This is a genomic window from Xanthomonas sp. LMG 12462, from assembly GCF_009192885.1.
GTDB classification, from domain to species: domain Bacteria; phylum Pseudomonadota; class Gammaproteobacteria; order Xanthomonadales; family Xanthomonadaceae; genus Xanthomonas_A; species Xanthomonas_A sontii.
This window is the reverse complement of record NZ_NMPP01000068.1, coordinates 1-42,373: the sequence shown is the minus strand read 5'-3', so window position 1 is coordinate 42,373 and position 42,373 is coordinate 1. Positions and strand designations below refer to the sequence as shown.

At 69.1% G+C, this 42,373-nt stretch carries 42 protein-coding genes and 1 pseudogene; 29 read left to right on the top strand and 14 right to left on the bottom strand.

All coding sequences use genetic code 11. The features are described 5' to 3' along the window. The coding region (locus CEK69_RS15685; RefSeq protein ID WP_226975185.1) for a superoxide dismutase family protein at positions 1 to 497 on the top strand (497 nt) is incomplete at its 5' end. A gap of 146 nt (positions 498 to 643) precedes the next feature. Here the strand turns inward: CEK69_RS15685 and CEK69_RS15680 are convergent. Both CEK69_RS15680 and CEK69_RS15675 read right to left on the bottom strand, forming a co-directional pair. Continuing rightward, positions 644 to 1,210, bottom strand: a complete 567-nt coding sequence (locus CEK69_RS15680) for an NADAR family protein (RefSeq protein WP_152246606.1) — start codon at positions 1,208 to 1,210, stop codon at positions 644 to 646. 200 nt (positions 1,211 to 1,410) lie between these two features. Beyond that, positions 1,411 to 2,298: a hypothetical protein gene (locus CEK69_RS15675; RefSeq protein WP_152246604.1), complete on the bottom strand. Its 888-nt coding sequence runs from the start codon at positions 2,296 to 2,298 to the stop codon at positions 1,411 to 1,413. Positions 2,299 to 2,403: 105 nt separating this feature from the next. Between CEK69_RS15675 and CEK69_RS15670 the strand changes: the two genes are divergently transcribed. Together CEK69_RS15670 and CEK69_RS15665 are read left to right on the top strand one after the other, a co-directional pair. Next, positions 2,404 to 3,684, top strand: coding sequence for an acetyl-CoA C-acetyltransferase (locus tag CEK69_RS15670; protein ID WP_026143786.1), 1,281 nt, complete (start codon positions 2,404 to 2,406; stop codon positions 3,682 to 3,684). A 159-nt stretch (positions 3,685 to 3,843) separates the two neighbouring features. Beyond that, complete coding sequence (locus CEK69_RS15665; protein ID WP_152246602.1) at positions 3,844 to 4,413, top strand: hypothetical protein; 570 nt, start codon at positions 3,844 to 3,846, stop codon at positions 4,411 to 4,413. A gap of 224 nt (positions 4,414 to 4,637) precedes the next feature. Here CEK69_RS15665 and CEK69_RS15660 read toward each other — a convergent pair whose 3' ends face one another. The 3 genes from CEK69_RS15660 to CEK69_RS15650 form a co-directional block, all read right to left on the bottom strand. After that, on the bottom strand, positions 4,638 to 5,906 hold the full coding sequence (locus tag CEK69_RS15660) for a heme biosynthesis HemY N-terminal domain-containing protein (RefSeq protein WP_017908649.1): 1,269 nt from the start codon (positions 5,904 to 5,906) through the stop codon (positions 4,638 to 4,640). After that, positions 5,903 to 6,883: a uroporphyrinogen-III C-methyltransferase gene (locus CEK69_RS15655; RefSeq protein ID WP_152246600.1), complete on the bottom strand. Its 981-nt coding sequence runs from the start codon at positions 6,881 to 6,883 to the stop codon at positions 5,903 to 5,905. The genes CEK69_RS15660 and CEK69_RS15655 overlap by 4 nt, the downstream gene beginning before the upstream one ends. 112 nt (positions 6,884 to 6,995) lie before the next feature. After that, positions 6,996 to 7,778: a uroporphyrinogen-III synthase gene (locus tag CEK69_RS15650; protein ID WP_193314013.1), complete on the bottom strand. Its 783-nt coding sequence runs from the start codon at positions 7,776 to 7,778 to the stop codon at positions 6,996 to 6,998. Positions 7,779 to 7,811: 33 nt separating this feature from the next. Between CEK69_RS15650 and CEK69_RS15645 the strand changes: the two genes are divergently transcribed. The 5 genes from CEK69_RS15645 (at position 7,812) to CEK69_RS15625 (ending at position 10,886) form a co-directional block, all read left to right on the top strand. After that, complete coding sequence (locus CEK69_RS15645; RefSeq protein ID WP_043094080.1) at positions 7,812 to 8,282, top strand: YiiD C-terminal domain-containing protein; 471 nt, start codon at positions 7,812 to 7,814, stop codon at positions 8,280 to 8,282. 45 nt (positions 8,283 to 8,327) lie between these two features. Then, positions 8,328 to 8,747, top strand: a complete 420-nt coding sequence (locus tag CEK69_RS15640; RefSeq protein WP_026144149.1) for a hypothetical protein — start codon at positions 8,328 to 8,330, stop codon at positions 8,745 to 8,747. A 53-nt stretch (positions 8,748 to 8,800) separates the two neighbouring features. After that, entirely contained in the window at positions 8,801 to 9,235 is a 435-nt protein-coding gene (locus CEK69_RS15635; protein ID WP_017907746.1) for a rhodanese-like domain-containing protein, read from the top strand. A gap of 88 nt (positions 9,236 to 9,323) precedes the next feature. Further along, positions 9,324 to 9,842: a protein-export chaperone SecB gene (gene secB, locus CEK69_RS15630; RefSeq protein WP_017907745.1), complete on the top strand. Its 519-nt coding sequence runs from the start codon at positions 9,324 to 9,326 to the stop codon at positions 9,840 to 9,842. 18 nt (positions 9,843 to 9,860) lie between these two features. Next, on the top strand, positions 9,861 to 10,886 hold the full coding sequence (locus tag CEK69_RS15625) for an NAD(P)H-dependent glycerol-3-phosphate dehydrogenase (RefSeq protein ID WP_152246596.1): 1,026 nt from the start codon (positions 9,861 to 9,863) through the stop codon (positions 10,884 to 10,886). Between the two features lie 176 nt (positions 10,887 to 11,062). On the opposite strand, the gene CEK69_RS15620 is transcribed toward CEK69_RS15625, so the two are convergent. Together CEK69_RS15620 and CEK69_RS15615 are read right to left on the bottom strand one after the other, a co-directional pair. Further along, positions 11,063 to 11,635 carry an Ax21 family protein gene (locus CEK69_RS15620; RefSeq protein WP_017907743.1) on the bottom strand — a complete coding sequence of 191 codons (573 nt, stop codon included), beginning with the start codon at positions 11,633 to 11,635 and terminating at the stop codon, positions 11,063 to 11,065. Between the two features lie 243 nt (positions 11,636 to 11,878). Continuing rightward, the gene (locus CEK69_RS15615) at positions 11,879 to 12,421 is read right to left on the bottom strand and encodes a TetR family transcriptional regulator (RefSeq protein ID WP_152246594.1); all 543 of its coding nucleotides are present in this window, start codon (positions 12,419 to 12,421) and stop codon (positions 11,879 to 11,881) included. A gap of 148 nt (positions 12,422 to 12,569) precedes the next feature. Here CEK69_RS15615 and CEK69_RS15610 point away from each other — a divergent pair, with 148 nt between their 5' ends. After that, complete coding sequence (locus CEK69_RS15610; protein WP_152246592.1) at positions 12,570 to 13,259, top strand: DUF1349 domain-containing protein; 690 nt, start codon at positions 12,570 to 12,572, stop codon at positions 13,257 to 13,259. A gap of 85 nt (positions 13,260 to 13,344) precedes the next feature. Here CEK69_RS15610 and CEK69_RS15605 read toward each other — a convergent pair whose 3' ends face one another. Further along, positions 13,345 to 13,824: a tRNA (cytidine(34)-2'-O)-methyltransferase gene (locus tag CEK69_RS15605; RefSeq protein ID WP_017907740.1), complete on the bottom strand. Its 480-nt coding sequence runs from the start codon at positions 13,822 to 13,824 to the stop codon at positions 13,345 to 13,347. 41 nt (positions 13,825 to 13,865) lie between these two features. Beyond that, positions 13,866 to 14,342 (bottom strand): hypothetical protein, encoded by a 477-nt coding sequence (locus CEK69_RS15600; RefSeq protein ID WP_150408904.1) that lies wholly within the window; start codon positions 14,340 to 14,342, stop codon positions 13,866 to 13,868. 412 nt (positions 14,343 to 14,754) lie between these two features. On the opposite strand from CEK69_RS15600, the gene CEK69_RS15595 reads away from it, so the two are divergent. From CEK69_RS15595 to CEK69_RS15560, 8 genes are all read left to right on the top strand, one after another. Continuing rightward, positions 14,755 to 17,628 (top strand): pitrilysin family protein, encoded by a 2,874-nt coding sequence (locus tag CEK69_RS15595; protein ID WP_152246590.1) that lies wholly within the window; start codon positions 14,755 to 14,757, stop codon positions 17,626 to 17,628. A 124-nt stretch (positions 17,629 to 17,752) separates the two neighbouring features. Then, a complete protein-coding gene (locus CEK69_RS15590; RefSeq protein WP_017907737.1) occupies positions 17,753 to 18,070 on the top strand; it encodes a DUF4156 domain-containing protein in 318 nt (105 codons plus the stop codon). A gap of 102 nt (positions 18,071 to 18,172) precedes the next feature. Continuing rightward, on the top strand, positions 18,173 to 19,189 hold the full coding sequence (locus tag CEK69_RS15585) for a 3-oxoacyl-ACP synthase III (RefSeq protein WP_017907736.1): 1,017 nt from the start codon (positions 18,173 to 18,175) through the stop codon (positions 19,187 to 19,189). Positions 19,190 to 19,307: 118 nt separating this feature from the next. Continuing rightward, positions 19,308 to 20,480: a Fic family protein gene (locus CEK69_RS15580; RefSeq protein WP_193314012.1), complete on the top strand. Its 1,173-nt coding sequence runs from the start codon at positions 19,308 to 19,310 to the stop codon at positions 20,478 to 20,480. A gap of 85 nt (positions 20,481 to 20,565) precedes the next feature. Then, a complete protein-coding gene (locus CEK69_RS15575) occupies positions 20,566 to 21,468 on the top strand; it encodes an alpha/beta fold hydrolase (protein ID WP_152246588.1) in 903 nt (300 codons plus the stop codon). A 68-nt stretch (positions 21,469 to 21,536) separates the two neighbouring features. Continuing rightward, complete coding sequence (locus CEK69_RS15570) at positions 21,537 to 22,697, top strand: ATP-binding protein (RefSeq protein WP_152237146.1); 1,161 nt, start codon at positions 21,537 to 21,539, stop codon at positions 22,695 to 22,697. Next, positions 22,697 to 23,284 carry a hypothetical protein gene (locus tag CEK69_RS15565; RefSeq protein ID WP_152246586.1) on the top strand — a complete coding sequence of 196 codons (588 nt, stop codon included), beginning with the start codon at positions 22,697 to 22,699 and terminating at the stop codon, positions 23,282 to 23,284. The genes CEK69_RS15570 and CEK69_RS15565 overlap by 1 nt, the downstream gene beginning before the upstream one ends. Before the next feature lie 330 nt (positions 23,285 to 23,614). Next, positions 23,615 to 24,094: a hypothetical protein gene (locus CEK69_RS15560; protein WP_017907733.1), complete on the top strand. Its 480-nt coding sequence runs from the start codon at positions 23,615 to 23,617 to the stop codon at positions 24,092 to 24,094. 177 nt (positions 24,095 to 24,271) lie between these two features. Here the strand turns inward: CEK69_RS15560 and CEK69_RS15555 are convergent, their stop codons facing one another. Beyond that, positions 24,272 to 24,646, bottom strand: coding sequence for a YkgJ family cysteine cluster protein (locus CEK69_RS15555; protein WP_017911452.1), 375 nt, complete (start codon positions 24,644 to 24,646; stop codon positions 24,272 to 24,274). A gap of 145 nt (positions 24,647 to 24,791) precedes the next feature. Between CEK69_RS15555 and oleC the strand changes: the two genes are divergently transcribed. The 8 genes from oleC to CEK69_RS15515 all read left to right on the top strand — a co-directional run bounded on the left by oleC (position 24,792) and on the right by CEK69_RS15515 (position 33,868). Continuing rightward, complete coding sequence (gene oleC, locus CEK69_RS15550; protein ID WP_152246584.1) at positions 24,792 to 26,453, top strand: olefin beta-lactone synthetase; 1,662 nt, start codon at positions 24,792 to 24,794, stop codon at positions 26,451 to 26,453. A 100-nt stretch (positions 26,454 to 26,553) separates the two neighbouring features. Then, positions 26,554 to 27,564, top strand: a complete 1,011-nt coding sequence (gene oleD / locus CEK69_RS15545) for a 2-alkyl-3-oxoalkanoate reductase (RefSeq protein WP_152246582.1) — start codon at positions 26,554 to 26,556, stop codon at positions 27,562 to 27,564. A gap of 63 nt (positions 27,565 to 27,627) precedes the next feature. Next, the gene (locus CEK69_RS15540; RefSeq protein ID WP_003468167.1) at positions 27,628 to 27,786 is read left to right on the top strand and encodes a DUF1328 domain-containing protein; all 159 of its coding nucleotides are present in this window, start codon (positions 27,628 to 27,630) and stop codon (positions 27,784 to 27,786) included. 178 nt (positions 27,787 to 27,964) lie between these two features. Continuing rightward, the gene (locus tag CEK69_RS15535) at positions 27,965 to 29,920 is read left to right on the top strand and encodes a S9 family peptidase (RefSeq protein WP_193314011.1); all 1,956 of its coding nucleotides are present in this window, start codon (positions 27,965 to 27,967) and stop codon (positions 29,918 to 29,920) included. Between the two features lie 79 nt (positions 29,921 to 29,999). Beyond that, positions 30,000 to 30,641, top strand: a complete 642-nt coding sequence (locus tag CEK69_RS15530) for an SCP2 sterol-binding domain-containing protein (protein ID WP_152246578.1) — start codon at positions 30,000 to 30,002, stop codon at positions 30,639 to 30,641. Further along, positions 30,638 to 32,296 (top strand): ubiquinone biosynthesis regulatory protein kinase UbiB, encoded by a 1,659-nt coding sequence (ubiB, locus tag CEK69_RS15525; protein WP_010340081.1) that lies wholly within the window; start codon positions 30,638 to 30,640, stop codon positions 32,294 to 32,296. The genes CEK69_RS15530 and ubiB overlap by 4 nt, the downstream gene beginning before the upstream one ends. Positions 32,297 to 32,322: 26 nt before the next feature. Further along, complete coding sequence (locus tag CEK69_RS15520) at positions 32,323 to 32,898, top strand: class I SAM-dependent methyltransferase (RefSeq protein WP_193314014.1); 576 nt, start codon at positions 32,323 to 32,325, stop codon at positions 32,896 to 32,898. 178 nt (positions 32,899 to 33,076) lie between these two features. After that, a complete protein-coding gene (locus tag CEK69_RS15515) occupies positions 33,077 to 33,868 on the top strand; it encodes a pseudouridine synthase (RefSeq protein WP_193314010.1) in 792 nt (263 codons plus the stop codon). 182 nt (positions 33,869 to 34,050) lie between these two features. Here CEK69_RS15515 and CEK69_RS15510 read toward each other — a convergent pair whose 3' ends face one another. After that, positions 34,051 to 34,575 (bottom strand): DUF2059 domain-containing protein, encoded by a 525-nt coding sequence (locus CEK69_RS15510; RefSeq protein WP_152246572.1) that lies wholly within the window; start codon positions 34,573 to 34,575, stop codon positions 34,051 to 34,053. 164 nt (positions 34,576 to 34,739) lie between these two features. On the opposite strand from CEK69_RS15510, the gene arfB reads away from it, so the two are divergent. Both arfB and CEK69_RS15500 read left to right on the top strand, forming a co-directional pair. Beyond that, entirely contained in the window at positions 34,740 to 35,171 is a 432-nt protein-coding gene (gene arfB, locus CEK69_RS15505) for an alternative ribosome rescue aminoacyl-tRNA hydrolase ArfB (RefSeq protein ID WP_017907723.1), read from the top strand. 51 nt (positions 35,172 to 35,222) lie between these two features. After that, positions 35,223 to 35,777, top strand: a complete 555-nt coding sequence (locus CEK69_RS15500) for a lysophospholipid acyltransferase family protein (RefSeq protein WP_017915508.1) — start codon at positions 35,223 to 35,225, stop codon at positions 35,775 to 35,777. Positions 35,778 to 36,079: 302 nt separating this feature from the next. Here CEK69_RS15500 and CEK69_RS15495 read toward each other — a convergent pair whose 3' ends face one another. The 3 genes from CEK69_RS15495 to CEK69_RS15485 all read right to left on the bottom strand — a co-directional run bounded on the left by CEK69_RS15495 (position 36,080) and on the right by CEK69_RS15485 (position 40,851). After that, positions 36,080 to 39,127 carry a TonB-dependent receptor gene (locus CEK69_RS15495; RefSeq protein WP_152246570.1) on the bottom strand — a complete coding sequence of 1,016 codons (3,048 nt, stop codon included), beginning with the start codon at positions 39,125 to 39,127 and terminating at the stop codon, positions 36,080 to 36,082. 112 nt (positions 39,128 to 39,239) lie between these two features. After that, a complete protein-coding gene (locus tag CEK69_RS15490; protein WP_043094103.1) occupies positions 39,240 to 40,298 on the bottom strand; it encodes a FecR domain-containing protein in 1,059 nt (352 codons plus the stop codon). Then, a complete protein-coding gene (locus CEK69_RS15485; RefSeq protein ID WP_152246568.1) occupies positions 40,279 to 40,851 on the bottom strand; it encodes a sigma-70 family RNA polymerase sigma factor in 573 nt (190 codons plus the stop codon). The genes CEK69_RS15490 and CEK69_RS15485 overlap by 20 nt, the downstream gene beginning before the upstream one ends. Before the next feature lie 157 nt (positions 40,852 to 41,008). Between CEK69_RS15485 and CEK69_RS21320 the strand changes: the two are divergent. Both CEK69_RS21320 and CEK69_RS21315 read left to right on the top strand, forming a co-directional pair. Continuing rightward, positions 41,009 to 41,776: pseudogene (locus tag CEK69_RS21320) on the top strand (cyanophycinase); the annotation flags it as partial. Between the two features lie 213 nt (positions 41,777 to 41,989). Beyond that, positions 41,990 to 42,373: isoaspartyl peptidase/L-asparaginase (locus CEK69_RS21315; protein WP_226975186.1), on the top strand; the 384-nt coding region annotated here is incomplete at its 3' end.

Sequence of the window (42,373 nt, the reverse complement as noted above, 5' to 3'; positions counted from 1 at the left end):
CGCCGGCCGCGACCAACGCCACCGGCAGCGCCAGCGCCGCGCTCAGCCCGACCCAGGGCAACGAAGTGGCCGGCGAGGTCAAGTTCACCACCGTCGACGGCGCCGTGCACGTCACCGGCACCATCACCGGGCTCAAGCCCAACAGCGAGCACGGCTTCCACATCCACGAGTTCGGCGACTGCAGCGCGCCGGACGGCAGCAGCGCCGGCGGCCACTTCAACCCGGCCAAGACCGAGCACGGCCAGGTTGGCAGCGATCCGCACCACGGCGGCGACATGCCCAATCTCAAGGCCGACGCCGAGGGCAAGGCGACCATCGATGCGGCGGTGTCCAACAACGTCAACATCGGCAAGGGCGACGGCTTCGACATCCTCAACCACGCGGTGATCGTCCACGCCGACCCTGACGACTACAAGAGCCAGCCCACCGGCAATGCCGGCGGCCGCCTGGCCTGCGGCGTGATCAAGGGCGATGCGGCGGCCGCGCCGGCGCAGTAAGTGCACGCTGGATGACGTTCGTGATGGCGGCATCCGTGTTGCGGGCGCCGCTGTCTTTCGCTTCCTGGATCCGCTGATATCCGGAAAGTGGCTCCAGTCGCGCCGGATCGAGGCTGCATGAAGCAGAGCGGCATCGTCTGTCGCGCTCAGCGAGGATCTGATTCCGCCAGTCGCCGGCGGACCTCCATCAGGGCGAAGCCCAGCAGGTTCTCGCCCTGCCACGTCGTGGGATCGGCGGCGCGCGGGTCGTCCGCCGCCAGGCCGATGCCCCAGATCCGGTCGACCGGACTGGCTTCGACCAGCACCCTGCCGCCGGTCCCGAGCAGGAAGGTCTTCAGCGCCGCATGCTGGCCGAACTTGCCCAGGTTGCCCGCGATGACCAACTGCATGCGGGCATCGCGCCAGGTGGATTCATCGAAACCCTGGATCTCCCGCCCGATCGCCTTGGCTTCTCCGGGATGCGCGGCGGCCAGAATGCGGGCACAGGCGGCATGGTCGCCGAACAGCCGCGCCTTGCCGGCCATCATGTAATGCTCGGCGGTGGGATAGGTCACCGAATCAAGCACGAAGGGCGCCTCGAACCATTGGCTGAAGCAACTGCGGTCGATGGCGCCGGGCTGCTTCGGTGTGTGCCCCCAGAAGTGGACAAACTTGAGGGGTTCGCCAGCCTGATGACGTGCGCACAGCGCTTCGACGGTCAACACGGTGTGCATGGATGTCCTCGCTGGAAATCAAGTGCTGCAACCCCGCGGCGCCAGGGCAGCGCCGCGGATGCTGCGACATGCCGTTGCGGCCGCCTGTTGCCGCGTCAGCCCGGCATCGCGTTCTCTTTCCAACGTGCGCCTGCCGGAGGCCACGCTGGCCCGCTTGCTCCTGTCGGGCGGTGACACGCCAGTGGAGGTGCTGACGCGGCTCAGGCCGCCAGCAACGCCTGCTTGGCGTCCTGCCCGCTCTCGCAATGCACGTACAGCACCGGCAGGCCGTGGGCCTCGAGCACCGCGGCCAGTTGCCGCTGGCGCGCCAGGTACTGCTCGTAGACCCGCTGCAGGCGCTCGCAGTCCTGGCGGTCGTAGGCGTAGTGCGCGCACCAGCTGGCCGGGTCGAACAGCGCCATGCGCACCTCGCCTTCGCGGTAGCGCAGCAGCGGCTCCGGCGGGGCCTGCAGCCATTCTTCCTGGTCCGGCGCCAGCAGCGCGGTCTCGATCAGCGGCCACAGCGGTGCCAGACCCTGGTTGTCGTACTGCATGGACATCATCGCCGCCAGGTCGTGGCCGGTCAGGTAGCGGGCGTGCTCGATCTCCGCGCCAAAGCCCTGCTGCGCGAGCAGCGCGGTATCGGCCTGCGCCATGCCCTGCGCCAGCAACACATCCTCCAGTGCTTCGGCCACCGCCTGCACTGTGTCGGCCGGGCCGCTGAGCAGGAACGGCACCACCCGCAATGCGCCGCCGCGCAGGCCGGCATCGGCCTGGAACGGCAGCGGCACGCTGCCATCGGCATCGGTGCCGAAGGCCAGCAGTCGCGGGCCGTCGTGACGGCCGGGCGCGCGGGCGGCGAGTTCCTCCAGGCGCCGGTGCAGCGGCCAGCCCGGACGCAACGCTTCGGCCGGATCGAAATGCGCGCCGGCCAGGCTCAGTTCCAGTTCGCGCACCGCCGGCACCAGTTGCGCCAGGTCGCGGCCGACCTTCTCGGCCAGTTCGGCGGCCTGCGCATGCGGCAGCGCCGGGTGCGCCGGTTCGCGCCCGGAGGACAATTCCAGGGCGATGACCCCGTGGGCGTGGCGAGTGGCGGAGGCTTGGGTCATGGGATTGGCGGTTGGCCCGTCGCGGGCGCATAGCTACACTCGCTTCATTATGCCTGCGCTACCGTGCAGGCCATGTCCCCGACTCCCCTCGCGCGAGGTAATCCCATGCCAGCAGCCCGTCCCGTCGCCATTCTCGGCGGCGTCCGCATTCCGTTTTGCCGGCAGAACACGGCGTATGCGGATGTCGGGAACCTCGGCATGTCGGTGCGCACGCTGGGCGCGCTGGTCGAGCGTTACGGGCTGCACGGGCAGCAGCTGGGCGAAGTGGCGATGGGCGCGGTGATCAAACATTCCAGCGACTGGAACCTGGGCCGCGAGGCGGCGCTGTCCTCCGGGCTGTCGCCGCTGACTCCGGGCATCACCCTGCAGCGCGCCTGCGGCACCAGCCTGGACAGCATCATCACCGTCGCCAACAAGATCGCGCTGGGGCAGATCGAGTCGGGCATCGGCGGCGGTTCGGACACCACCTCCGAGGTGCCGATCGTCTACGGCAAGAAGCTGCGCGCGCGGCTGCTGGCGGCCAACCGTGCCAAGAGCACCGGCGACAAGCTGCGCGCGCTGACCCGCGGCTTCAAGTTCGCCGAGCTCAAGCCCGAGTTCCCGGGCGTGGCCGAGCCGCGCACCGGCAAGAGCATGGGCGACCACTGCGAGGACATGGCCAAGCAGTGGAACATCTCGCGCGATTCGCAGGACGCCTGGGCGGTGTCCTCGCACCACAAGCTGGCCGCCGCCTACGAGCGCGGCTTCTTCGCCGACCTGATCGCGCCGTTCCGCGGCGTGGAGCGCGACAACATCCTGCGCGCGGACACCTCGCTGGAGAAGCTGGCGACGCTGAAGCCGGCGTTCGACAAGGTCAGCGGCCGCGGCACCCTGACCGCGGCCAACTCGACCCCGCTGACCGACGGCGCCGCCGCGGTGCTGCTGGCCTCGGAAGAATGGGCGCAGGCGCATGGCCACGTGCCGATGGCCTATCTGCGCGATGCGCAGGTGTCGGCGGTGGATTTCGTGCACGGCGAAGGCCTGCTGATGGCGCCGACCGTGGCCGTGCCGGAGATGCTCAAGCGCCATGGCCTGCGCCTGCAGGACTTCGACATCTACGAGATCCACGAGGCCTTCGCCGCGCAGGTGCTGTGCACCCTGCGTGCCTGGGAGAGCGAGGACTACTGCCGCACCCGGCTGGGCCTGGACGCGCCGCTGGGGCAGATCGATCCGGCCAAGATCAACCCGGTGGGCTCGTCGCTGGCCACCGGCCATCCGTTCGCCGCGACCGGCGCGCGCATCGTCGCCACCGTCGCCAAGCAACTGGTCGAACGCGGCGGCGGCCGCGCGCTGATCTCGATCTGCACCGCCGGCGGCATGGGCGTGGTGGCGATCGTCGAACGCTGAGTGTCACCGCGCGCTGGCACTCGTGCCGGCGTGCGCCGCGCCACGGCCTTCGGCCCTGCGGCGCCGCCCCGGCGCTGACCGCGCCGCATCCGTCGCGCTACCATGCCCGCCGATTCGCCTGCGCCACGCGGGCGACACGGCGCGCAGGGGGCGCAGGCCATGACCGAGCAGGGCAGTTTCAATCCGTACCAGGCGCCCAGCGTCGCCAGTCCGTCCAGCCTGCCGCCGCCGTTGCCGGGCGAGACGTTGTGGCGCGATGGCACGGATTTGCTGTGCCTGCGCGATGCGCCGTTCCCGCCGCACTGTGTGAAGTGCGGGGCGGCGCTGGGCAACGACGAACTCAAGAAGCGCACCTTCTACTGGCACGCGCCGGGCTGGTACGCGCTGATCCTGGTGAGCATCCTGGTCTATGCGATCGCGGCGCTGGTCGCGCGCAAGCGCAGCAGCCATGTGCTCGGGATGTGCGTGGCGCATCGGCGTCGGCGCAACCGGTACATCCTGTTGATCGCCGGTGCCTTCCTGGTTGGCCCGCTGCTGGGAGTCGCCGTCGGCGATGAGAGCGGGTTCTGGCTGGGAGGCGCCGTGTTCCTGGTCATGCTGATCTGGGGCATGTTCGGCGCGCGCATCCTGATGCCGCGGCGCATGGACGAGCGCTACGCGCGCTACAAGGGCCTGGCGCCCGCGTTCCTGGCGCGCCTGCCGGCGCTGCCGCCGGCCTTGCGGCGCTGAGCGGCCGGACGCGGCCGGCCTTCGGATGCGATGACCGGCGCGCCGCCGGCCTGTGCACACGACGCGGCCCAGGCCTTCTGCCGTGCTCCTCTTCGCTGATCGGCGCAGGAGCGATGCGCGTGCGCTGCCGCGTCCGGAAGCAGCCATGACGCGCTTTCGCCGCGGATCAGCGTGCCAGGCCTGGTCTTGCAAGCTCGGCCATCTCTGACAACACCGGGACGGACTCAACCCTCCAGCCGCGGGAACCCATGGTCGTCGCGGCGTTCCGTGCTGTCCGGCGCCGGCGCGATCGGGGTCACCGGCGCGACCGGCTCGGGCAGCGGCTGCGCGATGTCGCCGCGCTGCACGCGTAGCGCATTGGCGTAGCAGCGCTGCGCCGCGAGCATGTCGCCGGCGTCGGCATAGCCGTCGCCGAACACTTCCCAGGCCTCGGCACCGGCACCCAGCGCCAGCGCGCGGTGCAGGAATTCCTCGGCCTGCGGCCACTGCTGCTGGCGGCTGGCCAGACGCGCCAGGGTCAGCAGCAGCGCCGGGCTGTCCGGATGCGCCTGCAGCCAGCGCTGCGCGCTGGCGCGGCGCGAATCGTACTTCTCCACCGGCAGGCGCCCGTACAGCGCGGCCAGGCCTTCGTCCCAGCGCGTGTCCAGCGCCTGCTCCAGGCTGCGCAGCGCCGCATCGTCCCAGCGCAGGGCGGCCGCGCGCACCGCGTAGGCGGCGACCACCGCCGGCTCGCTGCGCAGCGATTTGGGCAGGCTCTCCCAGCGCTCGGCCAGGGCATTGGCATCGGCGGCCTGGTCCAGCGAGGCCGCGGCCAGGCGCGTTTCCAGCGTGGCGATCGCCTCCAGCGGCAGCGCCTGCTGCTGGCGGATCGCGCCGAGCTGGCCGTAGGCCTCGCCGGCACGACCGATGCGGGTCAGTGCCTCGGTGCGCAGCAACAGCCCGCGCGGCGGCAGCGGCTGCGCCGCGGCCACGTCCAGCGCATTGATCGCATCGACCGGGCGCTGCTGCTCCAGATGCAGTTCGGCCAGCAGCAGTGCATGCGCGGCGGGATCGCGTTCGGCCAGGCGCCGCAGGTGGCGCTCGGTCGCCTCGCGGTCGCCGCGCGCATCGGCCGCGCGCACCGCGGCGATCAGGGCGATGGCGCTCACCTCGGGGTCTTCGGCGGCGGCGTTGAGCTGCTTCTCGGCCCGTGTCCACTGGCCGGCGTGGGCGGCGGCCAGGCCGTCGAGCAGGCGCGCGCGCGACTGCTTGCGGCGGCGCCGGCCCCAGGCGCGGAACGGGAAGCTGAGCACGTTCCACACCAGCCACAGCGCCAGGAACGCGATCACCAGCAGCAGCGAGGCCTGCGGCAGCGAGGCGATGTAGTCGGTGCCGCCGACGCGCACGATCACCTCGCCGAGCTGGCGCACCTGGTCCTGCCCCAGCCATTGCGCACCGATCACGCCCAGCGCGATGACGATCAACAGCACGATCAGGGAACGGAGGGATTTCATGACGGGCTCCTTGCGTCGCGCATCGCGCGCAACTGTTGCAGGGTGGTTCCGAGTTCGGGAATGGTCGGGCGCAGATCGGCATTGGCCAGGGTGCGCAGCGCGGCGCGGCGTTCGCGCAGCTGCGGCGACTCCGGCCACAGCCGCGACAGCCAGCGCCCGGCGCCGGCCAGGGCGCTGCGATAGCCACGCGTGTCGCCGCGTTCCAGCGCCGCGCGCGCCAGGGTCAGGTCGAGCTGCAGCGCGTCGTGGGCGGCCACGCGCTCCGAGCCGGCGGCCAGGACGCCGCCCTGCGAGGGGCGGATCTTCACCAGCGGCGCCAGCAGGCGCTGCCACAGCGGCTGCTGCGCGCTCTCCGGCAATTGCGTCGGCAGCTTGTCCAGGCTGGCGGCGAAGGCATCCAGTTGCTCCGCCAGGCGTGCCTGCGGCCCGTCGCCCAGCGTGTCCAGCGCGGTACGTTCCTGCAACAGCGCCTGGCGCAGGTTGAGGAATTGCGGATCGTCGATGCCGTCCAGCACACCGCTGGCCAGCGCGTAGGCACGCCGCGCGCCGGCCGCATCGCCGGCCAGCAGCAGGCGCTGCTGGCCCTGGTTGAGCAGCAGTTCGACCTCGTCCAGGCGCAGCGCCTGCGCGCCGTGACGGTTGGAGTCGGCGAGCTTGGCGACATTGGCCTCCAGCAGCGCGCTGCGCTGGCTCAGGCCGAGCATTTCGTCGCGCAGCACGCGGTTGGTGCTGGCCGCGTCCTGCAGCCGCTGCGCGGTGGCGCGCTGGTCGCGGCGCAGGCTGTCCTGGGCCTGCTGCAAGGCCTGCAGTTGCTGCTGCAGGTCCGACTGCTGGGCCAGTTCGCGCGCGCTGCGCGCCTGCCACCAGTCCCAGCCACGCCAGCCGGCGAACGCCAGCGCGGCCAGCGTGGCGAGCACCAGCAGCAACCAGATCCAGCGTGTGGAACGGCGAGGCGTGATCGGGATTTCGTCGGTCATCGGCAGCGTCCTGGGGGCCGTCGCCCGTCGCGAGCAAGGCGGCGGTCGGCGCGGCACCGCCGGAGCATGGCGTGAGCGGCACTGCGGCCGCAACCCGGGCGGCGGTCCGCGTTCAGCGAGGTGGCGAGCGCGTTACGATCGCGGCCGCTGCGGCGACCAACTGCTGCGGCATCGGTCCGGCCGCCTGGGCGACGTCGACGAACCCCAGGTCCGCGGCCAGGGTCGCCAGGCGCGCGCTGGCCGCGACCACCGGCCGTGCACGCCAGGCCCGGGCCAACTCCTCCGGCAACTGCGCCAGCAGCTGTTGCAGCGCCTCGCCGCTGCTCAGCGCCAGCACACCGGGCGGCGCCGCACGCAGGCGGGCCAGGTCGGCCGCGCGCAGTCGTACCGGTTCGCGCACGTACACGTCCGCGCGCAGCAGCGGGGTGCCGCGCGCCTGCAGGTGTGCGGCGATCAGGCCGCGGCCGCCGGGGGCGGTGATCAGTCCCACCGGCAGGTCGTGCGCGGACATTTCCGGCAGCGCCAGCAGGCCGTCGCTGTCCATCCGCGCCGGCGTCGCCACCTCGGCGATGCCGTGCTGGCGCAAGGCGCGCGCCGTGCCTGCGCCCACCGCCAGCCAGCACTGGCCGGGGCGTGCCGCCAGCGGCTGCAGCGCCGCGGCCGCGCGCACCGCCGCCGGGCTGCTGACGATGACCCGCGGCGCAGCCAGCGCCGCGGCAAGGGCCGCGCGGGTGGCGGGATCGGCGCGCGGCCGCAGCCGCCACGGCGACACCGCCAGCACCCGTGCGCCACAGCGCGCCGCGGCCCGCCGCAGCGGCGCGTGCTCGCCCTGCGGGCGCAGCGAGATCAATGTCCAGGTCGGGGCGGCGGTTGCATGCGCGCTCATGCCAGGCATTATGCGAGCCCCCACCGGCAGCACAATCGCATCATGGCAGCGGATCTTTCCTTCGAGGCGTTCCTGCAGCAGTTGCAACGGCAGTTCCAGGCCATGCCGCCGGTGGCGGCGCTGCAGGTCGCCGTGCACGAGTATGCCGAGCAGCGCCTGCAACTGGTCGCACCACTGGCGGCCAACCTCAACGACAAGGGCAACGCCTTCGGCGGCAGCCTGGGCTCGGTGATGACCCTGGCCGGCTGGGGGCTGGTCAACTGCGAGCTGCACCGCGCCGGCCTGCAGGCCGACGTCTACGTCGCCGACAGCCAGGTGCGCTACCTGTCGCCGCTCTACGCCGATCTGCATGCCCAGGCCAATGCCGATGCGGAGGCCGACTGGGCCGTGTTCGTGAATACCTTCCGCCAGCGCGGCCGCGCCCGCATCGGCATCCAGGCCCAGGTCGGCGCGCCCGGCGCGGCGGCGGCGGCGACCCTGAGCGGTCGCTTCGTGGCCCTCGCCAAGGGGTAGGATGCGCGGATCGCGCGCCCCGCGCGCCGCCACCTGGACGCCGCCATGCCCTCGATGTTCCGCGCGCTCGCGCTGCTGTTGCTGCTGGGCTGGACCGGCGCGGCCGTGGCCGGCAGCCGCGCGCAACAGCGCAAGCTCGACGATCTGCAGACCGCCTACGCCGCGGCGGTGCGCTGGAGCGAGTTCGAGACCGCCTGGCAGGTGGTCGACCCGGCCTACCGCCAGGCGCATCCGCTGACCGACCTGCAACTGGAGCGCTACCGGCAGATCCAGGTCTCCTCCTACAAGGTCGGCGGCGGCGCGGTCGGCGACGGCGAGGCGCTGCGCGAGATCGAACTGGGCGTGATCAACCGCAATACCCAGGCCGAGCGCATCGTCCGCTACCGCGAGCGTTGGCGCTGGGACCCCGAGGCCAAGACCTGGTGGCTGCAGGATGGCCTGCCGGACCTGTGGAACGGCCAGTAGCGCGGTCGCCGAGCTGTGCGACAATCGGCGCCCGCTTCCAGCCCCCGAGTCCCGTGAACTTCGAAGAACTGCTGGCCTTCGCCGGCCGCAACCCGATGCTGGCCCTGGCCCTGGTGGGCCTGACCATCGCCCTGATCGTCACCGAAGTGGCGCGCCTGTTCCGTGGCTACAAGAGCCTGCGGCCGGCGGAGCTGACCCGCCTGATCAACGCCGGCAATGCGGTGGTGGTCGACCTGTCGGCCTCGGCCGATTTCGAGAAGGGCCACATCGCCGGCAGCCGCAACGCCACCGCCAGCCAGTTCGGCCCCGAGCACAAGCTGGTGGCCAACGCCAAGGCGCAGCCGGTGGTGCTGGTCTGCCGCACCGGCACCACCGCCGACGGCGCCGCCAAGCAGTTGAAGAAGGCCGGCTTCGAGCAGGTCTACGTGCTCGAGGGCGGCATCGCCGCCTGGCAGCAGGCCGAGCTGCCGCTGGTCAAGGGCCGCTGAGACACCGCGTCCGGTCCGACCTCGAGGGGCGCGGCCGGCGTGTGATAATCCCGTTTCTTTCTGTTACCGAATCCACCGGAGTCAAGCAATGTCCGACCTCACCAACAACGGCGCCGCGGCGCCGGCCGACGCCGCGGCCGGTCCCGCTTTCACCATCGAGAAGATCTACGTCAAGGACGTGTCCTTCGAGTCCCCCAACGCGCCGTCGGTGTTCAACGACAACGCGCAGCCGGAACTGCAGCTCAACCTCAACCAGCGCGTGCAGCAGCTGAACGAGCAGGCCTTCGAAGTCGTGCTGGCCGTGACCCTGACCTGCACCGCCGGCGGCAAGACCGCCTACGTGGCCGAAGTGCAGCAGGCCGGCGTGTTCGGCCTGGTCGGCCTGGACCCGCAGGCGGTGGACGTGCTGCTCGGCACCCAGTGCCCGAGCATCCTGTTCCCGTACGTGCGCTCGCTGGTCAGCGACCTGATCCAGGCCGGCGGCTTCCCGCCGTTCTTCCTGCAGCCGATCAACTTCGAGGCCCTGTACGCCGAGACCCTGCGCCAGCGCGCGCAGCAGGGCGAGGGCCAGTCGCTCGCCGATTCGGAGCCGGCCGGCAACGCCTGAGCGCGTTCGCCGTTGTGCATGCGCGATAACGCCAAGAAGAAGATCGCCGTCCTCGGCGCCGGCTCCTGGGGCACGGCGCTGGCGTCGCTGACCGCACGGCACGGGTACCCGACCGTGCTGTGGGGCCGCGACGCCGTGGTCGCCGAGGCCATCGGGCAGCGCCACGAAAACCCGCGCTACCTGCCGGGGATCGCGTTGCCGGAGGGCCTGCAGGCCACCACCGACCTGGCGGCGGCCATCGATGGCGCCGACTGGATCCTGGTGGTGGTGCCGTCGCATGCGTTCACCGAAACCCTGCGCCAGCTCGCGCCGCTGCGCCCGACGCAGGCCGGCGTGGCCTGGGCGACCAAGGGCTTCGAGCCCGGGTCGGGGCGTTTCCTGCATGAAGTGGCGCAGGAGATCCTCGGCGAGGACGTCCCGCTGGCGGTGGTCACCGGCCCGTCCTTCGCCAAGGAAGTGGCCCTGGACCTGCCGACCGCGGTGACCGTGCACGGCGATGCCGCGTTCGCCCAGCAGGTCGCCGATGCGATGCACGGCCCGACCTTCCGCGCCTATACCGGCGACGACATGGTCGGCGCCGAGCTGGGCGGGGCGATGAAGAACGTGCTGGCGGTGGCCACCGGTGTGGCCGACGGCATGGAGCTGGGCCTCAACGCCCGTGCCGGCCTGATCACCCGCGGCCTCAACGAGATGCTGCGGCTGGCCGCGGCGATCGGCGCCAAGCCGGAAACCCTGATGGGGCTGGCCGGACTCGGCGACCTGGTGCTCACCTGTACCGGCGACCTCTCGCGCAACCGTCGGCTGGGCCTGGCGCTGGGCCGTGGGCAACCGCTGCAGGAGGCGGTGCGCGCGATCGGCCAGGTGGTCGAGTCGGTGCAGACCGCCGACGAGGTGATGCGCCAGGCCGAGCGCCACGGCATCGATCTGCCGATCTCCAACGCGGTGCGCGCGGTCCTGCATGGCGAGCTGACCCCGGCGGTCGGCCTGCAGCAGTTGCTGGCGCGCGAACAGAAGCCCGAGTACCCGACCACCTTGTTCAGTTGATCCGGCTGCCGCCGGACACGAAAGCGCCCGGCCTGGCCGGGCGTTTGCGTGTCTGCACATCCGTGGGTCAGCGATGCGCCGGATCGGCCGGCAAAAAAAAGCCCGGTCGTGGGACCGGGCTTTCCGAACCGCGCGCGGCGGGAGAGAGAGACGACGCGCGCGGCGCTAGGCAACGCTTACCAGCTGAAGCGCGGGCCGACGAACCATTCCTTGTCGCCGTGGCGGTCCATCTTCAGGTCGGCGCTCAGGCCCCAGTTCTGGTTCAGCTTGGCCTGGGCGCCCAGACGGCCGTAGAAGGTGCCTTCCGGATTGACGCCGTCCTTCTTCAGGTAGTCCTCGTAACCACCCAGGGCATAGACTTCCAAGTACGGGTTGAACGCGGTGCGGATACCCGCTTCGGCGCTCCAGCCGTTGAACTTGGTGCCGTATTCCGGGGCGAAACGGTTGTAGGCCACGCGGGTCACCAGGTCGGTGCTGGTCGCGATCTCGTGGTTGTAGCCGGCACCGACGCGCCACTGGTCGACGCGTGCGTCGGCAAAGTCGGTCTTCTGGCGGTTGAAGTCGCCGAACACGCTGAAGTTCGGGTGGAACGCGTAGGAACCCTTGACCGCCCAGCCGTCGGCATCGCCGCCGCTGGCGTCGGTCTTGACGTAGCCGGCTTCGGCATAGTTGTAGGAAAGGCCTTCGGCGGCCGAAGCGGCGAACGGCAGGGTGGCCAGGAGGCCGAGAGCAAGCAGAGAGGTCTTCATAATCGGGTACCTTCGTTATTGGTTTGTCGGCGCTGAGGCGTGGGGCCGTTCGCTGCCGATATGTAAATTATCCGTTAGCGACCCGAACTCGCCCTGAATCCCAAACCGACCAGTCCATAAATTAAACGCCCCGTTCAGGCGCTCGCGATGCAGTGTTGTGATGCGCGCCGTTGCATTCCAGGCAGCAGGGAATATCAGGACTGTCAGCGCAGGTGGCGACGCCCACCGCGTGCGAGCGGCACGCTACAGCGCGGCAAGCGTCTCGATCGCCGCGCGCACGCGCTGCCTGTCCATGGGCACCACCGAGCGGTGGATGGTCGCGCCTTCGATGAAGGCATCGATGGCGGCGGATGCGGCGACGGAGAACTGCGTTTCCAGGGCGGCCCGGCTCCTGGCCATCCACTGCTGCATGATCGCGGTCATCTCCGGGTGCCGGCGGGCGAACGCATACAGTTCGTAGCTCAGCAGCAGCACCCGCGGGGACGCCGTCCCCTCGGCGAAGATGATGTTCACCACCGCCTCGCAGGCTTGGTCGCGGTTCTGCGCGATGCGGATTTCGGCGGCGAAGTCGGCGGAGACGTCCTGGGAGAAGCGGGTGAACGCCGCGACCAGCAGGTCGTGCATCGAGCCGAAATAGTAGGTGGTGGCACTGAGCGGAACGCCGGCTGCCTCGGCGACCTTGCGGAAGGTGGTGCCGGTGACGCCGTGGTCCAGGATCACCCGCAGCGCGGCCTGCTCGATCGCTTCCTTCCGGTGCGGATCCTGGCGCCAGGTCCTGCCGCTCATGCCTGTCCAACGCTGCCTCGACGAAGGCCGATGATCGCAGGTCGCGGTTGACGCCTCAATTGGCACAGATGTACAAATTCGCCGATGAGGTCGACGAAGGCCATCGCCGCGATGGCGCCTCCGAAACAGCGACGTGAGGAGCGGTGCGATGACGAATTCCAGGGAGCACGACGTGGATACCGGTCGTCGGGCGACCCTGGGTGGGCTCGCCGCCGGCAGCGTCGTGCTGGCGAGCGGTGCGCGCGCGGGGGCAGCTTCCGGCTGGGAGGCGGGCACCTGGCTCAACGCGCCCAAGGTCCATCGGATCCTGCCGGGCGGCGTGCTTGAGGCCGTCACCGACAAGGGCAGCGATTTCTGGCGCGAAACCCATTACGGGTTCACCCGCGACAGCGGGCATTTCCTCGGCATCGCCGCGCCCGCGCGCTTCACCTGCCAATTGCGCGTGCGCGGCAAGTTCGAACAGCTCTACGATCAGGCCGGCCTCATGGTGCGGGTCGACGAGCGCCGCTGGGTGAAGGCCGGGATCGAACTGAGCGACGGCCGGCCGATGCTCAGCAGCGTATTGACCGACGGCCGTTCGGACTGGGCCACCGGCCCGTACGAAGCGGACGCGTCGGATTTCTGGATGCGCGCCACCGTGGACAAGGGCGTGCTGCGCCTGCAGGTCTCGCGCGACGGGAAATCCTGGCCGCTGGTGCGGTTGTGCCCATTCCCGGTCGCCTCCTCTTATCTCGTCGGCCCGATGACGTGCACACCGGAACGGGAAGGATTGATGGTCCGCTTCTCCGACTGGAGCCTGGGGCCGGTGCTGGGCAAGGATCTGCACGATCTGTCCTGACGCCTGCAGTGCCGCGGCGTGCTGCGCCAGCGATGCAGCGATAGAACATCGGATGGCGTGTTGCCAGGCGACGCGCGCCGTACGCTCAGTCGGCGCCGGGAAAGCCCAGTTGCCGCCACGCCTCGAACACCACCACCGCGACCGCGTTGGACAGGTTGAGGCTGCGGTTGTGCGGCTGCATCGGCAGGCGCAGGCGCTGCGCGTCGGGCACTTGCTCCAGCACCGTGTCCGGCAGGCCGCGGGTTTCCGGGCCGAACAGGAAGGCGTCGCCGTCGGCGAAGGCGGGCGTGTCGTAGCGGGTGCTGCTGCGGGTGCTGAGGGCGAACAGGCGGCGCGGGGCGATGGCCTGCAGGGCCGCATCCAGCGACGCGTGGACCTGCAATCGTGCGTACTCGTGGTAATCCAGGCCGGCGCGCTTGAGCTGACGGTCGCCGAGGTCGAAGCCCAGCGGCTCGATCAGGTGCAGTTGCGCGCCGGTGTTGGCGCAGAGACGGATGACGTTGCCCGTGTTGGGCGGAATTTCGGGCTGGTACAGCAGAACATGCAGCGTTGGGGTGGCGATCATCGGCGCAGTGTACGCGCCGGCGCGGAGGCCTTGGTGCCGATTCAGCGCACCATGCCGACCGCCAGGTCCTGGCCCAGCTTCTGCAGGCTCGGCTGCAGCTGCAGCATCGCGGTGTCCAGCGTCTCGCCGACCACGTCGCCGATCGCCAGCATGCTGCCCATGTCCGCATCCGGACGCACCTGCACGGTGGCCAGGGTCACCACGTGCTGGCTGGCGGCCTGCTCCTGGTTGCGCTCGGCGAGCTGCTCGGCCGAGGGGCGTACCTGCACCGCCGCCAGGGTGGCGATGCGGCTGGACAGTTCGGCGTCGCGCTGGGCGATCTGCTCGGCCGAGGGGCGCACCTGCACCGCCGCCAGGGTGGCGATGCCGCTGGTCTGCTCGACGTTGCGCTGGGCGATCTGGTCGGCCGACGGGCGCACCTGCACGGTCTCCAGGGTGGTGATCTGCGCGGCGGCGAAGGACGGCGCGGCGAACAGGGCGGCGATGGCGGCGGTCAGGAGCAGGGTGGTGGTCTTCATTGCGGGCCTCGTTGGTGTTGTTGATCAGTGGTGTGGTAGTAACGTAGTACACCTAATCAGGGGTTGCAAGAACTTTTTTGCGCCCGGTTGTTTTATTAAGCTTTCATTCACTTAATGCCGGTGGCTCTTGCGCTTGCGGATGTGTAAGCAGACCGCGTGCCAACTTCAAGTTTCTGTATTTGAAGGGAAATTTTGTCGCTCAAAGTGTCCGGGGGCGGACACCCGGGCGCTCGCGTACGCCGGACGCGGACAGGTGGCGCCGTTGGCGGCGGCAGCCGCCCCGTGGGTTGTGGGGTTGCGACGCCGTTGAAAAGGACGTCAGCGACAACGGCGGAATGCGCGTCGTGCGGTACGCCCGGTACGATCGGCGTTCACCGGCTGTTTCACTCGCCCCAAGGAAGAAGGAATCCGCATGACCGTCTCGACCCGCCCGCGTGGCGCCCTGCTGGCCGTCGCCCTGTCCGTCGCGCTCGGCGCATTGAGCTACGCGCCGCCTTCGACGGCGGCCAGGCCTGCTGCCGCCGCGTCTGTGGATATCGCCTACGCGCAATTCACCCTGCCCAATGGGTTGCGGGTGGTGGTGCACACCGATCGCAAGGCGCCGATCGTGGCGGTCAATCTCTGGTACCACGTCGGCGCCAAGGACGAGCCGGCCGGGCGCACCGGGTTCGCGCATCTGTTCGAGCACCTGATGTTCCAGGGCAGCGAGAACCACCACGGCGAGTTCTTCGAGCCGTTCAAGCAGGTCGGCGTCACCGACCAGAACGGCACCACCAACAGCGACCGCACCAATTACTTCGAGAACGTGCCGACCACCGCGCTGGACATGGCGCTGTGGATGGAGTCGGACCGCATGGGCCACCTGCTCGGCGCCATCGATCAGGCGGCGCTGGACGAGCAGCGCGGGGTGGTGCAGAACGAGAAGCGCCAGGGCGAAAACCAGCCGTACGGGCAGGCCTGGAGCCGGCTGAGTCGCGCGCTGTACCCGGCCGGCCACCCGTACCACCACACCGTCATCGGCTCGATGAACGACCTCAACGCGGCCTCGCTGGCCGACGTGAAGCAGTGGTTCCGCACCTGGTACGGGCCCAACAACGCGGTGCTGGTGCTGGCCGGCGACATCGACGTGGCCACGGCCAAGGAGAAGGTGACGCGCTACTTCGGCGACATTCCGGCCGGCCCGAGCATGGCCCAGCCCAAGGTCGACGTGGCCCAGCGCAGCCAGTCCACCCGCGAGACCATGACGGACAAGGTGCCGCAGACGCGGATCTATCGCGTCTGGAACGTGGCGCAGACCGGCACGGAGGACGTCGACCGCCTGCAACTGCTGGCGCAGGTGCTGGGCGGCGCCACCTCCTCGCGACTGGACCGGCGCCTGGTCCACCAGGACAAGCTGGTGGATATGGTCAGCGCCTCGGTCTGGCCGTCGCAGCTCGGCTCCGGCTTCGGCATCATCGCCATGGTCAAGCAGGGCGTGGACCCGGCCAGGGTCGAGGCGGCGATCGACGAGGAGCTGCGCCGGCTGCTGGACAAGGGGCCGGACAAGGCCGAACTGGCGCGCGCCAAGACCGCCTTCCGCGCCGGCTTCATCCGTGGCGTCGAGCGCATCGGCGGCTTCGGCGGCAAGGCCGACGTGCTGGCCGAGTGCGCGGTGTACACCGGCGACCCGGGCTGCTTCCGTACCTCGCTGGCGACCATCGCCGACACCCGCCCGCGCGATCTCACCGCCGTCGGTCGCAAGTGGCTGGGCAAGGGCGACTACACCCTGCTGGTGCAGCCGGGCGAACGCGTGGCGCAGGCCGAGGAGCCGACGGTGCAACCGGCGCCGCTGAATCCGCCGCCGGTCGATCCCAAGTACCGCACCCTGCCCAGCGTGGTCGACCGCAGCGCCGGCCCGCCCAAGACCACCCAGTTTCCGAAACTGACGTTCCCGACGCTGCAGCGCGCGACGCTGAAGAACGGCACCACGGTGATCCTGGCCGAACGCCACGAGGTACCGGTGGTGCAGTTCAGCTACGAGTTCCAGGGCGGCTACAGCGCCGACCAGGGGCGCAAGCCGGGGACGGCCAACTTCACCATGGGCATGCTCGACGATGGCGCCGGCGAGCGCGATGCGCTGGCGTTCGCCGATGCGGCCGAGGCATTGGGGGCGTCGCTGGCGGCCGGCGCTGCGCTGGACGGCAGCAATGCCTACCTGTCGGCGCTGAAGGAGAACCTGGCGCCGTCGCTGGCGCTGTACGCGGACATGCTGCGGCGGCCGCGCTTCGCGCCGAACGAGATCGAACGGGTCCGCGCCAGCTGGATCGCCAGCATCCGCCAGGAGAAGGCCCAGCCCAACGGCGTGGCGATGCGGGTGCTGCCGCCGCTGCTGTACGGCGTCGGTCATCCCTACGCGATGCCGTTCAGCGGCATCGGCACCGAGGCGGCGATCGCGGCCCTGCAGCGCGAGGATCTGGTCGACTTCCACCGCGACTGGGTGCGCCCGGAGCACGCCACCCTGATCGTGGTCGGCGACACCACCCTGGCCGAGATCGTGCCGCTGCTGGACGCGCAGTTCGGTGACTGGAAGGGTGAAGGGACGGCGCCGTCGGTGCCGGTCCCGGCCCGCGTGGCGCGGCCGGCCAAGCCACGCGTGTACCTGATCGACCAGCCCGGCGCGGTGCAGGCCAACCTGTTCGCCTCGGAACTGGTGCCGCCGACCACCGATCCGGCGGCGGTCCGCTTCGACATCGCCAATGGCGTGATCGGCGGCGACTTCACCTCGCGCCTGAACATGAACCTGCGCGAGAACAAGCATTGGTCCTACGGCGCGCGCAGCGGCGCGGCCAGCGCCCTCGGCCAGCGGCCCTGGACCGCGTCGGCCCCGGTGCAGATCGACAAGACCGCCCCGGCGCTGCAGGAGATGTACAAGGAGATCAGCGCCTTCGCGAGCGGCAAGGCACCGCCGACGGCGGAGGAGGTGGCGCGCATCCGCAACATCCAGACCCTGAGCCTGCCGGGCGCCTACGAGACGGCCAGCGCGGTGATGGGCGCGATCGGCGGCATCGTCCGCTACGGCCGCCCCGACGACTACGTGTTCAAGCGCAAGGCCGAGATCGAGGCGATGACCCCGGCGCAGGTGCGCGAGGCGGCGTCGATGCTCGACCCGAACACCTTGACCTGGGTGGTGGTGGGCGACCTCAAGCAGATCGAGGCGCCGGTGCGCGCGCTGAAGCTGGGCGAGGTCACCGTGATCGATGCCGACGGGGTGCCGCAGGGCGCGGCGGCGGCCCCGGCGCCGCGCTGAGTGCGGCGGTGCGCGTCGGCGATGGCCGGCGCGCGCTGCCTGCCGACGCCGGCGGGCCGACGGTGTCATGGCCGATTCAGCGTTTTGCGGCACAATCCGGATTCACCTGCCAACGGGCCCGTCCATGCGTCTACCGATCGCCTTCGTCCTGCTCGCCACGCTCGCCGGCTGCACCTGGGTGCCGATGGCGCCGGAAGGCAAAGGGGTACGGGTCCTGCCGCCCGGTCAGGCCGCCAGCGGCTGCGAGAAGCGCGGCGAGGTGGTGGTGTCGGTGAAGAGCAGCGTCGGCTTCTACCAGCGCAACCCGCTGCGGGTGCGCGAGGAGCTGGAGACCCTGGCCCGCAACGAGGCGCCCGGCGTGGGCGCCAACACCGTGCAGGCGATGGGCGACCCGGTCGATGGCGACCAGCGTTTCACCGCCTACCAGTGCGGCGGCCGCTGAACCGCTCAGACCATACGCTTTCCGGGGATTTGTTAAAGATGCGGTAAAACGGTGTAACCGCTAGAATTGGCGCCCCCTCGCCTGACCCTGGCGTACACCTCGATGCTCTTCACCAACGTCTCGATCGCGGGACTGGCGCATATCGACGCGCCGCATACGCTGACCTCCAAGCAGATCAACGCGCGCCTGCAGCCGACCCTGGACCGGCTGCGGATCCGTGCCGACGTGCTCGGCGACATCGCCGGCGTCCACGCGCGGCGCATGTGGGACCAGGACCTGCAGGCGTCCGACGTGGCGACGCTGGCGGCGCGCAAGGCGATGGGCGATGCGGGCATCGAGGCTGGGCAGGTCGGGCTGCTGGTCAACACGTCGGTGAGTCGCGATTACCTGGAGCCGTCCACCGCCAGCATCGTCGCCGGCAATCTGGGCGTGAGCGAGCAGTGCATGACCTTCGACGTCGCCAATGCCTGCCTGGCCTTCATCAACGGCATGGACATCGCGGCGCGCATGATCGAGCGTGGCGATATCGACTATGCGATGGTGGTCGATGGCGAGACCGCCAACCTGGTGTACGAGAAGACCCTGGAGCGGATGGCCTCGCAGGACCTGACCGCCGACGCCTTCCGCGACGAAATGGCGACCCTGACCCTGGGGTGCGGTGCCGTGGCGATGGTGATGGCGCGTACCGACCTGGCACCGGATGCGCCGCGCTACCGCGGCGGCGTGACCCGCTCGGCCACGCAGTGGAACACCCTGTGCCGGGGCAACATGGACCGCATGGTCACCGACACCCGCATGCTGCTGATCGAAGGTCTCAAGCTGGGCCAGAAGACCTTCGCCGCCGCGCGGCAGGCGCTGGGGTGGGCGGTGGACGAACTGGACCAGTTCGTCATCCACCAGGTCAGCCTCCCGCACACCAAGGCCTTCATGAAGAGCTTCGGGATCGACCAGAAGAAGGTCATGACCATCTTCGGCGAATACGGCAACATCGGCCCGGCCAGCGTGCCGATCGTGCTGAGCAAGCTGCGCGAGCTGGGCCGCCTGAAGAAGGGCGACCGGATCGCGCTGATGGGCATCGGCTCGGGCTTGAACTGCTCGATGGCCGAGGTGGTCTGGTAAGCGAGAGGCGCAGGACAGGCGCGCAAATTTTCCTTGCGCGCCGTATTTGGGTGTTTAGAAAGAAATTTGCTAAATTTCTTTCCTAAGAGCCGTCTCCGGCCACGGCAAGGATTGCCTGATGTCGTCTCGACGCTGTACCGGACACTATGTCCCCGGGGCGCTGGCGGGCAGCCGTTATCAGGCGTTCGTTCCTGATCCGCTGCCGCCCGAGCCGCCGCTGCAGTTGGCGGCGCCGCTGCTGATCGCGCGCAAGGAACAGGCCGACCAGGCGCTTGGTCGCCTCGATGGCATCACCCTGATGCTGCCGGACCCGGAGCTGTTCCTCTACCACTACGTGCGCAAGGAAGCGGTCCTGTCCTCGCAGATCGAGGGCACGCAATCGTCGCTGTCCGATCTGCTGCTGTTCGAGTTGGACGAGGCACCGGGTGTCCCTCTGGACGACGTCGAAGAAGTCTCCAACTACGTCGCTGCGCTGAACCACGGGCTGCGGCGCTTGCGCGAGGATGACTTCCCGCTGTCGCTGCGCCTGATCCGCGAAATGCACGCGCTGCTGTTGCAAGGTGGGCGTGGTGCCGGCAAACGTCCGGGCGAATTCCGTTCGGGCCAGGTCTGGATCGGCGGTGCCTCGCCGGCGTTGGCGCACTTCGTGCCGCCGCCGCCGGAAGCCCTGGATGCGGTGCTGGCCGCCTTCGAGCGCTTCCTGCACGCGCCGGGCCGCGACGTCTCGCCGATGGTCAAGGCAGCCCTGGCACATGTGCAGTTCGAAACCATCCATCCCTTCAGCGATGGCAACGGCAGGCTGGGGCGGCTGCTGATCGCGTTGATCCTGTGCAACGAAGGTGTGCTGCGCGCGCCCAGCCTTTACCTGAGCCTGTTCTTCAAGCGCCATCGCGCGCGTTATTACGAGCGCCTCAACGCGGTACGCACCGAGGGCGACTGGGAAGGCTGGCTGGATTTCTTTCTCGAGGGCGTTGCAGACACCGCGCAACAGGCGGTGTCCACCGCGCAGCGCCTGCTGGCGCTGCTGGCGGCCGACCGCACACGTATCGCCGGATTGGGAACGCGCGCTGGCAACGTGGGCCTGGTGTACGAGCAGTTCGCCCGTCGTGTCCTGCTGGGCGTGCCACAGGTCCAGCCGCATTTGCCGCTCAGCGCACCGACGATCCGTGCCGCCATCCGCACCCTGCAGGATCTGGACATCGTCAACGAACTCACCGGGCAGCAGCGGCACCGCGTGTTCGCCTATCAGGCTTATCTGGACATCCTCAGCGAGGGTGCGCAGCCGTTATGAGTTCCCCAGTGCCGCACGCCGACGGCAATGCGCCATGCGCCGCGGCGGCGCCGTCTTCCTCCCCCATCTCGCATCGGTCCCCCGCATGAACTACCCCGGCTATCCCTTCACCCCGCAGCGCTTCCAGGTCCGCCCGGGGCTGCACATGTCCTATCTCGACGAAGGCCCGCGCGATGGCGAGGTGGTGGTGATGCTGCACGGCAATCCGTCGTGGAGCTATCTGTGGCGCACGCTGGTGAGCGGGCTGTCGGACCGTTACCGCTGCATCGTGCCCGACCACATCGGCATGGGCCTGTCGGACAAGCCGGACGATGCGCCGGGCGCGCGGCCGGGTTACGAGTACACCCTGCAGTCGCGCGTGGACGACCTGGACGCGCTGCTGCGGCATCTGCGCATCGACGGGCCGGTGACGCTGGCGGTGCACGACTGGGGCGGCATGATCGGTTTCGGCTGGGCGCTGTCGCAGCATGCGCAGGTGCGGCGCCTGGTCATCACCAATACCGCGGCGTTCCCGCTGCCGGCGGCCAAGCCGATGCCGTGGCAGATCGCGATGGGCCGGCACTGGCGCATGGGCGAATGGTTCATCCGCACGTTCAATGCGTTCTCTTCGGGCGCGTCGTGGCTGGGTGTGTCGCGACGCATGCCCGCCGATGTGCGTCGCGCCTACGTGGCGCCGTACGACAATTGGGCCAACCGCATTTCCACGATCCGTTTCATGCAGGACATTCCGCTGTCGCCGGCCGACAAGGCCTGGTCGCTGCTGGCGCGGGCCGAGCAGGCATTGCCGTCGTTCGCCGATCGCCCCGCCTTCATCGGCTGGGGCCTGCGCGACATCTGCTTCGACCATCATTTCCTGGAAGGCTTCCGCCGCGCGTTGCCGCAGGCCGAGGTGATGGCCTTCGAGGATGCCAACCACTACGTGCTGGAAGACAAGCACGAGGTGCTGGTGCCGGCGATCCGCCGGTTTCTGGACGCGCATCCACTATAAAAGCTAAATTTGTTATTTTCTCCAGATTTCCTTATCTTAGCTGTGCTTTCTTGTAGCGGAGAGACTAAATGCTGATTACTCGCCTCAGGTTGCGTAACTGGAGAAATTTTCGAGATGTTGACGTGGAGCTGCATCCGCGTAGTTATGTCATAGGCGCTAACGCAGCTGGTAAATCTAATCTTTTGGACGTTTTCCGCTTTCTAAGAACAGTTGCCCAATCAGAGGGTGGTGGTCTACAGAAAGCTCTTAAGGAACGCGGGGGCTTGAGTAAATTAAGGAGTCTTCACGCAAGGACAAATCCTGAAGTGGGGATTGAGGTTGAAGTTGCTGAATCTTTCGAGGACGAAGTCCCGCGTTGGCGCTATGAGTTGGCATTTAAGGCTGAGGGTAAAGGTGCGCAGCGTGTACTTATCACGAAAGAGGTTGTCTTTCTGGATGGGGAGAAGATTAGATCACGTCCGGAAAAGGAGGATATGGAAGATCCAGTTCGTCTAACGCAAACTCACATAGAACAGATTAATAATAACTCGGAATTTCGCGAGTTGGCTGAATTTTTTGGAGCGACGACCTATCTGCATTTAGTGCCGCAACTCTTAAAGCATGGGGATGAAATTAGCGGTCGAGTTGTAGAGAATGACCCTTTTGGACAAGGCCTGTTGCAGAGAATCGCTAGAACGCCTCAAAAGACACAAGCGGCTCGTCTTGAGAGGATAAGAAAAGCGTTAGTAGTGGCGGTTCCTCAGTTTTCCGAATTGCAATTTAAAAAAGATGAGGTCTCAGGGGCGCCACACCTTGAGGCACGTTTTAAGCACTGGCGAGAGCACGGTGCTTGGCAACGAGAAGATCAGTTTTCAGATGGAACATTGAGGCTTATAGGGTTGCTTTGGGCTCTCCAAGAAGGCGATGGAATGCTTCTGCTGGAAGAGCCAGAGCTTTCGCTTAATGATGCTATTGTCGAATACATACCATTAATGATTGAGCGGGTGCTTAGACAGCGGAAAAAGGGAGCTTTCTTGCGTCAAATTTTGGTTACTACGCATAGTGACAACCTTATCGCGGCAGTGCTTGATCCAAGCTCTGTACTACTTCTGGAGCCAGGTGATAATGGGACAATAGCAAGGTCGCCTGATAAAAAAGAAGTTCAGGCAATGAATTCAGGCTTGAATGCGGCCGAAGTTATGCTTCCAAAAACGAGGCCGGATAAGATAGAGCAAATGGGGCTATTCTGATGTCGTCAATTTATGTGATTGGCGAGGATTCTCTCACATGTGCACTTGGAGTCCGCTTGGTTTCTGAAATACTCCATTGGGATATTGAAGCAAGTCCAATAGATACCGGTGGAGTTACAAAGCTAGTGACGAATATTTCCAGGTATTCTTCTCTTGCAAAACTTGGCCATGTTCTTTGCATTGCTGATACTGATGGTAAATGTGCAGTGAAGTTGCTGTCTACATGGAAGCCACCGACTGCGTCGGAGAGATTTATACTGCGGCTTGCTGTAAATGAGGCTGAGAGTTGGCTGCTTGCTGACGACGATGGTTTTTCTGATTATTTTGGAATATCTCGTGCAAAAATTCCAAGATCCCCAGATGAAGTCGTTGATCCAAAGCGAGTGGTAGTTAATCTTGTGCGGAGCTCCAATAAAAGAGCGTTGCGTAACGAGGTTGTTTCAAGTTTCGATTCAGGGAAGCCTGGGGTGGGATATAACATCCATCTCCAAGCGTTCGTGAATGGCTCTTGGAGTCCAAGAAGGGCTGCAGAAAAATCACCCAGTTTGCATAGGGCAATTAGGCATTTAGATTCTCTCTTGGTTTAAATTGGAAGAGTGACTGGCTTGGAGAGATGCGCTCGATCACTCCGTCCCGGTCAACCACGGGTAGTAGCGGCAGCCACGCTCTGTGTACTACGCTCGCTCAACCTAGCTAAGTCAGTATAGTTGCGCGCACTGAGTGTCGATGCTCACGAATGCTATCAGGGTTTGCTGCGGTGCCTGCCGCTGCTCCGTGGATCGTCTATACAGGCGCACGCAAACTGCTACCGATTGCCGTACTGCAACATTTTGGGCTGGGTACAGTCGCCGCCGACGTGCGCGTCGCGCGGAAGCGGACGCTACACGCAATCGGACAGGAGACAGAGAGTGAAAGCGATGGCGATGGCGATGCTGTTGACGGCGATGAGCGTGCCTGGTGCGCATGCGGAAGACCTGACCACGTCCGCGGACGGCAAAACGCTGACGGTGGGATTCGGCCAGCCGACCTGGAAGCAGGTGCTGCACTACCGCAAGCTGTACGACAAGAAGCCGTTCCCCGATGCGGAGATCTACTACTACAGCAACGGCATGTACAAGATCATCTCGCAGGGCGAGAACCACTACGGCGTGTACGTGCTGCAGGGCAGCTTCGACGATCAGACCTACACGATTCGCTTCATCTCGCTGCCGTCCGAGGACTGGGGCAACAAGACCGCCTTCCACCAGCTGACCTTCATTCGTGGCGAGGACAGGAACGTCTTCATCCAGAACGCGATCGTCGACACCGGCGAGGCCATCGCCCAGCAGAACGGCACCTACACCCTGGAAAAGAACACCGTGACCAATCCGGTGCCGACGGCGTGGAAGCACCGCTGAGCCGATGCGGTGCGCGTTCGCCGTGCTTCGGATGCCGCCAGGATGGGCGTTTGCAGGAGTTTGCGGAGGAGCGGCTACAGCCGCGACCGGGCGTTGCCGGGAACGCGGATCGCGGCTGGTCCCGCGGCGACAAGGGCAGATGCTACGGCCTCCCTGCCGTCCTGGCGGCGCCGCCGCTCAGGCGTCCGGCAGATTGCGTTCGACTACGCCGTCCCAGTCGGCCAGGGTCAGCAGCGGCAGGCCGTGCGCCAGCCGCGACTTGTCGCACTGCGCGCTGCGTTCGCCGAACTCCAGCGAGGCCGGTACCGCGGCGCACACCGACGGCCGCCGCTCGTGGATGCTGCAGCGGCTGTAGCGGCCGATGTCCGCGTCCAGGGCGATGCAGCGCGGCTGCGCCTGCGAGGTGCCACGCATCACCCGCTCATGGGTGCGCAGCGGTTCGGTCAGCTCGAACGGGACCCTGCCGCCCAGCGCGGGATCGGCTTCGCTCCAGTGGAAACTGACGCGGAAGTAGGCGCAGCAGGCGCCGCAGGTGAGGCAGGGATGGGACATGGCGGCCGGGCCTTGCGCGGCGAACAGCGTGGGGGGCGCGGCATTCTGACCGAACCGCGGCGCGCTGCAAGCACGCCGGCATTCAGCCGCGGCGGCCGCGGCCGGGGTGTCGGCTGCGGCCGGGCGCATCGGCGATAATCGGCGTATGACCACGACCTGCAACATCGCGGCGACGCTGCCGCGGCTGGCGCGCGAGCGCCCGGACCAGATCGCCATGCGCTGCCCCGGCCGGCCCGGCCCCGGCGGCATGGCGGCCTACGACGTGACCCTGAGCTATGCGCAGCTGGATGCGCGCAGCGATGCCATCGCCGCCGGCCTGGGCGCCTACGGCATCGGCCGCGGCACCCGCACGGTGGTGATGGTGCGGCCGTCGCCGGAGTTCTTCCTGCTCATGTTCGCGCTGTTCAAGGCCGGCGCGGTGCCGGTGCTGGTCGATCCGGGCATCGACCGGCGCGCGCTCAAGCAGTGCCTGGACGAGGCGCAGCCGGAGGCCTTCATCGGCATCCCCTTGGCGCAACTGGCGCGGCGCCTGCTCGGCTGGGCGCGCTCGGCAAAGCGGATCGTCACCGTCGGCCGGCGCTGGGCCTGGGGCGGCACCACGCTGGCGCGGATCGAGCGCGCCGGCCAGGGCGCCGGCAGCCAGCTGGCCGACACGGCCGCGGACGCCGTCGCCGCGATCCTGTTCACCAGCGGCTCCACCGGCGTGCCCAAGGGCGTGGTCTACCGGCACCGGCATTTCGTCGGCCAGATCGAGCTGATGCGCAATGCCTTCGACATGCAGCCTGGCGGGATCGATCTGCCCACTTTCCCGCCGTTCGCGCTGTTCGACCCGGCGCTGGGGCTGACCTCGGTGATCCCGGACATGGACCCGACGCGTCCGGCCAAGGTCGACCCGCGCAAGCTGCACGATGCGATGCAGCGCTTCGGCGTGACCCAGCTGTTCGGTTCGCCGGCGCTGATGCGGGTGCTGGCCGACTACGGCAAGCCGTTGACCAACGTGCGCTGCGCCACCTCGGCCGGCGCGCCGGTGCCGCCGGACGTGGTGGCGCGGATCCGCAGCCTGCTGCCGGAGGACGGCCAGTTCTGGACGCCCTACGGCGCCACCGAGTGCCTGCCGGTGGCGGTGATCGAGGGCCGCGAGTTGCAGGACACGCGTGCGGCGACCGAGCGCGGTGCCGGCACCTGCGTCGGCACGGTGGTGCCGCCCAACCAGGTGCGCATCATCGCCATCGACGACGCCGCGATTCCCGAGTGGAGCGGCGTGCACGAAGTCCCCACCGGCACGGTCGGCGAGATCACCGTGGCCGGGCCGACCGCCACCGACACCTATTTCAACCGCGATGCGGCCACGCGCCTGGCCAAGATCCGCGAACGCCTGGACGACGGCAGCGAGCGCGTCGTGCACCGCATGGGCGACGTCGGCTATTTCGACGCGCAGGGCCGGCTGTGGTTCTGCGGGCGCAAGACCCAGCGCGTGGAAACCGCGCAGGGGCCGCTGTACACCGAACAGGTGGAGCCGATCTTCAACGCGCTGCCGGGCATCGGCCGCACCGCCCTGGTCGGCATCGGCGCGCCGGGGCAGCAGCGCCCGGTGCTGTGCTACGAGCTGGAAGTGGGCGCCATGCTCTCGAGCGGCCCTGAACTGCAGACGCTGCAGCAGCGACTGCGCGATACCGCTGCCGCGCATGCGCACACGGCCGGCATCGTCGATTTCCTGAGCCACCCGGGCTTTCCGGTGGACATCCGCCACAACGCCAAGATCGGCCGCGAGAAGCTGGCGCTGTGGGCCGCGGAGCAGCGCAAATGAGCGCGCGCAGCATGTGCACCGGCGCGCTTGCGCAGCAGGACACCGTTGGCGCGGCGCATGGCCGGCCCCAGAATGGCCGCCCTGATCATGGAGTGTGGCGATGAAGATCGTGGTGACCGGTGGCGGTGGATTCCTGGGCCAGGCGCTGTGCCGCGGGCTGGTCGCGCGCGGGCACCAGGTGGTCAGCTACAACCGTGGCCACTATCCGGAACTGCAGGCCTTGGGCGTAGCCCAAGTGCGGGGCGACCTGGTCGACGCGCAGGCGCTGCAGCATGCGCTGGCCGGCGCCGATGCGGTGTTCCACAACGCCGCCAAGGCCGGTGCCTGGGGCAGCTACGACAGCTATTACCAGCCCAACGTGGTCGGCACCGAGAACGTGCTGGCGGCCTGCCGCGCGCATGGCGTCGGACGCCTGGTCTACACCTCCACGCCGAGCGTGACCCACCGCGCCACCCATCCGGTCGAAGGCCTGGGTGCGGACCAGGTGCCTTACGGCGAGGATTTCCAGGCGCCGTACGCGGCGACCAAGGCGATCGCCGAGCGCATGGTGCTCGCCGCCAACGACGCGCAGCTGGCGGTGGTGGCGCTGCGCCCGCGGCTGATCTGGGGGCCGGGCGACAACCAGATCCTGCCCAAGCTGGTCGCGCGGGCGCAGGCCGGGCGCGTGCGTCTGGTCGGCAGCGGCGACAACAAGGTCGATTCCACCTACATCGACAACGCCGCACAGGCGCACTTCGACGCCTTCGAGCACCTGGCGGTGGGCGCGCCCTGCGCCGGCAAGGCCTACTTCATCTCCAACGGCGAGCCGTTGCCGATGCGCGTGCTGCTCAACAAGCTGCTCGCCGCGGTCGGCGCGCCGACGGTGACCAGGACGCTCTCGTTCAAGGCCGCCTACCGCATCGGTGCCGCCTGCGAGACCCTGTGGCCGCTGCTGCGCCTGCGCGGCGAGCCGCCGCTGACGCGGTTCCTCGCCGAGCAGCTGTGCACCCCGCACTGGTACAGCATGGAGCCGGCGCGGCGCGACTTCGGCTACGTGCCGCAGGTAAGCATCGAGCAGGGACTGCAGCGGCTGGCGTCGTCATGGCGCAACGACACGTCCGTCACCCGCTGACGACCACGCGTTTCCGAAGATGATGCCGCGCCGATTCGGCACGACAACTCTCTGGACATTGCCATGCTGCATTACGCCATCATCTTCTTCGTGATCGCCATCATCGCCGCTGTGCTCGGTTTCAGCGGCATCGCCGGCGCGGCGACCAACATCGCCTGGATCCTGTTCGTGGTGTTCCTGATCCTGGCGGTAATCTCGATGTTCCGCCGCGGCAAGGTGTAGTCCGCCGCGACAATCCAACGTCGATACTTGCCCGCGGCGACCTGCGTCGCGGGCAAGTCGTTTCTGGGCTCCGCGCCGCGAGGGCGCCTGCCGCCCGGAGGCAGCGCGATGGGGCAGGGCTGGACGTTCCGCTCGGCGCTTGTCACCATCCTCCGCTCAGGGGACAGGGGCGGATCGAATGCGAGCGTGGATCGTGTGGGCAGGCCTTGCGCTTGCGGGGAGCGCGTGCGCGCAGGTGCCGCCGGTGGACCTGGCGCCGTATCTGCAGCGCGACCAGTTCGACCGGGTCAAGATCTCCCCGACCGGTGCCTATTACACGGTAATCGCACCGCTCGAGGACCGCACCGTGCTGGCGGTGATCCGGCGCAGCGACAAGCAGGTCTCGGCCAAGATCATGGGTCAGGCCGATTCGGTGGTGCACGATTACTGGTGGGCCAGCGACGAGCGCATCGTGGTGTCGATGGCCGAGCGCCTGGGCGCACTGGACCGCCCGGTGGCGATCGGCCAACTGCATGCCATCGACGCCGACGGCAAGAATGCACGCTTGCTGGCCAGCCCCTACGGGCTCAACGACAGCGTCAACGGCGTCACCTACAAGGCCGGCCTGGATCCGTCGGTGTTCATGCTCGACACCTTGCCGGACGACCCGCGCGCGGTGCTGGTGTCGGTGGTGGAGCAGACCAAGGACCCCACCGTGCATGTGGACAGGCTCGACATCTACAACCACCGACGCACGCCGGTGGCGCGTGCCCCGGTGGCGCGTGCGGACTTCGTCACCGATCACGGCGGCCACGTGCGCTTCGCGCAGGGTGCCGAGACCGGCAGCACGGTCAACAAGCTGTTCTACCGCAACGACGACGCCAGTCCGTGGAAGCTGATCAACGACGAGGCCAGCAGCGGGCATCGCAGCTTCCCGCTCGGCTTTTCCGCGGACGACAGGATCGCCTACCTGCAGGTGGAGCAGGCCGAGGGGCCCGATACGGTGGTGGCATGGGATCCGCAGAGCGACCGCGCCACGCCGTTGCTGCGCGATGCGAAGGTCGATCCCTACCAGGTGCTGCGCGACCTGGATGGCCGCACCCCGATCGGCGTGTCGTTCATGAGCGACCGTGTGCACAACCGCTTCTTCGACGAGACCGCGCCGACGGCGCGGCTGTACCGCGCGCTGGAGCAGGCCTTCAATGGCGATGCGGTGTACATCACCTCCGCCACCGCAGATCGGCGCCTGCTGATGCTCTATGTGTGGAGCGATCGCAACAACGGCGATTACTTTCTGTTCGACACCGTCGACAAATCGGCCAAGCGGGTGTTCAGCCGTCGCGAATGGTTCGTGCCGGAGCGGATGCCGTCGACCCGCGAGGTCGCCTTCAAGGCCAGGGATGGGATGGCCCTGTACGGCTATCTGACCCTGCCGTTGCAGGCGCCGGCCGGCAAGCCGCTGCCGATGGTGCTGTTGCCGCATGGCGGGCCGTTCGGCCTCTTCGATGGCTGGGAATTCGACGACGATGCGCAGGTGCTGGCCGCGGCCGGCTACGCGGTGTTGCGGGTCAACTACCGTGGCTCGGGTAACTACGGCCGCGCCTATACCCAGGCCGGTGCCCGGGAGTGGGGCGGGCGCATGCAGGACGATCTCACCGATGCCACCCGCTGGGCGATCGACCAGGGCATCGCCGATGGCGCGCGTATCTGCATCTACGGCGCCAGCTACGGCGCCTATGCCGCGCTGATGGGCGCGGCGAAGGAGCCGGACCTGTACCGCTGCGCGGCCGGCTACGTCGGCGTCTACGACCTGGAGACCATGTACCGCGACCAGGCCAGGTACGCGCGTTGGACCAAGGCCTGGGCCGGCGACTGGCTGGGCGAACGCGACAGCCTGGCGGCGCGTTCGCCGGTCAATCTGGCTGCGCGCATCCGCGTGCCGGTGTTCCTGGCGGCCGGCGGCAAGGACGAGCGTGCGCCGATCGAACACACCGAGCGCATGGAAAAGGCGTTGAAGAAGGCTGGGGTGCCGGTGGAGTCGTTGTATTTCCCCAACGAGGGCCACGGCTTCTATACCGAGCCGCACCGGCGCGCCTATTACACGCAGTTGCTGGCGTTCCTGAGCAAGCACTTGGGCGGCGCGCAGGCGCAGTAGCGGTTGGCGGTGGCATGGGCGGGACATCTGTCTCGCCCTGCGCACGGCCTGGCGACGTGTCTGCCGCTAGAATGCGGGCATGTCTGGAACCCCCCTCGATGCTCTCAAGCCCCTGGCCGGCCGCGCGCTGGAAGCGGCGCTCAATCGCGCGCTGGCGCTGGACCCGGAAACCGGCGAGGCCCTGCGCGACCTCGACGGCCAGCGCGTGGCGCTGACCCTGGAGGCGCCGGCACTGGCTCTGCAGATCCGCGTCGACGGCACGCAGTTGCGGGTCGGCCCGGTGGATCCGGCGCAGGAGCCGGAGCTGGCGGTGCGCAGCACCCTCGGCGGCCTGCTCGCGCAGTTGCCGCTCCTGGCCCAGGCCCGGCGCCCTGGCGGCCCCGGCGGGCGGGTGCGGGTCTCCGGCGATGCCGAACTGGCGCGGCGCCTGCAGCAGCTGGCGACGCGCTTCGATCCGGACTGGCAGCGGCCGTTCGTGCAGGTGTTCGGCGAGGTGCTCGGCGTGCAGGTGGCCAACACCGCGCGCTCGGCCCTGCAGCAGGCCCGGCGTAGCGCGCAGGACTTGGCGCAGAGCGCGGCCGAGTATGTCACCGAGGAGTCGCGCGACGTGGTCGCGCGCGCCGAGCTGGAGGCCTTCTACGACGACGTCGACGTGCTGCGCGACGACATCGAACGCCTGGCCGCGCGCGTGGCGCGGCTGCAGCCGGAGCGCGGCGCATGAAGGCGATGTTCCGCGCCAGCCGCATCGGCCGGGTGATCCTGCGCTATCGCTTGGACGACCTGCTCGACGGCACCCCGGCCGAGCGTTGGTTGCGCCTGGCCAAGCCGTTCGTGCCGCGCGCCAGCCCGGACATCGCCGCGCAGTCGCGCGGCGCCCGGCTGCGCCTGGCGCTGCAGGACCTGGGGCCGATCTTCGTCAAGTTCGGGCAGATCCTCTCCACCCGCCGCGACCTGATGCCGCCGGACGTGGCCGAGGAACTGACCCTGCTGCAGGACCGGGTGCGCCCGTTCGACGGCGAGGCCGCGCGGCGTATCGTCGAGCAGGCGCTGGGGCGGCCGATCGCGGTGGCCTTCGCCAGCTTCGATACCGAACCGCTGGCCTCGGCCTCGATCGCGCAGGTGCACGCGGCGACGCTGCACGACGGCCGCGAAGTGGTGGTCAAGGTGCTGCGCCCGGACATCGAGCGGCAGATCGACGCCGACATCGCCTTGCTGAAATCGGCTGCCGCGCTGGTCGAACGCACCCATCCGCGCGCCGACAAGATCCGCCCGCGCGAGGTGGTGGCCGAGATCGAGACCACCCTCGCCGCAGAGCTGGACCTGCAGCGCGAGGGCGCCAACGCCAGCGTGCTGCGCCGCTTCTGGCTGCACTCGGACGACCTCTACGTGCCGGAGGTGATCTGGACCCACACCGCCGAGCGCGCGCTGACCCTGGAGCGGGTGCGCGGCATCCCCTCCGACGACATCGCCTCGCTGGACGCCGCCGGCATCGACCGCCGCGCGCTGGCGGCCAAGGGCGTGCGGGTGTTCTACACCCAGGTGTTCCGCGACAACTTCTTCCATGCCGATGCGCACGCCGGCAACATCTGGGTCGACAGCGACCCGGCGCGCCGCGACAACCCGCGCTTCATCGCGTTGGACTTTGGCATCATGGGCCAGCTCTCGCAGGAAGATCAGTACTACCTGGCCGAGAACTTCATGGCCATCTTCAACAAGGATTACCGGCGCATGGCCGAGCTGCACGTGGAGGCCGGCTGGATGCCGGCCAACGTGCGCATCGACGAGCTGGAGGCGGCGGCGCGCTCGGTGTGCGAGCCGTACTTCACCCGGCCGCTGTCGCAGATCTCGCTGGCCGAGGTCCTGATCAAGCTGTTCCGCGTGGCCCAGCGCTACCAGCTGACCCTGCAGCCGCAACTGATCCTGCTGCAGAAGACCCTGCTCAACATCGAAGGCGTCGGCCGCCAGCTCGATCCGGAACTGGACATCTGGGCGGTGGCGCGGCCGGTGCTCGAACGCATCCTCATCGAGCGCTACAGCCCGCAGCGGGCGCTGCACGAACTGCGCAAGCGCCTGCCGGAGATCATGACCCACGCGCCGGACATGCCGCGGCTGATCCACGGCTGGCTGCGCCAGCAGGTCGAGGGCCGGCACGAACTGTCGATGCGCTCGCGCGATCTGTTCGAACTCAACCTGCTGGTGCGGCGCATGCAGCGGCGGGTGGTGGCGGCGATCGCCGGCGTCGGCCTGCTCACCGTGGCCACGCTGCTGTACGCGCTCGACGCGGGCGGGCCGCAGCTGGGCGGGGTGTCGCTGTGGGCCTGGATCAGCGGCGGTGCCGGCACCGCGGCCCTGCTGTCGGCGTGGTGGCGGCGCTGAGCGTGGCGGCGCTGGATCGCGCGCGCCTGCACGTGGTGCGCGCCGAACTCGGCGAGGAAGGTCCGCGTCACGATGCAGGCCAGCCCGAGCGCGCGCAGCGCCTGCTCAATATCACCCCGGAGACCGGCGAACTGCTGGCGGTGCTGGTGCGCGCCACAGGTGCGCGGCGGGTGCTGGAGATCGGCACGTCCAACGGCTATTCCACGCTGTGGCTGGCCGAGGCCGCGGTGGCACTGGGTGGCGGCGTGACCACGCTGGAATATGCCGCGCACAAGATCGCGCTGGCGCAGCGCAACTTCGCCCACGCCGACGTGGAGGGCTGCGTCGACCTGATCCACACCGATGCCGGCGCCTGGCTGGCCGATGCGGGTTCGGCCGCGTTCGACCTGGTGTTCCTGGATGCCGAGCGCACGCTGTATTGCCACTGGTGGCCGCAGCTGCGCCGGGTGCTGCGGCCGGGTGGGCTGCTGGTGGTGGACAATGCGCTGTCGCATGCGGCGGAGATGGCGCCGTTCGCCGCGCTGTTGCAGGCCGATGCCGCGTTCACCTGCACCACGCTGCCGGTCGGCAACGGCGAACTGCTGGCGGTCAAGGACGCGTAGGCGCAGCGCGGCGGCGTGCCTGCCCGCGACGTGCGTCGCCGGGTCAAGCAACCGTCGGCGCGAGCTGCAGCCACGTCGTCATCGGTGCCATGGGTGCCGTTGTCGTGAGCGAGGTCATGGCTCAGTGCAGCGGACACTGCCGCTCGGCGCCACCTGCATGCGCGCCTCGTTGCCTGCAATGCGCATTGTCGCGCCGCGGCACGGCGCGGATAATCCGGCAGTGAACACCGACGCCGATTCCCTGCAGATCCTCTATCAAGACCCATTGCTGGCCGTGGTCGACAAGCCTGCCAGGCTGATGGTCCACGACAGCAAGCTCGCCCGCGGCGAGGACGCCTTCCTCGCCGACCGCCTGCGTGCGCAGTTGGGCCGGCCGATCTTCCTGGTGCACCGGCTCGACCGTGCCACCAGCGGCTGCCTGCTGCTCGCCTTCGACCGCGACACCGCCAGCGTCCTGGGCAAGGCGCTGATGGGGGGCGAAGTGGACAAGGATTACCTGGCGATCTGCCGCGGCTGGCCGGCCGAAGACCGTTTCGAGGTCGACCACGACCTCGACGGCGGCCCTGGCAAGCCGCTGAAGAAACCGGCGCAGACCCGCTTCGCGCGCCTGGCCTGCGGCGAACTGCAGGTGCCGTCGGGCGAGTTCGCCACCTCGCGCTATGCGCTGCTCCGCTGCAGCCCGGTGACCGGGCGCTTCCGGCAGATCCGCCGCCACCTCAAGCACCTCTCGCATCACCTGATCGGCGACACCAGCCATGGCGATGGCCGCCACAATCGCATCTTCCGCATGCAGGGCGTGCACCGCATGCTGCTGCACGCCGAACGTTTGGCGTTTCCGCATCCGGACGGACACCGGATCGCGGTGACGGCGCCGCTGGATGCGGAATTCGTGCGGGCGTTCGGCTTGTTCGGCTGGGATCCGGCGCCGTGGCAGGTGGATGCGATGTCAGCTGGGATGCTGCAAGCCTGACGGCTCTCGTAGATACCGTCTTACCCCCTAGCAGGCAAGGCCCCTTTTCGGATCGAACGCCGTGCCCGACTTGAGAACCCCGTAGGCCAGGTGCAGGAGCGGCTTCAGCCGCGATCAGGCTTCCTCGGTAACGCCCGGTCGCGGACGAAGCCGCTCCTGCGACGCGCAGGGCCAGCGCTGTGTCACTTGGCCGGCGGCGCGTTGACCGTCTGTTCCAGGTCCTTCTGCAGGTCGGCGAACAGCGGGGTCATCTTCTGCTGGATCGCGCCCATCAGGTTCTGCATCAGCTGCGGGGTCTTGTCGAGCAGGCTCTGGCCGGCCGGGCTCTCGTAGAACTCGGCCATCGCCAGCACCTCCTGCTTGGAGAAGGTCTGCTTGTACAGGTTGACGTAGAGCGGACGCATCTCCTGCCACGACAGCGCCTTGCGCACGGTGGCCTGGGTACGCTCCTGGATCTGCTGCAGCTTCTGCTGCTGCGCGGCGTCGAGCGGGTGCTGCGCGGTGAGCTGGGCGAACTGCTGGCGCTGCATCGCCTCGATCTGCGGCAGCATGGTGTCGAGCATGTTCTGCGCGCGCGAGGCCGACAGCAGGCGGTTGACGTCGGCATCGGTGGGCGGTTCGGCCAGCGCCGGGAGGGCGGCCAGGGCCAGCAGCAGGGCCAGCAGCAGGCGCTGCGGCCAACGGAAGAAGCGCGGAATCGGGAGCATGGAGCATCCTGCAGAACGATGACCGGCGGCCAGAATACGGCAATCGCCGCGCCGCCGCCGCCGCGCGTGAGGACGTGCGACCGGCCGGCGTCCGCTCCCTGGCTCGTTCAGGCGGCGCCGACGCGGAAACCGGGCGGTCCGGCGAATACCCTACAATCCGCGCCATGGGTAACGGGGCCATCCACATCTCGAGCAGCCTGACGATTCCGGAGGACGAAATCGTCGAGCGCTTCGTGCGTGCCAGCGGCGCCGGCGGGCAGAACGTCAACAAGGTCGCCACCGCGGTCGAGTTGCGCTTCGACCTGGCCGGCTCGCCGTCGTTGCCGGAGCCGCTGCGTGCGCGCCTGCTGGCGCGGCGCGACCGCCGCATCACCGCCGACGGGGTGCTGGTGATCGATGCGCAGCGCTTCCGTACCCAGGACCGCAACCGCGACGATGCGCGCCAGCGCCTGGCCGAGTTCATCGCCGCCGGGCTGTCGGTGCCGAAGCGGCGCATCGCCACCAAACCCTCGCACGGCGCCAAGCTGCGACGCCTGGACGCCAAGCGCGAGCGCAGCCAGATCAAACGCGGCCGCTCGCCCGGCCGCTGGGAGTGACTTTTGACCGAACGCGATTACCGCCTGCCCGCAGCGCCCCCGAACATGCCGATGGTCAGGCCCAGCCGCTTCATGCGCTGGCTCGGCCGCACCGCCTTGCGGCTGACCGGCTGGCGGGTCGTGGGCGAGTTCCCCAACGTGCCCAAGCTGGTGATGATCGTGGCCCCGCATTCTTCCAACTGGGACGGGTTCCTGGGCTTCGCGGTCAAGTTCGCGGTCGGCTTCGAGGTGCGCGTGCTGGGCAAGACCCAGTTGTTCTGGTGGCCGCTGGGACCGCTGCTGCGCAGGCTCGGCGGCATCCCGCTGGACCGCAACTCGCCACGCGGCGTGGTCGAACAGGCGGTGGCGCTGATCCGCGGCGCCGAACGCATGTGGTACGTGATCACCCCCGAGGGCACGCGCAAGCGTGTGGAGAAGTGGAAGACCGGGTTCTGGAAGATCGCTCACGGCGCGCAGGTGCCGATTTTCCCGGTGTACTTCGACTACCCCAGCCGCACCGTCGGCCTTGGCGAGGTGGTGTGGACCGGCGAGGACATGCAGGCGGACATCGCCGCGATCCGCGAATGGTACCGGCCGTGGCGCGGCAAGCACCGCGATACCTTGTGACGGGCAGCGGCGGCTGACGGCGGCGCCATCCGCCGTTTTGCCCCACGGCGCTAACCGATGCCGTAGGAGCAGCGCATGGGTCGGATGTTGTTGTGGGAGGGACTTCAGTCCCGACGCAGGAAAGTGCCAAGTGGCTTTGAGCTTCCCTCGTCGCGGCTGAAGCCGCTCCCACAAGTGCGGTGCCAGGATCGCTTGAGGGCTGCACTGTGGGAGGGACTTCAGTCCCGACGACCGACGTTGTCAGCCGACCTTTCGCTCCTCGCGGCTGACGCCGCTCCCACATGCAGGCCTCGACCCCGGCGCTACAGCGCGCCGCCACCGAACTTCTGCGTGTACTGCAGGTACACGCTGCGGCCCACGGTGTCGAACCAGGACACGTCGTAGTACGGGTACGACGTATAGGTGCGGTCGTGCGGCGGCATCTTGTCGAACAGGTTGGTCACTGTCAGCGACAACTGCGCGTGGTCGGTGAAGCGGTACTGCAGCGAGGCGTTGTAGCGGTAGGTGGCGCCGATCCACGGGCTGTCGCCGCTCTCCGGGTCGTAGACCTGGTCGTAGGAATCGGAGGTCGGCAGGCGGCCCAGGCGTTCGCCGTGCAACGTCGCGGTCCAGGCGTTGCGCTCCCACGACACGCTGGCGCTGGCCTTGGTGCGCGGGATGTCGTAGCCGCTGTTGACCGCGAACTCGTCCACCATCGCTTCGCCGGCGTACACCTGGATGTCGTGGCGGCGCACCCAAGTGTAGTTGCCGCTCAGGCGGAAGGTGCCGATGCCGGTGTCGAGGCGGTACTGCGCGCTGAGGTCGATGCCGTTGGTGCGTTCGCGGGCGATGTTGATCGGGTTGACGTAGACCCCGTACAGGCGGCCGTCGGCGCTGCGGGTGACCCGTGCCAGCGCCTGCTGGCAGGTGGTGGAGGTGGCCTGCAGCACGCCGAGGCGGCAGTCGGCCTCGTCGCGCAGCACCTGGTCCACGCGCAGGTCCTGCACCTGGTCGCGCATGTCGATGTTGAAGTAGTCCACCGACAGGTCCAGGTCGGCCATCGGCGACCACACCAGGCCGGCGGTCCACGAGGTGCTGTTCTCCGGGTTCAGCGCGCGGTTGCCGCTGCGGCCGCGGATCACCGCCTCTTCGTTGTAGCTGCAGTCCTGGATCGCCACGCCCGGTTCCTCGCTGGCGCAGCGGTAGTAGTCCACGCCGGTGGTCTCGTCGTTGCCGGGGCCGGCATACACGTAGTGCAGGTCGGGGGCGCGGAACGCGGTGCCGTAGGAGGCGCGCACCAGCAGCGTGTCCACCGGCCGCCACTCCAGCCCGCCGCTGTAGGTGAACTTGCCCAGCGAGCGCCCGGCGAAGCGGTACTGGTCGTAGCGCCCGGCCAGGCTCAGCGACACCGTCGACAGCACCGGCAGGCGCAGCTCGCTGGCCAGCGCCCAGCGGTTGCGGCTGCCGTGGCCGTCGGAGTCCTTCCAGCTGTAGTAGTAGTACTGCGTGGCCAGCGGATCCGGGCGCAGGTTGTAGGCCTGGTTGCCGAACTCGGCGGTCGCGGCCATGCCGGCATCGCCGCCGGGCAGCGAGAACAGCGCGGTGTTGGTGGCGGTGAAGGCGAGGGTGTCGGTGCGCGAGCGCGGCTGGTACACCGTGCGCTGGGCGATGCTGTCGTACTCGGCACGGCTCAGCGGCGTGTACAGCCGCTGCGGGTCGGCGTTGAAGATCGGCAGCCCCGAGTCTTCGTCCACGCCCAGCTGCGGGCCGAGGAACAGCGCATTGGCGCGCGCGGCGACGATCTGCGGCCAACTGATCGTGGCCTGGTACTGCGAGTGGCTGAGGCTGGTCTCGTAGTCCCAGTCCGCGCCGAGGTGGCCCTTGAAACCGGTGGTGACGCTGAAGGTCTTCTGCCGGGTGCGGATGGTGCCGGCGTTGAGGCCGCCCATTTCTTCCGGGCTGAACTGGCGCCCCCAGGCTTCCACCTGGTCGGTGGCCTGGTTGTAGAAATAGCCCTGCTCGTTGCCGTCCGGGGCCATGTAGCCCCACTGGGTCACGTCGCGGAAGAGCGACAGCTCGTGGTAGCCCACCTGCACGTCGGCGAACCACTCGCTGCCGTTGTCGAAGGCGTAGCGCAGCGAGGCGTAGCCGTTGAGGCCGCGGCGCTTGTTGGTGATGGTGCCGTAGCCGATCGAGGCGCTGCTGCCGCAGAACGCGCCGTAGCCGGGGCGGGTGGCGTAGCCGGTGCTGCCGCCGTTGAGGCCGGACACCGCCGCGCAGGTGTCCGCGCCCGGGTCCAGGTAGTCGTCGTTGCCGTCGGTGCGCAGGAAGGTGCGGCGCGGCACCTGCGAGCGTGCGGTGGGGCCGTCCAGGGTGCTGTCCTGGCGGCTGCGCTCGTAGGCCCACAGCGGCGTCTGCGAGACCAGTTCGGCGCCGAACACCGCGTCGAAATTGCCGCGCGACCAACCGCTGCTGAGGCTGAGGTTGAAGCTCTCGCCGCCGCCGCGGGTGGTGTCGCCGAAACGGTAGTCCAGCGTGGTGCCGTCGGCGTGCTTCTTGAGGATGAAGTTGACCACGCCGGAGATCGCGTCCGAGCCGTAGATCGCCGAGGCGCTGCCGGTCAGGATCTCGATGCGGTCGATCATGCCCAGCGGGATGTTGGAGATGTCGGTGAAGTTGCTGCGGCCCTTGAACGGCATCGGGAAGTCGGCGATGCGGCGGCCGTTGACCAGCACCAGGGTGTGGTTGGGGCCGAGCCCGCGCAGGTCCACCTGCTGCGCGCCGGGCGAGAAGTCCGCGCCGCTGGCCGACTGCGGGCTCTGCGTCTCGCCGCCGTTCTGGGTCATCGCGCGCAGCACGTCCGGCACCGAGGTGAAGCCGTTGGCCTTGATCTGCTCGGCGCTGATCACGCTGATCGGCGCGGGGCCTTCCACCTGCGTGCGCGGGATGCGCGAGCCGGTCACGCGCAGGGTGTCCAGTTGCGCCACCGGCGCCTCGGCCGGCGCGGCCGGCGCAGGCGCGGCGGCACGGACCGGCTGCGCGCGGGCCGGGGCCGGCTCCTGGCGCCGCACCAGCCACGCGCCGGAGGGGTCGCGCTGGGCGACGAAGCCGCTGCCGCGCAGCACCTGCTGCAGCGCCTGTGCGGTGTCCAGTTGGCCGTGCGCGCCGCCGCTGCGGGCCTGGCCCAGTTGGTCGGCGCGGTAGATCAGTTGCGCGCCGGATTGCCGCGCCAGGGTGTCCAGCGCCGCGCGCAGCGGGCCGGCGGGGACGTCCACCGTGCCGGTGGCGGCAACGGCAGCGGGTTGTGCCTGCGCCGCACAGGCGCTCGCACAGGCCATGCTCAGCAGCAGGGCACGCATCGGATACCGCATCGAGTTTTCTCCCCAAACGGGCGCGGAGCGCGCCTCAGTAGCTCCAGGACGAACGAGACCGACAAATCCCCCCGCCGCCGCGCCGGCCCGGCGCGGCGCGGCGCGGTACGGCTTACCGGCTGTGCAACAACACCGTGTCGCCGTGGCGCTCGGCGCGGATCGGGAACCCCTGTTCGAGCAGGCGCACGAAGGCATCGACGTTGGACCAGCGCACGTTGCCGCCGACCCGCAGCGCCGCGGCACCGGCGTCGGCGACCTGCAGCTTGACCGTGTTGTAGCGGTTGAACTCGGCCACCGCCGCCTGCAGCGGGGTGTCGTCGAAACTCAGGTAGCCGCTGCGCCAGTCCAGCGCGCGCTCGGCTTCGGCCAGCGCGACCCGGCGTACCAGCACCCCGTGCGGCCCGGCCTGGGCGATGCTGCCGGCATGCAGCAGCAGCGGCGGCGCCTGCGGCGCGCCCGCCGATTCCAGCCGCACCGTGCCTTCGGTGACCACCACGCGCAGCGCATCGGCCTCGCGGCGCACCGCGAAGCGCGTGCCCACCGCCACCACCCGGCGCGCGCCGCTGTCGACCACGAAGGGCCGGCCCGGGTCCTTGCTCACCGCGAAGAACGCCTCGCCGCGCTGTAGGTCGATGCGCCGCTGCGCGCGCGACAGGGCCACCGCGATGCGGCTGTCGCTGCTCAGCGTGGCCTGCGAGCCGTCGGCCAGAGCCACCGGGCGCAGCTGGCCGGTGACGCTGGCATAGGCGGTCGGCACTGGTTCGACGGCATGCCGCCAGACCAGGGACAGCACCGCGGCACCGAGCAGCGCCGCTGCCAGCGCCGCCGGCCAGCGCCGTCGACGCGGCGCACGCGGCCGCGGGGCGAAGCGCAGGCCGCGCAGGTCCGGCGCGGCGGTGGCGGCCGTGGCGGCCGGCGCCAGCGTGCTGCGGCCGCCCAGGCCCTGCCAGCGGCCGCGTTCCGGCACCTGCCCATCGCGCTGGCCGGCGCCCAGCGCCTGCAGGCGCCCACTCTCCTGCCATGCGGCCTGCAGGCGCAGGAACGCCACCCGGTGCGCGGTGGCCGCGGCCAGCCAGGCATCCAGGCGCGCCTGCCGTGCGTCGGACCAGTCGTCGCGGTCGCGCCGCGCCAGCCAGGCCGCCGCACGCGCCTCAATCCACCTGCTGTCCATCGCGTGCCCGCGGCTGCATCGGCTTCGCCGGCGCCGCCGCGCCCTCGTCGCCATGGAAATGATCGGCCAGCAGGCGCATGCCCCGGGCCACGTGCTTCTCCACGCTCTTCTCGCTGATTCCCAGGCGCACGGCCACCTCCTTCTGCGGCAGTTCCTCGACCCGCCGCAGCCAGACCACGCTGCGGCAGCGGTCCGGCAACCGGTCGAAGGCCGCCGCCAGCCGGCCCAGCACCTGCCGTCCGCCGCACCAGCGTTCCGGCGACAGCTCGTCTATCAGGACGTGCATCGACTCCAGATCCCCCACTGCCTCGATCGACACCACCCGGTTGCGGCGCAACCGATCGGTCATCAGGTGCCGCGCGGTGGCGAACAGGAACGACTTGGGCAGGCTCGGCCGGGCCTTGCCGGCGGCCTCGTAGACGCGCACGTAGATCTCCTGGCGCAGGTCGTGCCACTCCTCGCGATGCGGCCAGCAGCGCCGCAGGTAGCCGCTGAGCGCCTGCTCGTGGACGAGGATTTCTTGGACGAACCAATCGTCGAGGGAAGCGGACATGGATCCCACATTAGCCGATCGCCGGTGCGTGCGGGCAAGTGCCGCGCGCGCCGACGTGGGAGGGTGAAGGCGGCGGGGGGAAACCGTGCCGCCGTTCGTCCCCTCTCAGCAACGAGCCGCACGCTCGTCTGCCCGCCCCGTTCCCGAGGAGATCCGCATGACCCGTTCCGTCGGCATGTTCCGGCCCTGGATGTCGCTGCTGCTGGGCCTGTGCCTGGCCACGCCCGCCGTCGCGCGCGATTACCGCCAGTACCTGGTCGGCGATCCGGCCGCGCCCACACCCGGCCCGGTGTCGCCCGGCCTGCTGCTGATGGGGGGCGGCGACCGCAACTACGACGCGCTGCGCTGGTTCATGGCCAAGGCCGGGCACGGCCACGTGGTGGTGCTGCGCGCCTCGCAGGCCAACGAGGTGGGCGAGGAGTTCTACCGCAAGGTCGGCGGCGTGGCCTCGGTCGAGACGTTCGTGTTCAGCGGCCGCGGCGCCTCCAGCGATCCGGCGCTGCTGCGCGCGCTGGCCCGCGCCGACGGCATCTTCATCGCCGGCGGCGACCAGTCGCGCTACGTGCGCTACTGGAAGAACACCCCGGTGGCCGACGCGCTGGACGCGCACGTGCGCGCCGGCAAGCCGCTGGGCGGCACCAGCGCCGGCCTGGCGATGCTGGGCGAGTACCTGTACGGCTCGATGGACGGCGGCAGCATCACCAGCCCGGCGGCGCTGGCCGATCCGCTGGGGCCGGCGGTCACCATCGAGACCGACTTCCTGCACCTGGACCTGCTCAAGCGGGTCATCACCGATACCCACTTCCGCGAGCGCGACCGCCTCGGCCGCCTGTTTGCGTTCCGCGCCAAGGCCGCCACCCTGGCGCCCAAGGGGGAGCCGCTGATCGGTCTGGGCGTGGACGAGAGCGCCGCGCTGGCGGTGGAGGGCGACGGTACCGCGCGCGTCTATGCCACCGATCCGCAGGCCGTGGCCACCGTGGTCGCCGGGCCGCTGCAACCGCCCACCCCGGCCGGGCAGCCGCTGCAGGCCGCCCGCATCGAGACCGTCGGGGTCGGCCCCGGTTCCACCCTGCACCTGCCCGACGGCCGCGTCGAGGCACCGGTCTTCCACCGCTACTACGCCGTGCAGGACGGGCGCATGCGCGAGATTCCCGCCACCACCCTGGTGATCCATGGCGGCGCCGGCGTCGAGCGCGCCAGCAGCAGCCCGGCCGACCTGGCCGAGGCGCGCGCGGCGATGGAGAAGGCGCTGCGCACCGGGCAGGCGCTGCTGGCGCAGGGCAAGCCGGCGGTGGATGCAGTCGCCGCGGCGATCACCGTGCTGGAGGACTCGCCGCAGTTCAACGCCGGCAAGGGCGCGGTGTTCACCCACGACGGCCGCAACGAACTGGACGCGGCGATCATGGACGGGCGCACCGGCAAGGCCGGCGCGGTGGCCGGCGTGCACCGGGTCAAGAACCCGATCGAACTGGCGCGTGCGGTGATGGACCAGTCCGAGCACGTGATGCTGGTCGGCGATGGC

Bases quoted from the DNA above. Each gene is read 5' to 3' on its own strand.
- CEK69_RS15645 (WP_043094080.1), top strand. From the start codon at position 7,812: ATGGCAGCGGATCTTTCCTTCGAGGCGTTCCTGCAGCAGTTGCAACGG.
- CEK69_RS15600 (WP_150408904.1), bottom strand. From the start codon at position 14,342: ATGAAGACCACCACCCTGCTCCTGACCGCCGCCATCGCCGCCCTGTTC.
- CEK69_RS15650 (WP_193314013.1), bottom strand. From the start codon at position 7,778: ATGCCTGGCATGAGCGCGCATGCAACCGCCGCCCCGACCTGGACATTG.
- CEK69_RS15605 (WP_017907740.1), bottom strand. From the start codon at position 13,824: ATGATCGCCACCCCAACGCTGCATGTTCTGCTGTACCAGCCCGAAATT.
- CEK69_RS15590 (WP_017907737.1), top strand. From the start codon at position 17,753: ATGCGTCTACCGATCGCCTTCGTCCTGCTCGCCACGCTCGCCGGCTGC.
- CEK69_RS15555 (WP_017911452.1), bottom strand. From the start codon at position 24,646: ATGTCCCATCCCTGCCTCACCTGCGGCGCCTGCTGCGCCTACTTCCGC.
- CEK69_RS15570 (WP_152237146.1), top strand. From the start codon at position 21,537: ATGCTGATTACTCGCCTCAGGTTGCGTAACTGGAGAAATTTTCGAGAT.
- CEK69_RS15485 (WP_152246568.1), bottom strand. From the start codon at position 40,851: ATGTCCGCTTCCCTCGACGATTGGTTCGTCCAAGAAATCCTCGTCCAC.
- CEK69_RS15595 (WP_152246590.1), top strand. From the start codon at position 14,755: ATGACCGTCTCGACCCGCCCGCGTGGCGCCCTGCTGGCCGTCGCCCTG.
- CEK69_RS15615 (WP_152246594.1), bottom strand. From the start codon at position 12,421: ATGAGCGGCAGGACCTGGCGCCAGGATCCGCACCGGAAGGAAGCGATC.
- CEK69_RS15575 (WP_152246588.1), top strand. From the start codon at position 20,566: ATGAACTACCCCGGCTATCCCTTCACCCCGCAGCGCTTCCAGGTCCGC.
- CEK69_RS15560 (WP_017907733.1), top strand. From the start codon at position 23,615: ATGGCGATGGCGATGCTGTTGACGGCGATGAGCGTGCCTGGTGCGCAT.
- CEK69_RS15675 (WP_152246604.1), bottom strand. From the start codon at position 2,298: ATGACCCAAGCCTCCGCCACTCGCCACGCCCACGGGGTCATCGCCCTG.
- CEK69_RS15490 (WP_043094103.1), bottom strand. From the start codon at position 40,298: ATGGACAGCAGGTGGATTGAGGCGCGTGCGGCGGCCTGGCTGGCGCGG.
- arfB (WP_017907723.1), top strand. From the start codon at position 34,740: ATGGGTAACGGGGCCATCCACATCTCGAGCAGCCTGACGATTCCGGAG.
- CEK69_RS15510 (WP_152246572.1), bottom strand. From the start codon at position 34,575: ATGCTCCCGATTCCGCGCTTCTTCCGTTGGCCGCAGCGCCTGCTGCTG.
- CEK69_RS15535 (WP_193314011.1), top strand. From the start codon at position 27,965: ATGCGAGCGTGGATCGTGTGGGCAGGCCTTGCGCTTGCGGGGAGCGCG.
- CEK69_RS15500 (WP_017915508.1), top strand. From the start codon at position 35,223: ATGGTCAGGCCCAGCCGCTTCATGCGCTGGCTCGGCCGCACCGCCTTG.
- CEK69_RS15670 (WP_026143786.1), top strand. From the start codon at position 2,404: ATGCCAGCAGCCCGTCCCGTCGCCATTCTCGGCGGCGTCCGCATTCCG.
- CEK69_RS15495 (WP_152246570.1), bottom strand. From the start codon at position 39,127: ATGCGGTATCCGATGCGTGCCCTGCTGCTGAGCATGGCCTGTGCGAGC.
- ubiB (WP_010340081.1), top strand. From the start codon at position 30,638: ATGAAGGCGATGTTCCGCGCCAGCCGCATCGGCCGGGTGATCCTGCGC.
- oleC (WP_152246584.1), top strand. From the start codon at position 24,792: ATGACCACGACCTGCAACATCGCGGCGACGCTGCCGCGGCTGGCGCGC.
- CEK69_RS15660 (WP_017908649.1), bottom strand. From the start codon at position 5,906: ATGAAATCCCTCCGTTCCCTGATCGTGCTGTTGATCGTCATCGCGCTG.
- CEK69_RS15530 (WP_152246578.1), top strand. From the start codon at position 30,000: ATGTCTGGAACCCCCCTCGATGCTCTCAAGCCCCTGGCCGGCCGCGCG.
- CEK69_RS15580 (WP_193314012.1), top strand. From the start codon at position 19,308: ATGTCGTCTCGACGCTGTACCGGACACTATGTCCCCGGGGCGCTGGCG.
- CEK69_RS15565 (WP_152246586.1), top strand. From the start codon at position 22,697: ATGTCGTCAATTTATGTGATTGGCGAGGATTCTCTCACATGTGCACTT.
- CEK69_RS15625 (WP_152246596.1), top strand. From the start codon at position 9,861: ATGCGCGATAACGCCAAGAAGAAGATCGCCGTCCTCGGCGCCGGCTCC.
- CEK69_RS15585 (WP_017907736.1), top strand. From the start codon at position 18,173: ATGCTCTTCACCAACGTCTCGATCGCGGGACTGGCGCATATCGACGCG.
- CEK69_RS15655 (WP_152246600.1), bottom strand. From the start codon at position 6,883: ATGACCGACGAAATCCCGATCACGCCTCGCCGTTCCACACGCTGGATC.
- CEK69_RS15610 (WP_152246592.1), top strand. From the start codon at position 12,570: ATGACGAATTCCAGGGAGCACGACGTGGATACCGGTCGTCGGGCGACC.
- CEK69_RS15515 (WP_193314010.1), top strand. From the start codon at position 33,077: ATGCGCATTGTCGCGCCGCGGCACGGCGCGGATAATCCGGCAGTGAAC.
- CEK69_RS15620 (WP_017907743.1), bottom strand. From the start codon at position 11,635: ATGAAGACCTCTCTGCTTGCTCTCGGCCTCCTGGCCACCCTGCCGTTC.
- CEK69_RS15540 (WP_003468167.1), top strand. From the start codon at position 27,628: ATGCTGCATTACGCCATCATCTTCTTCGTGATCGCCATCATCGCCGCT.
- CEK69_RS15665 (WP_152246602.1), top strand. From the start codon at position 3,844: ATGACCGAGCAGGGCAGTTTCAATCCGTACCAGGCGCCCAGCGTCGCC.
- CEK69_RS15640 (WP_026144149.1), top strand. From the start codon at position 8,328: ATGCCCTCGATGTTCCGCGCGCTCGCGCTGCTGTTGCTGCTGGGCTGG.
- secB (WP_017907745.1), top strand. From the start codon at position 9,324: ATGTCCGACCTCACCAACAACGGCGCCGCGGCGCCGGCCGACGCCGCG.
- CEK69_RS15680 (WP_152246606.1), bottom strand. From the start codon at position 1,210: ATGCACACCGTGTTGACCGTCGAAGCGCTGTGCGCACGTCATCAGGCT.
- oleD (WP_152246582.1), top strand. From the start codon at position 26,554: ATGAAGATCGTGGTGACCGGTGGCGGTGGATTCCTGGGCCAGGCGCTG.